The following is a 57671-nucleotide window of genomic DNA, read 5'->3' as shown; positions in this document are numbered from 1 at the left end:
CCCTAGATGGCGACTTAAGTCAATCCTTCTCGGAAAGTGTAGCAGACCGATTCAAAGCATACGGATGGCAAGTCCTGCGTGTGGAAGACGGCAATGATATCGAAGCCATTCAACAAGCGATTCAAGAAGCGAAGGCAGACCTAGAGCACCCTACTTTAATTGAAGTAAAAACTACGATTGGCTTCGGTTCTCCTAATAAATCAGGCTCTTCAGAGATTCACGGTGCGCCTCTTGGAGCGGACGAAGTGAAACTAACAAAAGCTGCCTATGGATGGGAATCGGAAGAACCATTCTTTGTACCAGAAGAAGTAGAAAAGCTTTTTGCTAGTATCGTAGAACAAGGAAAGGCAAAAGAACAAGCTTGGAATGAATTATTTGAAGGATACAAAGCAGCTTATCCTGAGCTTGCTGCACAATTTGAAAATGCTGTAACAGGTGAACTTCCTGATAATTGGCAAGAAGCACTGCCTGTTTTTGAATCAGGTTCAAAAATGGCAACGAGAGCATCTTCAGGCAAAGTATTAAATGCAGCAGCAAATGCCATTCCTCAAATGATCGGTGGTTCTGCGGACCTGGCAGGATCTAACAAAACACTGATTTCATCGGAAAAGAACTTTGCGCTAGATGGTTACGCAGCACGGAATATTTGGTTTGGTGTTCGTGAATTTGCTATGGGTGCCGCATTAAATGGGATGGCACTTCACGGCGGTGTAAAAGTATTTGGAGCAACCTTCTTTGTTTTCTCTGATTACTTACGCCCAGCGATTCGTCTAGCCGCCCTAATGAAATTACCGGTCACTTATGTATTTACACATGACAGTATTGCTGTTGGGGAAGATGGACCAACTCACCAGCCAATCGAGCAATTAGCGGCATTACGTGCAATGCCTGGTGTTTCCGTCATTAGACCAGCCGAAGCGAAGGAAACAGCTGCAGCATGGCGTTTAGCACTTGAAAGTCAAGATCACCCTACTGCTTTAGTATTAACTCGTCAAGATCTTCCAACTCTTAAGGTTGATCAAGAACAAGTGTATGAAGGTGTAAAGAAGGGTGCTTATGTTGTGTCACCAGCCAAAGGAGAAGTAGCGGGTCTTTTACTTGCGACCGGTTCAGAAGTAGCACTTGCTCTTGAAGCACAGCAAGTGCTGGAAAATGAAGGCGTATATGTTTCTGTTGTCAGTATGCCAAGCTGGGACCTTTTCGAACAACAATCAGTAGAATATAAGGAAAGCGTGCTTCCTAAGTCTGTAACAGCACGTGTTGGGATCGAATTAGGCTCTAGATTTGGCTGGAGAGAGTATGTTGGACAAGCTGGAAAAATGATTACCATTGATCGTTATGGTGCATCTGCCCCAGCTAATAAATTACTACAAGAATACGGATTTACAGTAGAAAATGTCGTAAAGACATTTAAACAAATCGTTAAGTAAGCTCTATTTTTTATCGGCATTAAATGAAGAGAATGATTCAATTTCTACATTGATAGAAAAAGAAGAGGACCAAATAAACGTTAGTTATGGAGGATAATATGAAATTTTTTATTGATACTGCGAACCTTGAGGATATTAAAAAAGCATATAAAGTTGGTATTTTAGCTGGTGTTACAACCAATCCTTCTTTAGTAGCTAAAGAAGGTGTGAAATTTGAAGATCGGATTGCAGAAATCTGTCAAGCCGTTCCACGTGTAGAATCTGTATCCGCTGAAGTAACTCCAGATGCACTTACTGCTGAGGATATGATTGCTCAAGCTGAAGAATTAATCAAAATTAATGGCGGAGATGAAAAAGTTACTATTAAACTTCCTATGACATTAGCTGGTTTAGAAGCTTGCCGTTACCTTGCAGATAAAGGTGTTAAAACCAATGTTACACTTATTTTTACCGTAAACCAGGCGCTTTTGGCTGCACGTGCTGGGGCTACATATGTTTCCCCATTTTTAGGACGGTTGGATGATATTTCTGAAGATGGTGTCCAATTAGTAGCTAAGATTGCTGAACTATTCCGTATTCAAAACTTAGACTCACAAATTATTGCGGCTTCTGTTCGACATCCTGATCATGTAACTCGTGTAGCTATGGCTGGGGCTCACATTGCAACGATTCCTTATAGTGTCATTGAGCAGCTCTCTAAGCACCCATTAACCGATCAAGGGATGGAAAAATTCGCAGCAGATTGGGAAAAAGTGAATCATAAATAAGATAGCCATTTGATATGACTGGTATATCTATGCTCATGTGGAAATTACTTCATAAAGAGTAATGGAAAGAGAAAAACCGATCCCCATTCAGGATCGGTTTTTCCGATTTTAGGATACAAACATTGACAGTTTTTTTATAGGTTCGGAGGGCACTATTCAGCAATAGAGCGTGTTTAGCTCATTTTTAATTAAACGTTTGTTTAGTGTGGAAATGTGAGAATTTAATAGAATCGTGTATGTTCGAGAGAAGTCACTCTCACTGGTATTCCGCACTTTTGCAGGTTATCTTTCCCCAAGAAAAAATCTCCTTTTTAAAACTATAAATGGATAAAAGAAGCCAAGGCAAGAAAACTATGGTCCCATCATATGTTTTTTTCAGAAAAGGCATAAGTATAACTATTATTCAGGTATCTGTATTCGGTGTGGAAGGAAGAGCAGAAGAGAATGAAGGGGATTTAATGGATCTCAGAAGTTAAATGGAAGAGTCATTTCCCAGTTCGTATCTTAAGGGAAATGGCTCTTTTCTATTTGATTTTTATTGTTCTTCTAGTTGCCTTTCGGGGAGGCTCACCGGCAAAAGGTGTGGAATTTGTGGGTGAAGAGGAAAGAGCATCTTAGGGAATATAGGTTGAATTATATGAAGCCATTGCAGAAAAACGAATGGTAGAGTCCCTCCGAAGGGATATACTAACTAAGGATCTGCGTGTTAAGATTTTATTAAGAATAAGAGGTTATTATTAAGACAAGCTTTTTCAGACCCCCCTTTATATATAATTACTGTTGCCCTTAAGGTTTGTTTTCGGACAGACTTGAGGGCTATTTTTTTACAATTAAGGGGAGTAGTCAAGTAGTAAGAACTACCGAACTATTAAATAGTAGCTTTTTGTTAGGATTAATTGCGGTGGACCTTATCATAAATAGGGGCAGTTTTTTACATCTGCTCAACTTAAGACAAGGCAGTACCAAAAAGATGAGGTGGTGTCCGAAGTTGGGTGAACATCGGACAAGGCAGTACCAAAGGGATGAGGTGGTGTCCGAAGTTGGGTGAACATCGGACAAGGCAGTACCAAAGGGATGAGGTGGTGTCTGAAGTTGGATCAACATCGGACAAGGGAAGGCCCAAAAGATGAAGCTCAGTCCGAAGCCGAGTGAACATCGGACAAGGGAAGGCCTAAAAGATGAAGCTATGTCCGAAGTCGAGTGAACATCGGACAGGGGAAGGCCTAAAGGATGAAGCTATGTCCGAAGTCGAGTGAACATCGGACAGGGGAAGGCCTAAAAGATGAAGCTCAGTCCGAAGCTGAGTGAACATCGGACAAGGCAGTACCAAAAAGATAAGGTGGAGTCTGAAGTTAGATGAACATCGGACAAGGGAAGGCCCAAAAGATGAAGCTCAGTCCGAAGCTGAGTGAACATCGGACAAGGCAGTACCAAAAAGATAAGGTGGTGTTTGAAGTTGGATGAACATCAGACAAGGGAAGGCCTAAAAGATGAAGTTAAGTCCGAAGCCGAGTGAACATCGGACAAGGCAGTACCAAAAAGATAAGGTGGTGTCTGAAGTTGGATGAACATCGGACAAGGGAAGGCCCATAAGATGAAGCTATGTCCGAAGTTGGGTGAACATCGGACAAGGCAGTACCAAAGGGATGAGGTGGTGTCCGAAGTTGGGTGAACATCGGACAAGGGAAGGCCTAAAAGATGAAGCTATGTCCGAAGTCGAGTGAACATCGGACAAGGCAGTACCAAAGGGATGAGATGGTGTCCGAAGTTGGATGAACATCGGACAAGGCAGTACCAAAGGGATGAGGTGGTGTCCGAAGTTGGGTGAACATCGGACAAGGGAAGGCCTAAAAGATGAAGCTAAGTCCGAAGCCGAGTGAACATCGGACAAGGCAGTACCAAAAAGATAAGGCGGTGTCTGAAGTTGGATGAACATCGGACAAGGGAAGGCCTAAAAGATGAAGCTAAGTCCGAAGCCGAGTGAACATCGGACAAGGGAAGGCCTAAAAGATGAAGTTAAGTCCGAAGCCGAGTGAACATCGGACAAGGCAGTACCAAAAAGATAAGGTGGTGTCTGAAGTTGGATGAACATCGGACAAGGGAAGGCCTAAAAGATGAAGCTAAGTCCGAAGCCGAGTGAACATCGGACAAGGCAGTACCAAAAAGATAAGGTGGTGTCTGAAGTTGGATGAACATCGGACAAGGGAAGGCCCAAAAGATGAAGCTAAGTCCGAAGCCGAGTGAACATCGGACAAAGCAATACCAAAAAGATGAAGCTATGTCCGAAGTCGAGTGAACATCGGACAAAGCAATACCAAAAAGAAGAAGAGATGTCTGAAACCAAGTGAACTTCCGATAAGTGCAATCCCAAAAAGTGTAACTATGTCCGAAGAAAGACCTATCTTCCATCAAAACAAAAATTATTTATAATAGGAATCACTTGTTTTTCCAACTGCGATAAAGTTTTTCTTTAGTACCCTGCAAAATGTCCTTTTGGACAAATCGACGTTACACCATTCATAAATGTTTGTAGTCGTAATCTTTCGCTCAGGGAATAGCAGCTGAAATTCCCTCACATTCCGTAGAATGGCTTCTTCGACCGTTTCATGACCGCCACACTTTCCACAAACAAAGATATGATTTTGTAAAGAAACTAAAAAGGATCTACAAAATTTACAGTACATTTCCCTTTTCATCTGCTCATATTGATAGTTTGGTACCTGCGAGTATGGATTTTTAGTTTGATGTAATGAAATTAATTGTTTGGCCAGTTTTTTATGGCCATCATTCAATTTAGATGATGTACTATTTATACTTTTTAAAAACCGGTTGACCTGATTGGGAAGAATAATAGGGTGGTCTACTTGCGCGTTGTATAAAGTGAATTCTGGGTTAATAAAAATAACGGAAGCTTCCACGAGGTAATGAAGCTTGAGGTCGTGGAGAAGTTGGCGGAATTGGGATGCACATTTACTTAACTGGGTGATGGGATTTTTATATTCACGACCGGTTTTTATAGCGTAAAATCTATCTTTTTCCAGGCAAAAGTCGCCTTCAAAGTTTTTCACATCCAGCAGGCGAATGACTTCTTGTGAAATAAGCGTTGTATCAATTTGAAAATAGGAATTGTTTATTTTAAGCAGCAAGTCATTGATGATGTATCTTTCTTCTCGAAGACTTTCTGCCATTCGGTCAAATTTCACCTCACCCTCATAACCTTTTTCCAGGTTGAAATAATGAAACTTTTCCTCTTGTGTTAACTCCATCCGTGTGTTTAAAGATCGCATTTTCAATAATTCTTCTGATTCTGTTCTGCTTTTAAGTTCCATAGGCCACTTCCTTTCAACATTTCTAAGCCTATTTTATAAAAAGGCCGGACAAATAAGTGTGTATATTCTGTTAAATATTAACTGGTTTTTTAAAAAAACTGCCGCTTAAACAGGTGCGGTGAACCGTACCATAAGTAAATGAGGTTTTTGGCTTGGAAGATTGGAATTGTTTTTACAATAAAGTATGGGAGAAAAAAAGCCATAAAGGACATACCACTAATGGTATATCTTTTATGGCTTACCTATTTTCGTGCATCTTGCTGCCAAATGAAAATACTATACAGCACTTTTCTTATCCAATTGAGATTCCATTTGGTTCTCTTTTTCTCTTAAGTCATCGTTCACTCTCTTTCCTTGTTCCAAAAACTCTGATTTGAATCCGCTCTTTATGGCCCAGCTATAGAAGAAAAGAGACATGCATGTGACTAAGGCCATATCCCAGCCATATGGAATGACATTAAGTCCGCCAAATTTATCACTTCCCAAGAATGAAACAATCATCATACATAATAGATAAGCAACCATCCACAGCCCTGCAAAAAAGTTTTGACGGAATCCCTGCCATTTTTGTTTTGCTTGATAGTAAAAATAAATAGGAAGGCCGATCATAATGATAAATAATACTTGTCCGGTCAACGGCCATTTTGCCCAATACAGAACTAAGGAAGCAATCACGAATCCAATCGGCGAAATGAAACTTAATCCTTTCAAGCGTAAAGGCCTATACAAGTCCGCACCTGTTCGTCTTAATGTCATCACCGTAACTGGACCTGTAATATAAGAGATCAAAGTGGCAACGGAAATAATCTCTGCTAATACGCCCCAGCCTCTAAACAGGAATAGAAATAAGAATGATACACCTAGATTTAAGAACATCGCTTGACGCGGGACACCATACAGGGGATGAAGTTTTCCAAATACACTTGGGAAGTACTTGCTTTGTTCCATTCCATAAATCATCCGTGAAGTAGTTGCCGTATAAGTAATACCTGTCCCGGAAGGAGAAATAAAAGCATCAGAATAAAGAATGATTACTAACCAGTTTATGCCTAATGAAATAGCTAAGTCGGCAAATGGTGAATTGAATGTTAAATGCTGCCATCCGTGTACGATCATAGACGGATCAACGGCCCCAATAAAAGCAATTTGCAATAAAACATAGATAACAGTCGCAATTAAAATGGAACCAATTACAGCAATGGGGATAGAGCGTCCAGGGTTCTTTGCTTCACCAGCCATATTAATTGGACTTTGAAAACCATTGAATGCAAAAATGATACCAGAAGTGGCTACAGCGGTAAGCACACTCGCCCAGCCGTTCGGTGCGATACTTCCTGTAGATGTAAAGTTAGAGGCATGAAAGCCGGCAAATAAAAGTGTCCCAATCGTAAGTCCAGGTATAATGATTTTAAAGACCGTAATAAATGAATTCGCTTTGGAAAACAAACTGACTGTCCAGTAATTAATGAAAAAGTAGATGATTAGTAATCCAGAGGCAATGGCTAAACCTCCTCCGGTAAGACTTCCGTTTACTACTAAACCATGCGTCCAACGCGCCCACTCCCATGGCCAGGAACTCATATATTGGACAGATGCCACGGCCTCAACTGGAATGACTGAAACAATTGCGATCCAGTTTGCCCATGCCGCGAGAAATCCTGCAAACGAGCCATGTGAGTACTGCGTATATTTTACCATTCCGCCTGCTTCAGGAAACATGGAGCCTAATTCACTATAAGAAAGTGCAATAAATGAGATGACTATCATACCAATTATCCAGGAGACAAAAGCCGCTGGTCCAGCAATTTGTGCCGCTCTCCAAGCTCCAAATAACCAACCGGACCCAATAATTGACCCGAGCCCCACCATAGTCAATGAAAAAGTCCCCATTTTTCGATGCAATTGATTCATTTTTTTTCCCCTCTCATATTTAGAACAAAGATATAAAGCGTTTTCAAAAATTCCAAATATTCTAACTCCGTAATACTACAAACAACTTTTTGTTAAATTAAGAGTTTAATATTCTTCCTAAACATAACCCCTCCATTTCAAAAAGTTATACGCGTTATGCGCACTTTTAGGAAGATTATAAACTGAAAATAGAAAAAAATCAATATTTTGTACTCGAATCGAGAACGTTTTCAATTGATCTTCATCAGTAAATTAAATTCCAAAACGCCTGATCACATTTAAAATGGACCAGGCATTTTAACAAAATGAATCTATTACTCCCGTGCTTCCTTCCGTGCCAATCCTGTCTGCTGTGCTACTTTAACTACGGCTGCACGTAGACTCTCTAAAACCATGTCATTATACACACTTGGAATTATTACCCAAACCAAGAACAGCAGTCACATCGGAGATGACTGCAACTGTTTTCCGCTTAAAGGAATAGGCTCTTTCCGGTTCCTCAGCTATTGCGGTACAAATATTTGCGACACCAGGCGTATAAACCCTTGTCAAATCGTCATGGGGGAATGGGCTAGAATAGAAAAAAAGTGCGCGAAACGAGAACGTTATATTGATTTTTTAAAATTTAGTAATATAATAGCTATTGTAAATACGCGTTTCGCGGAAATTTGATTATCCTGTTATGGAGATGTTGCTGATGAAGAAAATTTTATTGCTTGCTACTGGTGGGACGATTGCTTCCGTGGAAGGAAGTGAAGGGCTTGTTCCAGGATTATCTGTTGAAGAATTGCTGCATTTCTTACCAGAATCATTAGGTAATGTAAAAGTGGAAGGTAAAATCCTTATGAATATAGATAGTACCAATTTGCAGCCTGAGCATTGGGCAATTATCGCTGATGCTGTTTACACACATTATCATGACTACGACGGATTTGTGATTACACATGGAACCGATACCTTAGCGTATACATCTTCCGCTCTTTCTTATATGCTTCAAGGTTTAAATAAACCAGTTGTACTGACTGGATCGCAGATTCCAATCAGCTTTAAAAAAACAGATGCCAAGAAAAATGTACTTGATGCTGTGCGGTTTGCCTGCGAGGATATTGGCGGAGTATTTATTGTTTTTGATGGTCGGGTGATTCTAGGAACAAGAGCGGTTAAAATGCGGACAAAAAGTTATGATGCTTTTGAGAGTATCAACCATCCGTATGTAGCTTATGTAAACAATGGCGAGATACACTACCAATGGAATCCTATGCCTGCTACACAAAAACTTTCTTTAAATACTAATTTGTGTACCGATGTCTTTCTGATGAAATTGTATCCTGGGATGAAGCCCGAGACTTTTGATTGTCTAAAAGATTTATATAAAGGAATTATCATTGAAAGCTTTGGAAACGGCGGTTTGCCTTTTGAAGGAAGGGACTTGCTTTTTAAAATAAAGGAGCTTACCGAAATGGGGATTGCAATCGTTATCACAACGCAATGCCTTGAAGAAGGAGAAGATCTGCTTCTATATGAAGTGGGCCGTAAAGTAGCCCAGCATCAGGTTATTTTGTCCAGGGATATGAACACAGAAGCTCTTGTAGCCAAATTAATGTGGGCACTGGGACAGACTGATTCTCTGGAACGGGTCAAGGCGATGATGGAAACACCACTGGCGGGAGACTTAACAATCAAATCTGATGAAGAGGCTTTTAAATAGGAACACAAGAACTGCCCGAAATATCGGTCCTATTAAAAATTTGCTTTACATAAAGGAGAGCGAAAGATATGTCCATCACAAAGAGTACAATAAGAACAGAAAAAGATTTTTTAGGCTCAAAAGACGTTCCTGCTGAAGCTTATTTTGGGATCCAGACACTCCGTGCGGTTGAAAACTTTCCCATCACCGGGTATCGAATTCATGAAGAATTAATTAAAGCAATGGCTATGGTGAAAAAGGCAGCTGCGATGGCAAATATAGATGTTAAACGGCTTTATTCAGGCATTGGAGAAGCCATCATCAAGGCAGCGGATGAAATGATTGAAGGCAAATGGCACGATCAAATTATCGTCGATCCAATCCAAGGCGGCGCAGGAACCTCGATTAACATGAATGTAAATGAAGTCCTGGCCAACCGTGCAATTGAGTTAATGGGGAAAGAAAAGGGGGACTATTTCCATTGCAGTCCTAATACCCATGTCAATATGTCACAATCAACGAATGATTCATTTCCTACAGCCATTCATATTGCCGTACTAAATTTTTTAGAGAAGCTGTTTGCAACCATGGAAGAAATGCATTCAGTCTTTCAGCAAAAGGCGGAAGAGTTTAATCCTGTCATTAAAATGGGACGCACCCACCTTCAAGATGCGGTGCCGATTCGGCTGGGGCAGGAATTTGAAGCTTACAGCCGTGCAGTCGAACGTGATATCAAGCGGATTAAGCAATCACGTCAGCATTTATATGAATTGAACATGGGGGCAACAGCCGTGGGAACAGGTTTAAATGCGGACCCGCGCTATATAGAGTCGGTGGTAAAACACCTCAAAGACATAAGCGGCCTGCCGCTGGTGGGGGCTGAACATCTTGTGGATGCGACACAAAATACAGATGCGTATACAGAAGTATCAGCGGCATTGAAGGTCTGTATGATTAATATGTCAAAAATCGCCAACGACTTGCGCTTAATGGCTTCAGGACCAAGAGCAGGTTTGGGTGAAATCATGTTACCAGCACGGCAGCCTGGTTCTTCCATCATGCCAGGTAAAGTAAATCCAGTCTTGCCAGAGGTCATTAATCAGGTAGCCTTCCAAGTCATTGGGAATGACCATACAATCTGCCTTGCCTCCGAAGCAGGACAGCTTGAATTGAATGTAATGGAGCCCGTTCTCGTTTTTAATCTGCTGCAGTCGATCAGCATTATGAATAATGCCTTCCGTACTTTTACAGAAAATTGTTTAAAAGGAATAAAAGCAAATGAAGAGAGATTAAAAGACTATGTAGAAAAAAGTGTGGGAGTCATTACCGCCGTTAACCCCCATATCGGGTACGAGGCAGCGGCTAAAATTGCACGGGAGGCAATCTTAAGCGGGGCACCAATCCGGGAACTGTGCTTGAAGTATGATGTGTTGACAGAAGAGGAGCTTAATCTAATCCTCGACCCCTATGAAATGACACATCCCGGAATCGCCGGTGCAGCCCTATTGGAAAGAGACTAATCCTTAAGCGTACTCCTATTCATGCGTTGCGTTGAACCCTAACATATGAAAAAAGTAAAAGCACCTTCCATGTTCATTTGGAGGTGCTGTTTTGTTATTGAAATATCTGTTGAGGATCTTCCATATTTAGGCTTCTTTTTTTATTTCCTTTGCTCTTAACATTCGTTTCACCCTCACAAAAGAGACAAAATCGATTAATTCATCGGTTGACAAAAGTTCCCCATCTATTGAAAGTCTGTGAGAATGGATTTTTCCGAAATTTGTAATCTCAATAAGATCGTCCTTTTCTGCTCCTAATAAATAATCAACCGTTGTATCAAATAAATCCGCAATTTGTAATAAGGAGTGGAGGGAGGGTTCACGGTATCCTGATTCGTAACCGGCATAAGTGCTTTTTGCTATCCCTAGCTTGTCGGCCGTTTCTTGTAGGGACCATTTTCGCTCTTTTCTTAATACAGATAAACGTTCCAGCATGTTCTCAGGCCTCCAGCTTTTTAATATTGGATTTATTATACCATTGGAAATTGACGAATACTAGAAAAAAATACGCGAAACGAGAACAATATATTGATTTTTCATAATTTAGTTATATAATAGCTAATATAAATACGCGTTTCGCGTAAATCTGACCATTCTTTTCAATGGAGATGTTGCTTGTGAAGAAGATTTTATTGCTTGCTACCGGTGGAACTATTGCCTCAGTAGAGAGGAATGAGGGGCTGGTTCCAGAATTATCTGTTGAAGAAATGTTGAACTACTTACCAGAAACATCAAGTGATGTACATGTTGACGGTAGAATCTTAATGAATATTGATAGTACCAATTTGCAGCCAGAGCAATGGATAAAGATCGCTGAGGCCGTCTATACCCATTATCATGATTATGACGGATTTGTCATTACACATGGAACAGATACGTTAGCGTATACATCCTCAGCCCTCTCTTATATGCTGCAGGGGCTGGAAAAACCGGTTGTGCTGACCGGATCGCAGGTCCCGATCAGCTTCAAACAAACGGATGCGAAAAAAAATGTTTCCGATGCTCTACGGTTTGCTTGTGAAGATATTGGCGGAGTATTTGTCCTATTTGATGGCCGGGTCATTCTTGGAACAAGAGCAGTCAAAATGAGAACAAAAAGTTATGATGCATTTGAAAGTATTAACCATCCGTATGTAGCTTACGTAGGTAGAAATGAAATTAACTATAAATGGAAACCTGTTCGTGCCTCAAAAAAGTTTTCTTTTCATGCTAACTTATGTACCGATGTATTTCTGATGAAATTATATCCTGGTATGAAGCCTGAGACTTTTGATTGTCTAAAAGATTTATATAAAGGAATTATCATTGAAAGCTTTGGAAACGGCGGCTTGCCTTTTGAAGGAAGGAACTTACTTTCAAAAATCCAAGAGCTTACGGAAAAGGGGATTGCGGTCGTTATCACAACGCAATGCCTGGAAGAAGGGGAAGACCTGCTTTTATATGAAGTGGGCCGTAAGGTAGCTCAGCATCAAGTTATTTTATCTGGGGATATGAATACAGAAGCCATCGTTCCCAAATTAATGTGGGCATTGGGACAAACTCATTCTCTGGAACAGGTTAAGAAAATCATTGAAACACCAATGGCAGAGGACTTAACCGCCAAATCAGATCAAGAAGACGATATTGAAATAGAACCACTTATTCGTTTGCTTTAATATTCGAGAGCGAAAAAATATTTATTTCTGTCTTTATAAGGACACGAGACAAGATACATCCATACATGGGGTAGGTACGCTAATGAAGGTTTTACAAAAAACACAAACGATCGTTCGTTATCAGAATGATAACGGTAAAGTATGTTACGGAATGGTTGAGGGTAACGAAATTTTACAATTGTCCAGTGAGTTTACTGATATTGTAAATAACGAACTAAAATATGATGGTATAAGACTTAAAATTAGTGATGTCAAAGTGTTAGCGCCTGTGTCACCCTCAAAGGTGATTAATTTTGGCTGGACATATGCTGATCATGCAAGGGAGACCGGGGGAAAAGCTAACCTCAAAGAACCATTTATGTTCTTAAAACCCGCCTCTTCCTTGATTCCAAATGAAGGGGATATCATTCTTCCGTCAAGTGATTTAACCAAGCAGGTAGAAATGGAAGGGGAAGTAGCCCTGGTCATTGGGAAACGTGGTAAAAATATAAAAGAAGAAGAAGCATTGGATTATGTTTTTGGCTGTACGATCTTTAATGATGTAACGGCAAGAGATCTTACAAAAACGGATCCCCAGTTTACACGCGGCAAAGGTTTTGACACGTTTGGACCATTGGGGCCGTGGATTGTGACAGGTCTTGATCCAACTCATTTACGAATCGTTACAACGTTAAACGGAAAAATCGTGCAAGATGGCAATACGAATCAGATGTCACTCTCCATTCCTTTCCTTATCAGCTGGGTTTCACAGATTATGACTCTGGAGCCTGGTGATGTTTTGGCTACTGGTTCACCATCTGGCAGCTGTCCAATGAAAGCGGGCGATGTGGTAACGGTGGAAGTACAGAATATCGGTAAACTATGTAATTATGTATTAACAAAAGAAGAAGGGGCCGAGTTCGGCCGCTAAAAAAGCATGGGAACGCTCCCGTGCTTTTTACTTTTCACTTTTATCCTAGAGTTTACTATGGAATAAAGACAGATTGCTGGATTTAAAGCAGGATTCTATCCTTCATAGAGTGGATGACGGACAGATACTGGGGAAAAAGAGGTGATGAAGAAGAAATTCAACTGAAGGATGATCAAGATATTTTAGACCTATATAAATCTTTATGGCAAAACTACGACGGAACAGAGAGTGGTTTAAAGCAAATCGTTATTTCTGTTCTTGCATATGAAAAGGTTTGGGGTATAAACCTAAATAATGTGCCAATGTTAACAGAGGCTGTGACTAGATACCTCCTTAAAATTGAAAATCTTGGAATGAAAGAAGCTATTAAATAGGTTACTAGAATTAATTCCACAATAGAAGTTCGGTGATCCTGACCAATTATTTACTAGGCAAATGAGTCCATCTGATTAAGGTTCTAATTAGCGTCCTTACGTTTTTTTATCGTAGAAATTCAGAAACTACATGTTAATAACTGAACAAAAACTGCCCTTAAATAAGTACGGTGAACCGTATCATAAGTAGGGGCAATTTTTTACATCTGCTCAACTTTAGACAAGGCAGTACCAAAAAGATGAGGTGGTGTCCGAAGTCGGGTGAACATCGGACAAAGCAGTACCAAAAAGATGTGTGGTGTCCGAAGTCGGGTGAACATCGGACAAAGCAGTACCATTAAGATGAAGTTATGTCCGAAGCCGAGTGAACATCGGACAAGGTAGTACCAAAAAGATGAGGTGGTGTCCGAAGCCGAGTGAACATCGGACAAAGCAGTATCAAGAAGATAAGATGGTGTCCGAAGTTGAGTGAACATCGGCCAAGGGAAGGCCTAAAAGATGAAGCTATGTCCGAAGCCGAGTGAACATCGGTCAAGGGAAGGCCCAAAAGATGAAGCTATGTCCGAAGCCGAGTGACATCGGCCAAGGGAAGGCCTAAAAGATGAAGCTATGTCCGAAGTCGAGTGAACATCGGACAAAGCAGTATCAAAAAGATGAAGCGGTGTCTGAAGTTGGGTGAACATTGGACAAGGCAGTACCAAAAAGATGAGGCGGTGTCCGAAGTCGGGTGAACATCGGACAAAGCAGTACCAAAAAGATGAGGTGGTGTCCGAAGTCGGGTGAACATCGGACAAAGCAGTACCATTAAGATGAAGTTATGTCCGAAGCCGATTGAACATCGGACAAGGTAGTACCAAAAAGATGAGGTGGGTCCGAAGCTGATTGAACATCGGACAAGGGAAGGCCCAAAAGATGAAGCTATGTCCGAAGTCGAGTGAACATCGGACAAAGCAGTATCAAAAAGATGAAGCGGTGTCTGAAGTTGGGTGAACATTGGACAAGGCAGTACCAAAAAGATGAGGCGGTGTCCGAAGTCGGGTGAACATCGGACAAAGCAGTACCAAAAAGATGAGGTGGTGTCCGAAGTCGGGTGAACATCGGACAAAGCAGTACCATTAAGATGAAGTTATGTCCGAAGCCGATTGAACATCGGACAAAGCAGTACCAAAAAGATGAAGTGGTGTCCGAAGTCGGGTGAACATCGGACAAAGCAGTACCAAAAAGATGAGGTGGTGTCCGAAGTCGGGTGAACATCGGACAAAGCAGTACCAAAAAGATGAGGTGGTGTCCGAAGTCGGGTGAACATCGGACAAAGCAGTACCATTAAGATGAAGTTATGTCCGAAGTCGAGTGAACATCGGACAAAGCAAGGCAAAAAGAAGTGATGTCTGAAGCCAAGTAAACTTCCGACAAGTGCAATCCCAAAAAGTGTTACTATGTCCGAAGAAAGACCAATCTTTCATCAAAACAAAAATTATTTATAATAGGAATCACTTGTTTTTCCAACTGCGATAAGACTAGTATTTTTTATAAAAACTGCCGCTTAAACAGGTGCGGTGAACCGTACCATAAGTACATGAGGTTTTTTATGAAATACAGGTACAGCACCATTCCATAACATGTGGAATGTGCTAATTTGCTATATGAACAAAAAGGGTTTGGCCTGCCAAGCCCTTTTTTGTATTCTTTGGTCAAATGAGCACAACTTCATTTATTACTCAAAACAAACATAGATTGTCAACTTAATTTATTATTAGGTTGACAATTAATATAAAATTGAATATTATCATAATGGAATTAATTACATATTTATTTTGAGGAGAATGTAAAAATGAAACTTAAAGAAATGACCTTTGTAGCGGTGTTTGCTGCTGTCATGGGTGCTCTAGGTATCGTTCCGCCTATTACTCTGTCGTTTACACCCGTACCTATTACACTGCAAACACTAGGTGTTCTTCTTGCAGGTGGAGTATTAGGGGCAAGATTAGGAGCCATGAGCCAAACTGTCTTTTTACTGCTAGTTGCTGTTGGAGTACCTCTTTTATCGGGAGGTCGAGGCGGATTAAGTGTATTTGTTGGACCGAGTGTTGGTTATTTAATTTCTTGGCCTATTACAGCATTCGTTATTGGATATCTATTATCACGTATAGAAAATTTAAAACTACAACATGTTTTATCAATTAATCTGACAGTTGGAATCCTGCTTGTCTATTTAATTGGTATCCCTGTTCAAGCATTGATTATGCACATTTCAGTATTAAATGCTGTAAAAGTAAGTTTAATTTACATTCCTGGTGATGTGTTAAAAGCTGTACTAGCTTCGATTTTAGTTTATAGACTAAGAAAGCACCCCGTTTTTTCAAGATCACTAGCTGCGAGCTACTCAAATGTAACGAAGAATATTTAAGTCTAAAGAGACACCTTGATGTGTCTTTTTTTAAAAGATAAGAATGTATAAATTTTAACTTTGAGATTGGTCTAGCTCTAGGCGCCATCGGCTCGAGGTCACAAGCCAATCCGTCCAAAAGGTTAAAAAACAACCTTTCGGCCGGCTCGTCTTGTGCTTGTCGCCGATAAACTAAGCGCCTTGCGCTTTTCTTATAGAGGTGATAATGATGGGCAATATAACGGAATCATATGATACTTCCGCTAAAATTTTCCCCAACAAAATAGCCATCCATACAAATCATCAACAAATCAATTATCAAAAATGGAGTGAATGGGTCAATCAAACGGCAAATTGGCTTTCCTCACTTCATTCAGAAAATAAAACAATCGGAATCCTTCTGCCTAATGGACTTCCTTTCCTGCAACTCTTTGCAGGTGCATCCAAGGCTGGCTGGATTGCAGTTCCCTATGATTTGAAATGGAAAACAACTGAATTAGAACAGAGAATAAAACTTTCCAATCCTTCGATCATTGTCACAACAAGAGAAATGTACAATCAGATGAAAGATAGTATTCTAAATCTAATGAGTTGGGATGACAGTTTACGGGAGATATCCCGGTTTGAAACGAACATCATGAGGTCTACTCAAGAAAATTTGCCTTTTTATATGGGCTTCACTTCTGGCACAACCGGCAATCCAAAAGCGTTTGTTCGTTCCCAGGATTCATGGATAGCGAGCTTTGATTGTAACCGTCTTGATTTTGAAATAAATGAATATGATCATGTTTTAATTCCTGGAGCCTTAATCCATTCTCACTTTCTTTATGGAGCTATTAGCACTTTGTATTTAGGGGGAACCGTGTATCTATTAGACAAATTTTCTCCTATTGAAGGGCATTCATGGATACAATCTTATCCCATTACCACGATGTATGTGGTTCCAGTAATGATAGAAGCATTCCTGAAACAAGGAATTCAAATACATAAGTTTATAAAACTTCTTTCATCGGGTGCGAAGTGGTCTGAAAGATCGAAATTGGAAATCTATAACATTTTTCCAAATATGACTATGTATGAGTTTTATGGAGCCAGTGAATTGAGTTTCGTTACTGTACTTTCTGAACACGATGGGAGGCAAAAGGCAGCAACCGTCGGGAAGCCTTGTTACGGCGTAGAGGTACAAATACGGCAGCAAGATCAGGTTTTAGCAAAGCCCAATAAGGTTGGAAAGATCTATGTAAGAAGTGGACTGATCATAAATGGATACATGGATCACGATGGGGCCGTTCATTCTATTCAGGATGAAGAGGGATGGGCTACGGTCCATGATATGGGCTATTTTGACGAAGATGGCTATCTATACATTACGGGCCGTGAGCAAAATATGATTTTATATGGAGGAATCAATATTTTTCCTGAAGAAATAGAGAAAGTGATTTCCTTGCATCCGGATGTCGAGGAAGTGGCTGTCATTGGTCTGCCAGATTCATATTGGGGTCAGGTTGTGGCTGCGGCAGTGAAGGGAAAGGGCAGTCCATTAGAGTTAAAAAGACTTTGTATGAAGTATTTGGCTTCTTATAAAATTCCTCGCAAATGGTTTTTTCTATCTGATATGCCCTATACCACGAGCGGAAAGATTGCTCGTGCTGAGCTAAAAAAACACATCGAAAGCGAGGTGACCAGTGATTAAAAGAGCCGTCATTGTCCATGCGAAACGTACACCAATTGGAAAAGTGAATGGAATGTTACGGGATATTCAGCCACATGAGCTTGCCGTTCCTCTTCTCCAGCATTTAGCGCATGGATTAGAAGAAAAGATGGATGACATCATTTTGGGGAATGTTGTTGGACCCGGTGGAAACGTAGCCCGGTTGGCTGCATTAGAAGCAGGATTACCTCTCTCTGTAACGGGACTTACCATTGACCGTCAATGCAGTGCAGGGTTAGAAGCGATTCGAATGGCATGTTACTATATCCAAGGTGGAGCTGGCCGCTGTTACATTGCTGGTGGTGTAGAAAGCACGAGCACCTCTCCGTTTCCAGCAAGAGCGAGATTTTCTCCTGAAAAAATGGGTGACCCCGATATGGGCGTTGCCGCAGAATATGTGGCAGAAAAATATGCTATTTCAAAAGAAATGCAAGATGAATATGCACTATTAAGTTACAAGCGTAGCTGGGAGGCGTATGAAAAAGGGTATTTTACTCAGGAGATCATTCCGATTGGGGATTACCATCAGGATGAAGAACTATTGAGGAAAAGAAAGCTGGAATTACTATTAAATAGGGCGAAGCCCATATTTAAAAGGAACGGTACGGTTACAGCAGCGAACAGTTGCGGTATTCATGACGGAGCTTCAGCTGTTCTTGTCATGGAAGAAAGTATGGCTTTAAATAATGGTTTCCGGCCTATCCTGCGATTTTTGGATAGTGAAATCTCAGGTGTCCATCCACATTATCCCGGGGCAGCCCCAATTCCGGCTATTCAAGCCTTATTAAAAAGAAACCGGTTAACTATTGCGGATATTGACTTAATTGAAATAAACGAAGCTTTCTCTTCGAAGATCGTCGCCTGTATGAAAGAACTTTCTATTCCTTGTGACAAAATAAATGTTCGCGGAGGAGCTTTAACGTTAGGACATCCTTATGGAGCTTCGGGAAGTATCTTGATCACGAGGCTGTTCTACGAAGTTCAAAGACGAGAGAATGTTAAATATGTACTAGCGGCAATAGGCAGCGGTGGAGGAATCGGATTAGCAGTCCTATTCGAGGTGGCCATATGACGAAGGAGAAAAAATCACGTTATATAGTGGAACTCGATTGCAGTAATTGTTCATTCGCACATATCCTCAATGGTTCATTTTTCTATTAGTGCCATGGTCATTCAAATTAGAGGAGTCAATCCCTGACATTTTTTTTAGAGGTTCGGAGCGAGCCTTTCAGCAATGGAGCAGGTTGAGCTCATTTTTAATTAAACGTTTGTTTAATGTGGAAAATGTGGGAATTGAATAGAATCTTGTTAGTTCAAGTGAAATCAGTCTAGATTTGTTGAAAGATATGAGAGAAAGCAACATAAAAAAAATACAACCTATTCTCATTTTATTTATGGAACAGGTTGCAAGGGTAATATTTAATATATTTAGACAATTATAAACCATCCTAACTTGATGAGATTGATTGGCTCCTGATATTAAAAATGAATGTACGCTTTCACACGTTCTGATCCGTATTTGTTCATGGAGTCTGCTAAGTCCAATTTTACTGCTGAAATTAATTTAAAGAATTTTTTCATTTTGTTGACCTCCTGTTAATTGATTATGAATTCATGATAATATGTTGGTTAACTTTTGACAAAGTTCAAGAAAACGGAAACAATGACTATGTAAGCGAATGAAATGTAGTATTATCTCCTTATTTCTCTATTTATCTTTGTTTTTCATCGAATTATTCAGAAAGGTAAGGGACTAGACCAATTCGTTATTCAAAAGAATCATGGGGACGGTTCTCGTGATTCCGAATCAGAAGAACCGTCCCCATGAGTCACCCATGATTAAAGGAAAGCTATGTATAATCAGTGGTGTAAGTTTATGCTTTTTATGTAATAATTATTTTGTAGAAATGTAAATTTACAATTCATACATAGTGAAAGTGGTGATTATGGTGGCAACGGGAACACATATAGTAGAAATTCCAGTAGATGTACAAGCAGTTTGGGATTATGTTAGTGATCTTGAAAAATGGGCGACGTCAGTACCAGCCTATAAAGAACATGAAATCATAAATGACAAGCAATCTATTTGGACATTTGAAGGTAGTTTGAAAGGTATTAAAAAAACAATACAAGCGCAGGTAGATATTACTGAATGGAATGAACCTTCAAATGTTAAGTTTGAACTAAAAGGTTTATCAGATAATTTTACCGGAAGCGGTCACTTTACTGCAGAAGATGTAAATGGTAAAACAACCATGACTTGTACGGTGAACGTTCATGCAGGTGGATTATCAGGTGCGGTGTTAACACCCATTATTAAATGGGCTGTTCCAAAGGTAGCATCTCGTTTAACAGAATCTATCGCACGTAAAATTCTGGTATTCTCATAGTTTTCAGTGGTTTTTCGTGGAATATTGTTGCTTGATATCATTTCAACAATAATTGCATGTTAAGATTTTTTTAAGGATAAGAGTTTATTATTAAGACAAGCTTTTTCAGACCCCCTTTTATATAGAATTATTTGGATGCCTTCATTGATTATTTACTAATAATCTTGAGGGCTATTTTTTGTGCTTTTTTGAAGGGCTTTCCTGGAAGGACCATGGTGAGGATTCTGATGGCTTACCGTACTTTTGAGATGGATTCTAATGGTAAATGGGTACTTTTTTTAACCACAACTGGGCATATTGGTAAATATGGATTTGCACTGCATCAAGTACGCGTGAGGGCGAAAATAAGTTTCCTATATCCAAGTGGAAACCGCTTTTGGAGGTTATGGGAATCCAGACAGGGCTAATTAAATACTGATGGATTTTTTGAGATACTTTTAAATATGATGTCTTGCCCTTAATCTAGTAACCTGCAAAAGTAAAATAAGCGGAGATTTTCCGGTTAAATGCAGAATGGAGCTTGTTTCGAGATATATAAGCGGAGTTTTTCCGCTTATGCAAAGCAAAGTCCCCCATTTTCGAATTTTTTGAGTAAATAGGCGGAATTTCTCCGTTTATTTAAGCTTTTATTAATAAGAATTACCAATTAGGCGGAATTTTTCCGTCAATTTTACAGATCGGGTGCTTAACCTGATCCCCCAACCGATAAGTGCGATATATGAACTATTAAAATTCGTTACTTCCAGATATTTGTAATAGGTTCACTAGTTTTAGCCTTGCCTGCATGGGATAGCCCATAAATATCCTCTATTGTTCTTAATAAGTTAAAATGGTTCACATTTTGATTATATTGACCTGTTTTTACCATTGGTCCCACAAAGAAGGTGGGAATGATATTTTTATCTGTTCCTTCATCTTCATCCCATGTAACGATTAAAAGGCTGTTATGTGTTTTTGCCCATTGGACATAGTCATCGATGTGTTCTTTTAACCAATTGTCCGCTTCCTTGACAGTCCCATCATGCATATCTGTATCAACCGTTGGAATCACAAAAGAGACCGTTGGTAATTTTGAGAGATCTTTTGGGAAATTGGTTAACGGTTGATTAGTCTCTTTTGGAATATTCGCAAAGTTTGACCAAGGATTGTGCCTTCGAGCATATCCATTATCCGCATACTCCTTATTATAGCCGACGGAAGGTTGCCCCTCTGAGTATCCCATAAATGAGTAATTCTTTTCGATTAATTCACTGGCCAAATTATCAGTAGAGAATTTGGACTTTGGCTTCTTGTCATCTGTCACTCCTTGATTGGATCCTGAAAACAAATCTAAATAATTTGGCTGGCTCGGATGAGTGATTGCGTGATAATTTGTAAAGTTAGCGCCTTGCTTCATTAATGAATTCATATAGGGGGCGGATGAATCACCAAGAATCTGGTTTTTGGAGTGGTTTTCTTCCACCACAATCAAAATATGGTCAATCTTCGGCAGTGCTGCTGTTTCTGCCTCCTTATGTACAGTGTTGTCTGGTGAGGTCAGGGTCTTCTTTGGTGTAGATTGCGAACAGGCACTTAACGCGATCATCAATCCTACTCCTGCCATTAAGAGCCTCGACTTTTTAACCAATCATTATCCCTCCATTACCAATTTATACTAGAAGGATACCACCAACCATCCCTTAAGGCGAATGGGTAAAGATAAAATTTACATTAAATTAAGAGAAGCATGGGGACGGTTCTAGTGATTCCTTTTTAGTCATTTTTCAAGAAGTATGGGGACGGTTAAATAAACTAGTATAAAAAATTCAAACATATCTTCCTGAAAACGTGCAAAAAGCAGTGTTCCATAGAGAAACACACTGCTTTTATAAATGTTTTTATATGTGCTTTTTGCTATGCGGGTACCTCAAAAGAGAACGGCTTACTAAAATACTAGCCATGTTTAATTCTAGTTAAATGACACAGTTTTTGCTCATTTAAGTGAAACACAAAAATAGAAATTAGATTAAAACCATGTCCTTTTTGATATGAGCCTAATATCCATAAAACAAACTTCCATTTTATTTGCAAAGAACAGTTTGTTTTAGTTTTATTAGCGAATCATGTTAGGAGTTTAACAAGCCGTTACTTGTTCTAAATTCTTTTCCATTACCACTGTTTTAACAGGGTAACCATTAGGATTGGTTACAACTTCTTCTTCAGAAACAATATAACCCATTGCCTCGTATAAACTTATATTTTTAGATAATGAAGCTCGAACTCGACATTCCATTTTCATTTTTCCATTTTCACTAGCATATTTCTCAAGCCACAATAAAATAGCCTTTGCAATCCCCTTTCCTCTTGCGTGTGGTGTTACAGATAATCTTGAAAAATATAACGAATCTCCTTTGATTTTAAATCTTGAAGAACCTAATGGTTCCCCATCTACAAAGCACAATAAGACTTTTTCCGAACCATTTTTAAGTACATTTAGCAAAGTATCTAGTGATTCATTTAATGCACTTGAAGGAACTTCAAGGAATCGATATTCTTCAAACGCCTCTAACATAAGCCTATGAACAATTGGAGTTTCTTTCTCATCTGCTAACCTTATTTCTAAATTCATATTTTCTCCCTCACAATAGATTTCCGAAGCCAACCACACTAACTTAGTTTCTATAGTTAAAAATATCACACAAAAAATTAGATAGATGGTTTATGTAAAAAAATCTACCAAGGTTTTTTGGTCTAAAATTAACTTTTTAATTTATATGGACTCCAGGTAACTTGTCCAGTTGTAATTTATAGCATTCTCAATTTAATGTTTTATAAGATACTAGAAATGGTAGAATACCCAAACAACTTCATACCTCCAATCATATTATATAGCAAGTCCAATATAGAAAGGAGGTCCTTTGTAGTGCAATTAAATTATGAAAGTGCGAAGCATTTAGAAGGTAGGATCATACGCTTCCGACATGAAAATGGTGAATGGGTCGTAGGTAGAGTCGTAAATGTTAAAAAAGATGGTCTGGAAATTGAGGAATTAAATTCTTCCCGCTCAAATAATAGTGATGGATATGCCTTTCCATTCTTTTGTCCATTCTTCTGCCCATTTAGATTTTTCTTTTTTGACCCCTTCTTCTGTTTCTTTTAAATGATAGGAAGGAACTGTAGGGCATTAGACATATTTTGAATAACAAAGGTCATCAGGATGCTTGTTGTACAAGCATTTCATTCTTTTCCTAATATGATATTTTAAAAGGTGGTGATAATTATGTCAGATCGAAATTGGAAGAAATACTCACCAGCATATGGCTATGTGGCACTCACAGGTTCAGATTCAGAGACTATTCCAGTCAATCCAATGGAAAATGTAAGATTTAATCAACATGGGGCTTTGGAAAATATAAAGTTTTCCCCATCCAGCGGTACATTAACTGTTTTAGAATCAGGGGACTATAAGATAGAATATATTTTGCTCATTGGCGGTCCTAAGTCAACATCGGTATATGGTATATTCTTGAATCATATTCCGGTTAGTCTTACTGATTATGGCATCACAAGGCAAGTGGATAATGCTATTCTTATGCTTACTGGACAGGCTATTATCCATATTCCCCGTAACACCAAGATCCATCTTAAAAATATAGGAAGAACTACTGATATCCTATTACCGTTTGTAATAGATGCCGGGAAATCTATTCCAGTTAATGCAGCATCGTTATCGATTGAGAAACTTAATTGATACCATTAAAAACGAGGCTCATTATAAAAGGGGAGTTATATAGGGCCTGTTAACAAACAGTCAGCGTGGAATTATTTGGGGTTATTGACAATTAAATGGGAAATTCAAAAAACCTGTATAGAATTTATTAAATACAGGTTTTTTATATATTCATCCGAGCCAGGGACCATAAATGATAATGAGCCCATCTATTTATACCTCAGTAAAAAATACTGTATTTGGCCATTAAAAAATACTATAAAAGGCATCATTCGAGTTCTTGCAGATTCGCACTTTGCAGTTTGTACGTTTCTAAATCAAAAATTTTCTTCTTAATTTGTTCTAAACATTGCTGGACATTTTGATCTCTATTATATTCGTTAGAATCATTACATATATATGATTCTACCAATACATATCCATTGTGAAGCTGTACTGCTACAATCGTACAATTCCCAAACAGTTCCACAATCTCCATATTCGATTTTTCTAGGACAGACTCAGCTTCCATTCGTGATGGTTGGCTGGTCCATTCTTGTTCCTTCATTTTTTTATAGTCCTCCACTGATAATGACGCAGGTTCAAATGCCATCTGAAATGCCGACTGTGTGATTTCAATTACCTCATTAGTATATAAATCTCGTACCTTTACCTTTCCATTTCCCATCATTTCCAACAATTCTACTTTATTAGATGTACCCTTAACCTGATATACCCTCATTGATGTTTTCCCTCCATAAAAGATTAAACTTATCTGTAACATAGCTTATTCAATCATTCTCAAAGAGGTGAGGCTTACAAGTGTTTCTGAAGGGATTGCCAACTTTGCTGGTTCTTTTGGACTTTCCATTGGATAAAATGGATGTGCTGGGATTTATCTAGCGATGCTGTCGGTAATGGAAGCCCCAACGATCTATTCCACTAACACACCATTTTCCTAAAAAAATTAGTTCGTCATTTTCTTCATTCTAATTCGGTTTAAAATTTGATAATAAATTATTAGGGCAGTTGCTATACTTGCTAAACCACAAATTAAGAACAAAGGGAACATTATACGACCATCGACTGTCTGAGAATTAGAAGTAAAATAACTAAACAAAAATAATCCTCCACCTAAAAAGAACAGGTAATAAGCAAGCCAATTCTTCTCTTTTTTTAAGGTATAGTATCCAATAAGAACTAATAAATATAAACACTCAAACATAATCCCAGTTTAGTTCAATAATTTGTTTAAGTGCATTTCTTCACAATGTAGAAGATAAAGTTCTGTCGTCTTAACCAAAAATATTTCCTTATTTACTATTTTTTAGCTATTTTTAATAGTGAAACTCCTTAAAAAACATTTATAATATATCTAGACACCTAATGTGGACAGATCTCTCAAAAATTTTTGTATTTATAGAGGAGGTAATAAAATGCAAACATCTAAAAAAATTACAGTAGAAACAATAGTTCAAGCACCATTAGAAAAGGTATGGAAGTATTGGACAGAGCCAAATCATATTACAAAATGGAACAATGCTTCAGATGAGTGGTACACACCATTTGCCGAAAATGATCTAAGATCAGGTGGTAAATTTGTTTCAAGAATGGAGGCCAAAGATGGCAGTGCTGGTTTCGATTTTGGTGGAATCTATGATGAAGTAAATTTACATGAGGTTATTGCTTATACCATGGGTGATGGAAGAAAAGTAAAAATCAATTTTAAAGCTCAAGAAAACGAAACCGAAGTAATTGAAACTTTTGATGCTGAAACTACACATCCGATTGAGTTTCAACAACAAGGATGGCAGGCGATTTTAAATAATTTTAAAAAATATGTTGAGCAAACAAACGATTAGAAAAGCTGCTCTAGTTATCATTTTTATAAGTGATTAAAATCAATTAGTGGCGTATCTGGATATAAAATAACTACAGATACTGCCATTTTTTATTTTTTCCTTTATTGTACTAGGCCTGCAACGTTAGTGCAGTAAGCATCGCTTTACAAATATGATTATAATAGGAAGTTTGCATATTGTGAGAGCAAACATCAAAAAGCCCGGTATCTAGGAATAGGAAAACCGGGCTTTTTGCTAGGGTTTACAACTATGTCATCCGTTAGAGATTGGTAGATCTAGGGCCGTAATAAATATAACATTTCTTGTTTACAGTTTAGTTAATGGACAGGGGCAATTTGGTAACATTTCCATTACTTTTGAGGAAACACTCAGCTTATATGTAAAATGTTTATCTAGATTCTTTTGAAATTTCATTTTTGTTAAAATTAATGTTGTTTGTCCAAGACTAATTACAAAAACAAAAAGTACAAAGCCTAATTGAATAAATTTAGTTGTTCTAACGTTACTCTAAATTTTATGTGATTGTACTTGAGAAACAGTAACAGCAGTTATCTTTGAACGAGACTAACTAATACAAAAAGTATATTAGTGTTTATGTCATTCACCCCTACCTTTCAGTCATCTTTTTTCTTAAAAAGTCCTCAAATGTAACTGTTCCCACTTTTTGAATTGGATTAGTGTTTTTACCCTCCAATAAAGTTTTGTAAAGTTTTCCTGGAAAGGGGAAGCTATAAACTCTATTTGGTTGATTATTTATTCCAATTTTCAAATCCGCCATTTCTCTTAGTGTCATTATTTTTGGGCCTGCAAAATCATCAGTTTTTCCTAGAGGGCCTTTATCCGTTAGTTTAATTAAATGATTGGCAAATTCACCTACATCCACAGTTTGAAACTTGATGTTCCCAGGAATAAAATACCCTTTAAAAACAGGCTTTGACAAAAACAAAGAATCAACAAAGCTATGGAACTGAGTTGCACGAACAATTGTATAAGGAATAAAACTTTGTTTTAGCACTTCTTCTGCTTCATATTTATACTTGTAATATTTAAATGGTATATCTTCAATACCGACAATCGATGGATAAATAAAGTGTTTTATGTGTGTGAGCTTACTCAAAAAGTTTGAGAGCCCTAATACTTCAATTTCTTTGGTTTTTTTCATTGGGCTAGTTGCTGCGTGAATAACCACATCTATATCTTTTGCTGCCTCTTCTAATCCTTGACCTGAGAGCATATCACTATAAACCCAGTCAAAGTTTTCTCCACATTTAGGTTTTCGTCTTGAAGTCATTTTGACACTACAATCACTATCTTTAAGTTGATTAAGTACTGCTGAACCTAGTTGCCCTGTTGAGCCCGTTACTAATATCCTCAAAAATATATCCCTCCCTTTTCAATTAATTTTCTTTTATTGTAGTATTCACAAGGTTTAGACTTTATGCAACTAACCTGCCATTTAGCACATTAGAAAACGGGATCGCCACAGCCATCCCATCTTTTACATATGCACCCGTTTGTTTATGTGAAATCCTTCACAAATTATTCCTTTTGGCAATAAAAGTACCTTAATTAGGATGTTACTTTTAACTTTTTAAAGATTTCACCAGCCCATTTATTGATTAAGGTCGAAACGATCTGAACATTCGACAAACATACATATTCGTCATTCATATAATATAACGATTTAATCAGACTTACTAGAAAATGAGAGGAGAGGATTGATCTAATGTTTCCGAAGAATTCCTTTGATTATATTGTAATCGGGGCTGGAACTGCTGGAGGAGTGATTGCAAAAAAATTATCAGATGACAAACCTACATCTGTTATGGTCCTTGAACCAGGAACGAATATGGTTAAAGAACTTAGTAGTCCTTCTGGTGCGGTATCAGGGATTTTGGCTACTGATAATAGGCATTCCTTTAATATGTTTACAAATGCAGAGCCTAGTATTGGGAATCAGCAGCTTAGAATATCGAGCGGCAGAACGATTGGGGGAAGCTCCGAACATAATGCCATGTATGCCGTACGGGGAAGCGGTGAACTTTATGATGAATGGGCACGCTTAGTTGGCTCTCAATGGAGTTATGACAATGTCAGTTCTTTATTTATAAAAAATGAAACATATACAGGAAGGACTCAAGAACCTGAAGAACGCGGAAGAAGCGGACCCATTTTTGTTAGACAGCAAATCATTCCAAACGATGGGATAACTGTTACGTTAGCAAGAGCAGCATCAGATGTATTAAATATTCCTATTGTGGAGGATTACAATACCGGTATCAGGGATTGTACATTTTACAAATCACAATTTTTAAATAAGGAAGTGAATGGACACTTCGTTCGCTCATCTACTGCTACAGGATATTTAAATGGAAAAATTGTCACACAAGGAAATGAGTTTCATCCAGATGAAGTTGGAGTTGGGCGCAGAAATTTAGTTATTTTCTCCAAAACAACAGTGAATAAAATTCTTTTTGAGCAAGATGGAACCATTCAAGTCGCCGTGGGTGTTGAATTTGTCCGAAACGGTAAAACAAATAGAGCATACGCTAAAAAGGGGATTATCGTTTGTGCAGGTAATTTTTCCTCTGTTATTTTACAACGTTCTGGAATTGGGGACCCGGATGACCTAGCTAGAGCGGGTATTGAAACACTTATTAACAGCCCCAATGTAGGGCACAACTTTCAAGCCCATTTTACAATCGGAATGGGTGTAAGAGTTAATACCCAGAGAATTTTAGATCTGATGTCTGCCGATCCAGACAATCCATTTCCACTGGGTGCTTTTAAAGGTGACGGAAGAAGTGGAGGTCGTCGCCTACAAATATATGGATCCCCAACACCAACGTTTCTTCCTACTCAAGATGTACTAGCTAAAAACTGGGCTTTTGATCCTGAAAAGAAAAGCAATATTATGAGCCTTGGACTTTTTGACCTAAACCCAAAAAGCAGGGGGACTATATTAGCTGCACACAGCGATCCTGAAGCTTATCCTTCCATCGACCTTAATCCGCTTGGAGACCCTGATGACCTGGCTTTTATGGTTGATCAGTATATCCAGGCATATCACATTATAAAGAAAGCACGGGAACTTGACCCTGATGGCATTTACAAAGTGGTATACCCATCTGAAAAAATCTTTGAGATGAGTAATAGGGAAGAACAGCGTAAAAAATTAGAAAGTTACGTAAAGGCTTCATATCGCAATATCTTCCACTTTGGAGGTCAATGCAAGATGGGCAGGAGTATTCGTGACGGCGTTGTAGATGGATATCTAAATGTCTTTGGCACTATGAACCTGAAAGTCGCCGATCTTTCTATCTCCCCCATTTTACCTGATGGCAACACTACCATACCGGCACAAATGATTGGTTTAAATGCTGTTAAATTTATTCAGGACGAAAAATAAGTAATGGTTACAGTGAACTGGAAGAAGCATGGGGACGGTTCTCGTGATTCCATACAAGGCATAATGGTCATGATGTAGTTGCTTATGGATTGCAGAGATATCCTTATCTCAAACATCGCTTAGTGATAAATTTGCATTTAAGTGGGGCTACGAAACAATAGGAAATGTAGAAGATAAAGAGAATCAAAAGGATAGAAGTAACTTGTTTTACCTAATATCATGTTTAATTAAACGTTTAATTGGTGTTGAATAAAGGGAAAATGAGAAGAGGAATGTAGATTAACAGGAATAGTTGTCATTTTCCGGGGAATATTGTTGTTTTATGTATATTTAATTTCGATAAATATTCTTACATGTTAAGGTTTTTTTAAGATTAAGAGGTTATTATGAAGACAAGTTTTTTCTGACCCCCTTTTTATATATAATGACTGGATGCCCTTAAGGATTGTTTTCGAACAGACTTGAGGGCTATTTTTTTTCATTATGGGGAATAGCCAAGTAAGAACTATCGATATAGGCATTTAATAAGAGCTTTTTATTTAGAATTCATTGAGGTGAACCTTATCATAAGTAAATGAGGTTTTTTAAATATGCTGAAAGGCACAATTCTTATGGAATTGAGCCTTTCATACAAGATGGATGCATCTAGTTAAAGTGTTCTAAATAACCGAAAAGGATTAAGAATGGTAGCAAATCCGTAAATCTAGTTTAATGCAAATCCATACTGATCCCAGGCACAATTTTTTCATTTCCACCATTTCTTTTGAATGGCGACTGCAATCTGCATTCTTGCTTCTTCCAATTGATCTGAGTGGTGGGGGACAGACCCCCACTGCTTTACTGCTATTGTTTATGATCGATTTTCGGTTCCGCCGCCAGTGTGTCCTGTTTGTTCGTGTGTTTTTTCATCTACGAGCTGTAACAGCAACGGCACAAGCACATATCACAACCATAGTATCTAAAGAAGATAATAAATTATTTGGCAAAAGCATCTCATTTGATTTTCCTGGATCGAAAAGGGCATTATTTTTGGTCGTTACTGGAGAAGTGACTGCAGGTGTTGACTTGAAGAATTTGACTAAAAAGGACATCACTTTGGATACCAACACGAAGGCGATTCTTATCACTTTACCGCATGCCACCATTGTCCAAGCACCATCTATCTACTTAAAGAACATTTAGACCTTTTCAAGTGAAGGCATGTTTCGTAGTGATGTCAATTGGGATGAAGGGTTCAAACAAGAAGATCTTGCTAAACAAAAAATAAAAAAGGAAGCCACTCAGTCTGGTCTTTTAAAAACTGCTGAAGATAACGCTCGCCTTGCCCTACAAGATTTTTTAAAAAATCAAATTATACTATTACTTTCAAATAATCGGTTGCGGCGGCACCTGTGTTAATAAGTGGTTTATAAGATTCTCCCTCAAACTAATGTAATGGTTTGGGGGATTTGAAACCTCCCTAATTCTCTTTATCTGATAGACGGAAAAATTCCGCTTAATTAGCAATTAGCATTTAAAATAACTTAAATAGACGGAGAGATTCCGCTTATTGACTCGAAAAATGCGAAAATAGGGAATTTTGCTTGGCATAACCGGAAATCCTCCGTTTATTTACCCCGAAATGAGCTCCCACGCTACATTTAAACGGATAATCTCCGCTTATTTTAATTTCGCTGGTTACTTGATTAAGGATAAGAATTCTTATTTTAAAAGGAAGTAAGATGAAAACCATAGATGACGGTTTTTGATAAAAAGGGTGCTTTTTAGCATAAATCCAAGAAAACCTCATTTAGGATTCATTGTAGTGAACGTACCATAAGTAAATGAGGTTTTTCTAAAAAATAGTAGCAGCACCTTTCTCTGGATAGTGGGAGAGGTGCTTTTTTGATATTTGCTCAGTGTGAGTATATAGGAAAAAAGTGGACATTCGTACAAGCGATAGGAAAAAAGCGGAATAAGATAATTTAACGATTAATTGGAAGTGGGGTGCTGACAAATTGAAAAAGGCAATAATTACGGGTATTACCGGTCAAGATGGATCGTATTTAACGGAGTTTCTTCTTAAAAAAGGGTATGAAGTTCATGGCATTATTCGCAGGAGTAGCTCCCTTAACACCGAGAGAATTGATCATTTATTGAAACGCCATGAACAGGATAAGCTGTTTCTCCATTACGGAGATTTAAATGATTCAAATAGTATAAGTAAATTAATTTACGTCATTCAACCTGATGAATTTTATAATTTGGGAGCACAGAGTCATGTACGTGTTTCCTTTGATATTCCCCAATATACCTCTGATGTTAATGCGATGGGTACGTTAAGAATCTTAGAATGCATTAAAGAAGTGAATCCGAAGATTAGATTTTACCAAGCTTCATCCAGTGAACTATATGGCATGGTCAGAGAGATTCCTCAGAATGAAAACACACCCTTTTACCCAAGAAGCCCTTATGCAGTAGCAAAGCTTTATGCGTACTGGATTACAGTGAACTATAGAGAAGCGTATGATCTATTCGCCTGTAACGGGATTCTATTTAATCATGAATCACCTAGAAGAGGTGAAACTTTTGTAACCAGAAAAATAACTACTGGTATTGCAAATATTATCAAAGGTAAACAGGAAAAACTCATTTTAGGAAATTTAAATGCCAAAAGGGACTGGGGTTTTGCGGGAGATTATGTGGAAGCCATGTGGTTAATGCTTCAGCAGGATCAACCGGATGACTATGTGATTGCAACTGGCGAAACCCATACAGTAAGGGAATTTTGTGAACTTGCCTTTAATTATGCGGGGATAAATTTAATTTGGTCAGGTGATGGATTAGATGAGAAAGGGATCGATGCAGATACTGGGAAAGAATTGATTGCGATTAGCAGTGAGTACTTTAGACCAAGCGAAGTCGATTTACTGTTAGGAGATCCTGCGAAGGCAAAAAACAAACTTGGCTGGGTGCAACAAGTTTCTTTTAAACAACTTGTTGAAATGATGGTAAAAAGTGATCTAAATGGTTAACCCATCATGTATAGCAAAGGGGGTTAAAAAAAGTGGAAACGAATAGCCGTATTTATGTGGCAGGGCATACTGGTCTTGTCGGGTCAGCCATTATAAGAATTCTTAACAAGCATGGTTATCATAATATCATTAGTAAAACGCATAAAGAGCTTGATTTAACTAACCAGGAAGCAGTTGAAAGGTTTTTTTCAGAAGAAAATATTGAATATGTTTTTTTGGCAGCCGCCAAAGTGGGCGGCATCGGTGCAAATAATGCTTATCCTGCTGACTTTATTATGGAAAATCTGCTTATCGAATGCAATGTAATCAAGAGCGCCTTTAACCATAACATAAAGAAGCTTTTATTCTTGGGGAGTTCTTGTATTTATCCCAAGCATTGCCCACAGCCAATTAAAGAAGAATATTTATTAACAGGACCGCTGGAGCCAACAAATGAGGCGTACGCACTTGCAAAAATTGCTGGACTAAAAATGTGCCGATACTATAAGGAACAGTATGGATCCAACTTTATTAGCGCAATGCCCACTAATCTTTATGGTCCAAACGATCGATTTGATTCAGATGATTCACATGTCCTTCCAGCCATTATTTCCAAAATGGAGGCTGCCAAAAAATTCAATGATCCTTATGTTGAATTATGGGGAACAGGGAGCCCTCTTCGAGAATTTTTGTATGCAGATGACTTGGCAGAGGCTTGCGTATTCTTAATGAAAAACTATGATGGAGTCGAACACATAAATATTGGAACTGGATTGGATTTAAGTATTCGCAACGTTGCGGAGATGATTAGAAGAATCGTTGATTATAAAGGCAAGATTGTGTTTGATGCAAGCAAACCGGATGGAACACCCAGGAAATTATTAGATGTCACAAAGATAGCAAACATGGGTTGGAAACCGAGGATCAGTTTAGAAGAGGGTCTTAAATTAACCTATGAATCTTACCTTAAGACTAAACAATCTTAAACTTTATAAGTCTATAAAAAGGAGTGTGTTAATTGGAAAAATATGCCGTAATTATGGCGGGGGGTTCGGGGACAAGGCTCTGGCCTCTCTCCAAAGAACATAAACCAAAACAGTTTATAAACCTGGATGGCAAGAAATCCTTCCTTGTCCAAACAATTGAACGAATATGTGAAGTGATTCCATCTGAAAATTGCTTTGTTATTACAAATAAAGATTACTTACAGCTTACTGAGGAAGATGTTAACGGGTTAATTCCCGTATCAAATATCATTATTGAGCCATTAAAAAAAAACACAGCAGCGTGCATTTCCTACGCAAGTCTCTTTTTAGAAAAAAAATTTGGTAAAGGGGTTGTTTGTTTTATTCCTGCGGATAGTTTTGTAAGGAATAAGGCCGCCTATTTAAATGCCATCAATCAGGTCTATCAGGAAGCTGAATGCAGGGGAAAAATGATGATTATTGGGGTAAACCCAACTTATCCTGCCACCGGATTTGGATATATTCAAATAGATTCCGAGGATGAAAAGGGAATTTCAAAGGTTGTTCAATTTAAGGAGAAACCAGATTTAGAAACGGCAAATGATTATATCAAAACAAATCAATATTTATGGAATAGCGGTATCGTGGCCGGACAATTGGAGTCGTTAATAGCGGGAATTAAACATATCATGCCCAAACACTACGAAAGTTTGACTAATGCTCTGACCAGTAATGATCTTTCAACTAATATTGAAGCAGCCTACAGCCAATTAGAGGATATTTCCTTTGATTATGCCTTCCTTGAAAAATTTCAAAACCTTCATGTCGTTAAAGGATATTTTGATTGGTTTGATATCGGAAGCTTAGATGCTATATCCATTCTGGCCGGGACAGATGAACATCATAACTCAGTCATTGGGAACCATCTAGGTATCGATACTGAAAATTCTACTATTTATAGTTTGGATAGCTTCATAACAACGATAGGACTCAAGGATATTATCATTATTGAGACGGAAGGGATTATTTTGGTTTGTAAGAAAGAAAGGGCACAGGAAGTCAAGGATCTTGTCGCGATGCTTAAGAAAAGCGGGTACGAGAAATTTTTATAGGAGGAAAATTACGATGACTTACAAAACAGTGCCGTATTATCATAATCCATCCAAAAAAATCTTGCTTGCTACTTCTATTTCACCTAATAGAATTGATATACAACAGATGGCAATTGCTACATGGCTAAAGCTGGGCTTTTCAGTAGTTTCATTAAATACAAAGGAAGAGGCTGCCATTCTTCAACAACATTTCCCGCATATCCAGTTTCATGTCGTCGAGAGAAGTGCGAAGGAAAGGTATGGAAAACCATATGTGTATATCTATGATTTCATGCGCTACCTGGATCGTACAGACTACAAGATTGTCGGAATCATCAATTCAGACATCCACTTTAAAGGCGTAAAGAATGATTTCATAGATTTTATATACAAAGAAGCACTGGACAGCCTTGTTTACGGTCACAGGCTTGATGTTAACCATCTTGATGACAACGATGGAACCCTAAGCAATGGGGTTGATTATTTCTTTTTTGATAAAAACTTAATTTCCATTTATAAAGACGAAGGACTTTGTATGGGACAACCTGCTTGGGACTGGTGGATGGTCTGTGTGGCAGCTGCCAATAACAAAACGACAAAGCGGATGTTGAGCAAGATTGTATTGCATCAAATTCATCCACAGGAGTGGTATGAATCCCTTAACCAATATTTGATTGAGAGTATTGTGTTTAAAAAATATCTTCAGAAAATGTATCCGAACGCAACTAAAAACGAATTAAACAGTAAAATGTGGAAGATTGTTATTTCCAAAAGGGGAATTGAATATCCTGGCCAGGAAAATCCTTTAAAATCAAAACCTGGCAATTTAAAATCCATCTTAGTTGTTACATCCATAGGGCCTAATCGAATTGAAGTCCAAAGAAACGCCATAAGGACATGGTTAGAAAGCGGTTTTGATGTGGTGTCTGTAAATACAAAAGAGGAAGTAGAAAAACTGAAACCACATTTTCCTGAAATCAAGTTCCATATTGCAGACAGAAGTGCTAAGGGGAACTATGGTAAACCATACATCTATATATATGATTTAATGAAGGTTCTGGAAAGTTCCGATTATACAGTTGTCGGAATTATCAATTCAGATATTCATTTTAAAAATGCAAAGCCAGATTTAGTAAACGTGATTTATGAACAAGCACTGGATAGTCTGGTATATGGTCATCGAATCGATGTCAACCATATTAATGATTCCTATGGAAACATGAGTAATGGGGTTGATTATTTCTTTTTTAATAAAAATTTGATCAAAATATTTGAGGATGATGGGCTCTGCATGGGGCAGCCGGCGTGGGATTGGTGGATGGTTTGCCTTCTAGCCGCCAAACATCAAAAAACAAAACGAATATTAAACCCTATTGGATATCATGTCATTCATCCTCAGCAATGGGATGAAGGTCACAATGAATATCTAATTAATAGCATCGTGATAGAAAAGTATCTTAAAAAATTGTATCCGGGTTTGAGTCACTATGACTTACACAGTAAAATGTGGGACATCGTTATTTCAAAAAGCGGGATTGAAATTTAAATAATTATTATTATCCAATAAACGGAATCTTTCAAGTTAACAACCGATCCACTATATTTTTCTGCAACATTACTATCCTCATAAAAGTCCTGCCTTCTATTCAATTCTATCCTTTTATTAGGGATGTCATCAGCCCTTTAACGCAAAAGGATGACGGTCTTTCTTAATGATTCAAGGAGGAATAGGGGGATTATGTAATTTACACATAATCCCGTATTGTTTTATTGTTATACTATTTTTTCCTCAATCCCCCATAACTTCCGCAGTTCGGTTGGTATAAGAAATGGGGTATATTCATAATCGGTCATGGCAAGTGACTGGCGCTTAATTAACGCTAATCCAAGCCGATTGACCATACTTCCAAAAAAGCCCGTATAATCCGAATCAAGAAAAAAACCCATTAGCTCTTTGTATTTCATAAGGTTTTGCCAATTGGAGTGCGGGACATCCATCCAGTCTGCTATTTCGTCTCCTACGGTTTCCCGAATTAGGGCAGGGATTATGTTGTCAAACATCTGGCCGGGAATGAGGCCTGCATGAAACTCAAGTAGTGCACGGGTCATCTGAATGCCTTCAGGAGAAGGTCCATGATGTCTTTTTTTAATCATTTTTTCCAACTGAATTGCTTCTTCCGTGGTTTCTGGGAGAATATCCTTCCGAACTCCTAGCATGGCTCCAACAACTTTCCAAAAGTACAGGTAATCTTCCGCCTGTTTTTCTGTTACTTTCATACCTAAATGACGAAGTCCATCTATGATAACAATGGAAAAGGTTAATAGGGTACCAAGCAGATCCTCCTGACAGATAGGGATGCCATTCTCTTTCTCATCCCATCTGCCGGTCTTTTGAACCAAATTCCGAATGGCTGAATGCATTAAGCGGACTTTTTGAATGGCTTTGATTCCTTGTCCCCTGGGTTCAAGTCCGCCTGGCGCCATGACATGAAGAACAAATTGCCCAGTTTCTGCTATCCTGCGGTATGCATTTTGACCTAAACGGTAACTGAATGTAAGGACCTTCACACCTTTACGTGCTGCGTAACAATTCACAAGTGAGGATGTTGATAATAAGAAGGTGATGGCAATGCCATGTTCCTGAAATAAATTTGTTGCATTTCTTATTCTTGCCAAGTCCACGTCTTCTGGGCAATAAGCTGTTTCCTTGAGCCAAAATTCTATCGTATCTGGCAGCTCTTCCGGATACTCTTGGTCATTGTACATTAATTGCTTCAACAAACCATTTACGGAGCCAACCTGACAGTTCTTGAACAATTCTTCAATTATTCGGTCTGGTACTGGATCGCCTTCCATCCGTAACTTCTCCAAAAACTCATCTGTATATAACATCTCTTTCCCCCTCTTACGATTCCCTGGTAGATTAAAGACTTGAAACATTATATATATATTTCTACTAATATGAAAACATGTTGGAAGGTAACCAAGTGGTGTAGATCTCTTATATTTTTGGCATTGTAATCAATCATTTGTTCCAATAGGCTTTTGCTTCTTCCTCGAGCCCCCTTAATCTTTTGTAGTAATCAGGAAACTCGTAAAGATGAGATAGTGCAATTTTCCCCGTTATAATAGGAGCATCATACAATTGTTATAACTGTTAATGAAGTAGTTCAAATACGGATTATGATAGTAGGACAAAACACATCACTCTTAAAAAGGTAGTTATCAACACTATACGTTAATAACCTGTTTATGAGCATGTCTTCTAAACTTAAACAAATGGTGAACTCAACAATAGTTGAATAAAAAAGAGGTGACCTTCGTTATTGCTAGTCTAAATACGGTAGCTTAACAATGCCCGTTGCTAAAGTCATGATTTTCCTACGTTTATCTAAATGAAATTAATAATTAATTAATAGTAATTTTAGATAGCCTTAATTTTTGTTGTGGGAATATCTGTTAAGTTTTAATAGTAATAAAATTTGAGAGGAGAAATCTTACTATGAAAAAGAGAATGGGATTTTTATTTACAGTGGTCACTTTAATAGTAATGATGTTAAGTGCATGTGGTAACTCTACAACTACTTCTTCAAATTCAACAACAACACCTAGCAAAAAGTCAGATCATACAGCACAAACATCCAAAACTTCGGCTTCACCAAAAGAAGCTACAAAAAATGCAGCAACAGCAGCAACAGGAAAAGTAGTTGATATTAAGGTAATGGCAAAGGATTTTGAATATGATAAAAAAGAAATCCATGTTAAAAAAGGAGATAAGGTAAGAATTACTCTTCAAAGTGATGATGGTGGGCATGGCTTTGCTCTTCCAGCTTTCAATGTAAACATCCAAGGAAATAAAAGTGCTGAATTTATTGCCAATAAAACAGGTACATTTGAATACCACTGTTCTATAATGTGTGGACCAGGACATTCTAAAATGACAGGAAAATTAATTGTAGAATAGTTTTAGATCAAAAGAGTTTGGAAAAATAATCCTATATTTACCATTTTCGGTAAAAATTAGTCAAAACCAGTCCCTGAAAGGGCTGGTTTTTTATTTCCATGAAAGGCACACGGGGTGACACCATGCACCTTTAACAAACCTGCCACGTTAACCATTCTGAATATAATGGTTGTATCTCCTGAATGCCTCTTCCCATGAAACACCCTTCACCATTTCTGTCCACCAAACTACATAAGAAAGGTGTTTATCTGGATAAGGTTCTATCCAGCTGCTTCTATCTCGTAATGCCTGCATATGCTTTCCTGAATAGGTAAAGCGATATAAGGATTGAAGGCTCAAGAAATTTTAAAAGAAGAAAAAAAGAAAAGGGAATAAATCAAGGGGACGGTTCTAGTGATTCGGAATCACTAGAACCGTCCCCTTGATTTTGCAATCCCCTTCGACTTATGCTATGACTAGACTAGAATTTAAAGGATATAGGTGTGGTATGAATGAAGATAAAAGCGTTGTTTGTGGCTCCGTATGCGGCTATGGAGAATTTAATAGAAGAGTGCCGGGGGGAAGAGAATGAAATAGATCTAGACATTAAGATTGGGAATCTTCAGGAAGGTGTTGTTTTGGCAAAAAAGGCGGAAGCACAAGGATATGACGTCATCATCAGTCGTGGTGGAACTGCCGAGTTGATTGGCGAAGCGGTTGGCATTCCGGTTATCGATGTCCATGTTTCTGGTTACGATATGCTTCGCGTCTTCACTCTAGCAAATGATCTTCCAAGGAAGAAGGCGATCGTTGGATTCCCAACTATTACTCTCGGAGCAAAGGCGATTATCGACCTATTGGATATTCCGATAGATATTTTCACAATTGATGATGAAAGTGAAACAGAGCCATTACTATCAAGGTTAAAACAAGAGGGGTATCAACTCATCATAGGAGATGTCGTAACGTTTGAAACAGCCTCAAGATTGGGGTTGCTAGGAATATTGCTTCAATCGGGAAGGGAAGCCATATTTGATTCATTTAAAGAAGCGAAAATGGTGGCTCGGTGGATGTTGAATAATAAGCTCGAAATCGAGCGATTAAAGGCTGTATTACAGATGACTACAAAAGACTTTATGCTTCTTTCCCCCAATGGTGATATTGTCTATGAACAATGGACTACTTTCCATTCAAGACCTATAAAAGAAATTCCAGTGATATTGGATACAAATCAGGATGATGCTAGTGGAAAGGAAATCTCCTATATAAAAGATAATAATGGCGATACATTAAAACTAATCAAAACGAAAATAACGACAACAGAATCTTACTATCTTTTTTGTCAATTTTCTCACATGCAAATTAATCCTGCATCGGAAGAAAATATGAAGGTCAATGTGCTGGCTCCCCCACTAATTATTCATAAAAGTGAAGCCATGAATTCATGCCTAACCATGATCGATCGCTGCCTTTCTCACACTTGTTTTATCTTAAATGGTAAAAGGGGTACCCAAAAGGAATTGATTGCTCAATACATTCATTACCATAAAACACATGGGAACGGCTTATATGCTTCGATAAATGCACTGGATTTACTAGACATCCGTCTTGAAAAGATAGATAAGGATATCAAAACCATCTATATTCATTCCATTGATCTTTTAGATGATGGATTAAGAGATGCGCTTTGGAGGAAAATTGGGACTATAAAAGGTAGAGAAAGAACCATTATTATGGGCATGATTGAACCACAGCACTCATGGGATGTATATAGTGATGATATCATTCGGATTTATATCCCTTCTTTGGCCGAACGGAAAGAGGATTTAAGGGAACTTGTAACGTCATTTATTCTTCATTTTAACCAAACATTAGGGACATCTGCTATTAAAATCAAAGAAGACGGGTTAGCTTTATTGGCGAAGTATGATTGGCCCGGTAATCTAGGGGAATTAAAAGCATTATTAAAAGATGCGGTCCTCACGGAAAAGGGTTATGTAATTGAAAAAGAATTAATTGAAAGTCTGTTGAATCAGAAAGGATCTATAGATGTAGGAATTTCTTCTGATTTTTTGACGGGGACCTTAGAAGATATTGAGAAGAAAATTATTGAAAAAGTGTTAGAAGAAGAGGAATATAACCAAACCAAAGCAGCAAAACGCTTAAACATTAATCGCTCAACACTTTGGCGTAAGTTAAAAGGATAATTAAATAGGTGTTTAATAATGCAACAATTTTATTTTATCTAATTTTTATTAGAATAAAGTTGTTGCATTTTTTGTCGGATGAAGTTAGAATAAAAATTGTAATCGATTCCAAATTTATAAACTGTTTAAAAATACAACACAAGGGGATGAAATTGATATGAGAATTAAAGCAGCAATTGATAAAGTTCCAGGCGGTATGATGTTAATACCTTTACTTATTGGAGCGTTAATTCGTACATTTTTACCGGGGATCTTTGATTTACCTGAATTTAAAAGTTCTTTTACAGGGGGACTATTAACAGGAACTTCAGCTCTACTAGCGGCATTTTATATTTGTCTAGGTTCAACTATAAGATTCCAAGCAACCGGTTACATCTTGAAAAAAGGTGTAAGCTTATGGGTTGGTAAAATTGGAACAACATTTCTTATCGCTTTACTGATTAAAGCCATTTTTCCAGATCAGAACCACTTATTCTTAGGGTTATCTGCTTTAGCAATCATAGCGGCATTTTCAGATACAAACGGTGGACTTTATATGGCACTTATGGGGCAAATAGGAAAGAAAGCAGAAGATGTTGCTGCTTATTCCATTATGTCTCTTGAATCTGGTCCATTCTTTACGATGTTAATTCTTGGGGTTGCTGGATTAGCAAGTTTCCCACTCTTAGCGTTTGTTTTTGCCATCCTTCCTTTAATCCTTGGAATGATCCTTGGAAACCTTGATGAAAAAATGCGGGAGTTTTTAAGTAAGGGACAAGACGTTATTATTCCATTGTTTTCTTTAGCCATCGGTGCTGGAATTAACTTAACCAATGTCGTCAAAGCCGGATTTTCTGGTGTCATTTTAGGTGTAGCAGTGGTCGTGGTTACTGGAGTAGTCTTATTTATTATTGATCGCATTACAGGAGGAAACGGTGTAGCTGGGATTGCCGCTTCATCAACTGCTGGAAATGCTGCAGCTGTACCTATGGCCGTTGCGGCTGTTTATACTGGCTATAGTGAGATTGCTGCTACAGCAACACTTCAAGTTACTGCAGCTGTTATTGTTACTGCCATTTTCACTCCGCTAATTACAACTTGGTATGCCAAAAGGGTAGAGCAACGAAAAGCAACAGTATAACTTATGTGGAAAGAAAGTAGTATAAAGGAGTCGTAAATTATGCAACGTTTTTACATTATTGCGGATGATCTAACAGGAGCAAATGATGCAGGTGTGCAGTTATCGAAAATTGGGATATCCTCAACCGTGTTCCTGGACTATAAAGACTCCTCTTTACAATCAACAGAGGATGTTGCCATTATTGATACCGATAGTCGTGCGATAAGTGAAGAAGCTGCTTATGAAACGATTCAGAATGCAAGTTCTATTTTTCGGAAACATGGTTATGAACAAGTATATAAAAAAATGGACTCAACATTACGAGGTAATGTAGCCGCTGAATTGGCGGCTCTTGTTTCTGTTTATCAGCCTGAAATGATTGTTCTTGCTCCAGCCTTTCCAAAAATGAATCGTAAAACGATAAATGGATATCAATATGTGAACGGTGAACGTGTCTCGGAAACAGAATTCGGCAGGGATCCGAAAACACCAGTAAAAGATAGCTTTATTCCCAATTTATTAAAAAAATATGTAGACGAACGAATTTGTCTAATCGAGCAAGCTTTATTAAACTCCTCAACCGAGAATTTAATAAATAAAATTGTAGAAAATACAGGGCAGGGCACTACTTGGTTTATTTGTGATGCATCAACAGATGAAGACTTAAAGATGATTGCAGATACATTTGCAAAGGTTAATAAAAAAACAGTTTGGGCTGGTTCAGCAGGATTAATTGAATATTTGCCTAATGCCTTACAACTAAAAAAGGCAGAAATAAATCAGCATGAGGAACTAGGCGTCACCAAAACGTTAACGGTATCAGCAAGTCTATCATTGGTTACAAAACAGCAGCTTGAGATGGTCAAGACGATGGAAGAGACTCATTTTGTAGAACTAGATCCTGTTCAATTAATCAAAAAAACCTATAGAATCGGTGACATTATCGATGAGTTTACGAAAGAATACAACAAGAAGCATTTTGTGCTGTTTGTGGATTCGTCTGATGGAAATAGAGAGGCAACCAAACAGCTTGGAACTGAACTTTCTCTAGGTAATACACAAATTAGTGAGACTATTTCCGTGGAGATTGGTGTTATTGCAAAAGCTATTGTTCAATCAATGCCCGCTATTAATGGATTGATTTTAACCGGCGGGGATACCGCAAAAGCTGTCTGTAACCAATTAGATATGAACCGAATGCAATTATATACAGAAATAGAAGCGGGGCTGCCTTTAGGGAGATTAGGTAATGCAACAAACGCTCAAGGATACTGGACGGTAACAAAGGCCGGCGGTTTTGGAAATGAACATTCATTATTAAATGCTTTGAAATTTATGACAAGAGAGGATGTTTGAAATGGTTGAAATCAAACCAATTATTGGAATTACTATGGGAGACGGGGCAGGTGTAGGCCCTGAAATTATTTTGAAAAGCCTTCAAAATCAAGAAATATATGATATATGTAATCCAATTGTCATTGGTGATACCAAAATTCTGAATCGCGCCAAAGGATTTGTTAATAGTGATTTAACGGTTGAATCGATCACGGATGATCAAATTGATGGTCTTACGTTTAAGCGAGGAATCGTCTATTGTTTAGATCTTAATTTACTTAGTGAAGACTTACCTGTTGGACAAGTGTCCGCTGAAGCAGGACATGCAGCATTTGAATACTTAGCAAAAGCGATTGATTTAGCTAACAAACAGAAAATTGATGCCATTTGTACGGCACCTTTAAACAAAGAGGCTTTGCACAAAGGGGGACATAAATATCCTGGGCACACAGAAATCCTCGCTGATTTAACGAATACAAGTGAGTTTTCAATGATGCTTTCTGCGCCGAACTTAAAGGTTATTCACGTGACAACACACGTTGGTATTATTGATGCTGTTAAAATGATTAACCCAGAACGAGTCTACCGTGTGATCAAGTTAGCTCATGAAACACTTACTAAATCCGGAACTGAAAACCCAAGAATTGCCGTTTGTGGCATCAACCCGCATGCAGGTGAAAATGGCTTATTTGGTTATGGTGAGGAAGAAGAGAAGGTCATTCCTGGTGTTAATAAGGCGAAAGAAGAAGGGATCAACGTTGTTGGCCCTTTACCAGCAGATACATTATTTTTCCGAACCGTTCGCGGCGATTTTGATATTGTTGTCGCTATGTATCATGATCAAGGACACGGTCCAGTTAAGGTATTAGGCTTAGATGCCGGCGTGAACATTACAGTTGGCTTACCGATTATTCGAACAAGTGTTGACCACGGAACGGCGTTTGACATTGCCGGTAAGGGAATTGTCGAAGAAAAGAGCTTAATGGAGGCAATCCGCCAAGGTGTGGAACTTGCTCCGAAAAGAAAATAGAATACTCAAAAGGGATGCTGATTTAATAAATTTGGTTGTTAAATCAGCATCCTTTTTTATCTGGCATCACGGTGCCAACAAAACCTTAACTCAAACTTCGCTTAGTGATGAATTAACATGTAACTAGAGCTTAAGAACAAATAGGAAATGAAGTAGATAAAGAGAATCAAAAGGATAGCAACAACTGTTTTACCGGGAATCAATGGGGAATCACGAGAACCGTCCCCATGCTTATCCACCTGTTGGAAAGGGTGCTGGGCTGCTGTCAGAAAAGAATTCAGTGAACATTGCCGATGGATGATTCGCAGCTTTGGCGTAACCTTAGTGGCAGTCAGTGCCCGCCTAATGGTGCCAGTATTGCTTTTGGTATACTATATTCTAAACGGGTTCTCTCTACCGGCAGGCAGAGAGAAGATGGTCGAAGAAGTGTAAAATGTGAATATCTGGGTAGGATTGATTCTTAATATCGTGATGATTGAGTGGAAGATACTTCACTCTGGAAAATCAATGTAAATGAAAGCGCGAATGGTAAGAAGCAAACTCATTTTCAAAGAGCATTTTTAATCAAACGTTAAATGGTGTTGAATAAAGGGAAATACGGAGAAGAATGTAGATTAACAAGAATAGCTGTCATTTTCCGGGGAATATTGTTGTTTTATGTATATTTAATTTCTATAAGGATTCTAGCATGTTAAGATTTTATTAAGATTAAGAGGTTATTATGAAGACAAGTTTTTTCTGACCCCCTTTAATATATTATTACTGGATGCCCTCAAGGATTGTTTTCAAACAGACTTGAGGGCTATTTTTTTTCATTGTGGGGAATAGCCAATGATAAAGATCTTATTCTCTGAATTTAAGGAAAATGGATTGACAAATTTAAGAATCCTTTTAAACTAAAACTAGCCCTATCCTCAAACTCTACTGAAACCTATTCTACACCCCTTTTCCTACTGCACATTTTACTTATTAGTCGTAATTTACCTTTTACATTCTCCAATTGAAACCACATTTTTTTACTTCACATGAACAACCATTAATTTTAAAAATTGTCCAAAGTTAAATGGAATGAAAAATACCATTGGATACGAGGAGGATTGCTATGGGATTTGAAGAAGAATACCAAGCATTTATAAATGCACACTTGCAGGTACGGACTGGTGAACGGTTGCGACGCTTACAAGGAGGTCACAGCCAGGCTGAAAAGATGTTTTTGAAGCAGTGTGGTGGCCTTTATTTTATCACTTCCGCTACCTTCATCCGGAATATGAAGTCAATGATTTCAAGGATGGCAAAAGGTATTTGGACTTTGCGTATATTCGTCCCGCCATTCGAATTTGCTTTGAGATCGACGGATATGGCCCTCACCTGAAGAACATAAGCAGATGGCAATTCTCTGACAACCTGGAACGTCAAAACCAGTTGGTGATTGACGGATGGACCGTGATCCGTTTTTCTTATGACCAAGTTATGGAGCACCCCCGTCGGTGCCAACAGATTGTCCAGCAAGTGATTGGTCGGTGGGTGGGTGATGGACTGGATCAGATCTCTCTGTCCATTGTCGAGAAGGAAGTGCTTCGGCTAGCGATTCGAAAAGGAGAAGCCATATCCCCTGTAGAAGTCCAGAAGTATCTAAAGTTAAGTGACAAGACGGTATTAAAGGTACTCTCTCAACTAGTCGATAAAAAAATGCTGATTCCCGCATCAGGGACCATAAGGGTCCGCTCTTATCGGTTGGGGAATCAGGTTAAGCATCCGGTTTAATAAATAGACGGAAAAATTCCTCCTAATTAGTAAATTTGAATTGAAAGTAGCTGGAATAGACGGAGAGATTCCGCCTATTGACTTTAAAACTGCGAAAATGGGGGACTTTTCTTTGCATAAGCGGAAAATCTCCGCTTATTAATCTCGAAACAAGCTCTATTCTGCATATAAGCGGAAAATTTCCGCTTATATTTTATTGTATCTTGAGTAAGGAGAAGCCTTCTTATTTAATTAGTTATGGAGCACCCCCGTCGGTGCCAACAGATTGTGCAGCAAGTGATTGGTCGGTGGGTGGGTGATGGACTGGATCAGATCTCTCTGTCCATTGTCGAGAAGGAGGTGCTTCGGCTAGCCATTCGAAAAAGAGAAGCCATATCCCCTGTAGAAGTCCAGAAGTATCTAGAGTTAAGTGACAAGACGGTATTAAAGGTACTCTCTCAACTAGTCGATAAAAAAATGCTGATTCCCGCATCAGGGACCATAAGGGTCCGTTCTTATCAGTTGGGGGATCAGGTTAAGCATCCGGTTTAATAAATAGACGGAAAAATTCCTCTTAATTCGTAAAATTGAATTGAAAGTAGCTGGAATAGACGGAGAGATTCCGCCTATTGACTTTAAAACTGCGAAAATGGGGGACTTTTCTTTGCATAAGCGGAAAATCTCCGCTTATTAATCTCGAAACAAGCTCCATTTCTGCATTTAACCGGAAAATTTCCGCTTATATTTTATTGTTACATAAGGGTCCGTTCTTATCGGTTGGGGAATCAGGTTAAGCATCCGGTCAACTAAATAGACGGAAAAATTCCTCTTAATTAGTAAAATTGAATTGAAAGTAGCTGGAATAGACGGAGAGATTCCGCCTATTGACTTTAAAACTGCGAAAATGGGGGACTTTTCTTTGCATAAGCGGAAAATCTCCGCTTATATCTCTTGAAACAAGCTCCATTCTGCATTTAACCGGAAAATTTCCGCTTATATTTTATTGTTATTCGAGTAAGGAGAAGCCTTCTTATTTAATTAGTTATGGAGCACCCCCGTCGGTGCCAACCTGCATAACGGTAGGTTTTTAAAAAAGTCTTAATAAAGGAAAATCCCCCTTGTGTTCAACACAAGGGGATTTATTTTACCAAAAGGTAAATTAATGGCTTGTATTAAGTTATTTAATAGGTTACTATATTAGTAGTAACCAAATGCAAATAGAAAACTTATCGAGGGGAGGTTAGGTTGCGTGAATTTTAAAGTTTATTTATTAGCTCTTGTTTCGTTTGTAGTAGGTTTGGCGGAATTGATTGTTGGGGGAATCCTGGACATCGTTGCTAATGGCTTGGGCGTGTCAGTTAGTAAAGCTGGCGAATTGATTTCGATTTATTCCTTTGTTTTTGCCATTTTTTCGCCGGTATTGTTAACCGTAACTGCCAAGGTAGAAAGGAAAAAGCTATTTCTCTGGACTTTATTGATCTTTTTTAGCGGAAATATTTTGGCCTTTGTCAGCCCCAATTTCCTGGTCCTTTTTATATCAAGGATCATTTCGGCAGCGACCGGCTCTTTATTAGTTGTTTTGTCCGTCACGCTGGCATCCACTATGGTGAAGGAAGAATTTCGCGCACGAGCTATTGGCGTTATCTTTATGGGGGTTAGCGGGTCATTGGTCATTGGTGTGCCAATTGGACTTGTGATTGGACATATGTTTGGCTGGCGCTCACCTTTCCTTTTTATTGCCATCCTAACCCTGATTTCCATCATGGGGATCATGGTATTTTTGGACAAAATGGAACCAAGGCCCATCATTACGATCAGAAAGCAATTAGAGACGTTAAAGAAACCGAAAATTTTGTTTGCGCAGTTAACATCATTGCTTTTTTTAACAGGACATTTGACTCTGTATGCATATCTCACGCCATTTTTGCAAACATCATTGCATTTAAATTCAACATGGATCAGCGTTTTTTACTTTATATTTGGTGTTTCTGCTGTCTTTGGCGGCGGGCTTGGCGGGTTCATGGCCGACAAGTGGGGTTCCCGGAAGAGCATCCTGACCATTGTGGCCGTTTTTTGCCTTGTTCTCTTTATCCTGCCAAAGGCAACGCTTTCAACTATCCTTTTTGTGGTGGTTATGATGGTTTGGAGCATGTTAAGTTGGGCCATTACACCAGCACAGCAAAATTACTTAATTGAAACAACACCGGAGACTGCTGATATACAGCAAAGTCTGAATAATTCAGCCATGCATTTTGGGATTGCTGCCGGTTCTGTCATTGGCGGTGTGGTCATTAATCAGTATTCTGTTTACTATAATGCAACCATCGGTGGAATTTTTGTTTTTCTTGCGTTGATTTGTGCCATTTTTTCCATTACACGGAATCAAGCTGAAAGTAGAGAGAGTTATGAAACTTTAACCAAGGAGGTGAAGATGACTAATTAAAATGTATTAGTCATCATCAAATGAGTGTTCATATTCAAGCACAACAAGGGGAAATTGCTGAAAATATTTTGCTGCCTGGGGATCCTTTACGGGCAAAGTATATTGCTGAAACATTTTTAGAGGATGCCTCATGTTATAACGAGGTACGCGGTATGCTGGGATATACCGGAACATATAAAGGAAAAAGAGTATCCGTTCAAGGAACAGGTATGGGTATCCCATCCATTTCCATTTATGTGAACGAATTGATTCGTGAGTATGGGGTAAAAAATCTAATTCGGGTCGGTTCCTGTGGGGCCATTCAAAGGGATATGCATGTACGGGATGTGGTCCTTGCGATGACGGCATCGACTGATTCAAATATAAACCGCCTCGCTTTTGCGGGGATTGATTATGCACCATGTGCCAATTTTGATTTGTTAAATAAGGCCTACCAAATAGGGTCTCAACGTGGAATCAACATCAAAGCTGGAAATGTATTGTCGGCGGATGTCTTTTACCGTGACAACATGGACCTGGTAAAAAAGTTAGGTGATTATGGGGTGTTGGCTGTAGAAATGGAAACGACGGCCTTGTATACACTAGCTGCCAAGTACGGCGCACAGGCATTATCCATTCTGACCGTTAGCGATCATATCTTTACTGGTGAGGATACGACGGCAGAGGAACGGCAAACTACCTTCAATGATATGACGGTTATGGCCCTTGAAACGTTGGTAAAATAACAAAAACAGGCAGATTTTCCTCTGCCTGTTTTTTAGTAACGGAGCCGCAGCAAAAGCTGTTTGATTTCTTCGTCGTTCATTAGCTGCTCTTCATATTTCTTGGTGATTTTTGTTAAGGCAACGTCATGATAGAAAAACTCTGTAAAAAATTTAACAAATGGTTTTGATTTTGTGACCATGGCCTGCCATGCCTTTTTTTCTACACCAGCAAATAAGATCGTTTCTTCGTCAATAATGATCAGACGATTTTTCTCCAATGCCTGGTGCTCTTGATTGGGAGATAAGGTATACAAGGCAGTTAACGGGATTGGTTCTTTGACGTCTCCAACCACAAGCGCTTCCACTTTGACACCTGCTTGTTCTTTTTCAAGCAATATCGGCAGATAGTCAGAAAGTTCCTCTTTCCATAGCGAAATATGAATGGTATGCTCAGCTTCTTGGAGAAGTTGTTTACATTGCAGTTGAATCGAGGAGTCCACTTTTAAACTCCATACCCGATCATCCATGATGATTTTTTTGCTGGAATTGTTTTTCAATTGTTCAATAGAGACCTGAAATTCCTTTGTCAGCTTCTCGATGACAAGGTCTAAAGGCAGTGCAGTATATAGCTTTTTCTTTTCGGATACGGAATCTAAGACCAGCCCTTTTTCGATCATTCGGGATATGACTTCGTATACCTTTGCTTTTGGCACCCCGGAATATTTTACGATCAGCGTCGCATCCAGAGGTTCATCGCTTGCACACAGGACCTCGTACACTTTGCTTTCATATTGTGAAAATCCAAATTTTTGCAGCATGATTCCAACCTCTTTTTTTAAAAGTGTTATCAAATTGACAAGATAGAGTAATCATATGGGATGGAAGAAGATTTGTAAAATGATTCTTTCTTAGCACTCATTTTCTTGAAAAATCGTAAAACTAAAACAATTTGGTAACCTATTTACAAAATAGGTTACTACCATTATAGTAATTGTACAGTTGAAAATAAAGTGAAATGAAAGCGCTAGCGTAATTAGGAAGAACAAATTCCTATAAAGGCTGCCACTGATTTTCATTACCATTAATTACAAATAAGAAAAGGTTTACATTTTAAGTAACAAAGGAGTAAAATGATGTTGTTCGTTGTTCATTAGACGTCTGACATCTTACCTTTAATTGGATTCAACAAAATATAAAATTGATTTTTATAAAAAGAGGTGCGCTTCAATGAGAATGGTTGATGTAATTGAGAAAAAGCGTGATGGTTACGAATTAACCAGAGAAGAAATTCAATTCTTGATAAATGGATTTACAAATGGTGATATTCCTGATTACCAAATGTCAGCTTTTTCTATGGCTGTGTTTTTTAAGGGAATGACAAAAGAAGAACGCGTTTACTTAACGGAGGCAATGGTCCAATCCGGTGATCAAATCGACCTCTCAGGAATTGAAGGAATCAAAGTAGATAAGCACAGTACCGGAGGAGTTGGCGATACCACAACCCTTGTGCTGGCACCGCTTGTTGCCTCTGTTGGTGTACCAGTAGCCAAAATGTCAGGAAGAGGCTTAGGCCATACGGGAGGTACCATTGACAAATTGGAATCCATTAAGGGATTTCATGTTGAAATTTCAAACGAAGAATTTACCCAATTAGTGAATCAAAATAAAGTAGCTGTTATTGGTCAGAGCGGTAATTTAACACCTGCGGATAAAAAATTGTATGCACTTAGAGATGTAACCGCAACGGTTGACTCCATTCCGTTGATCGCCAGCTCCATCATGAGCAAGAAAATTGCAGCAGGAGCGGATGCGATTGTTCTCGATGTCAAAACAGGCAGCGGAGCCTTCATGAAAAATCTAGATGATGCGAAAGAATTAGCCCAGACGATGGTGGAGATCGGCAAAGGTGTCGGCCGCAAAACAAAGGCGATCATTTCCGATATGAGCCAGCCGCTCGGATTTGCAGTCGGCAATGCTCTTGAAGTAAAAGAAGCGATTGACACGCTGAAAGGGCAAGGACCTGAAGATTTGCATGAACTCTGTTTGACCCTTGGAGCACATATGGTTGTATTGGCTGAAAAAGCTGCAGATTTCAACCAGGCGCGTGCAATGTTAGAAGAAGCCATTCAGAGCGGCGAGGCATTACAAACCTTTAAAACCTTCCTTGCGGCACAAGGAGGAGATGCATCGGTCATCGACGATCCTGCCAAACTTCCGACAGCTTCTTATATTATTGAAGTTCCGGCAAAAACTTCTGGTTATGTGGCTGAAATTACGGCGGAAACGGTTGGAACTGCGGCCATGATGTTGGGCGCCGGACGAGCTACAAAAGAATCGGTCATCGATTTGGCAGTAGGCGTGGTCCTTCAAAAGAAAGTAGGGGATTACGTCGAGGCTGGAGAATCCCTGGTTACGATTCATAGCAACCAAGAAGACGTTCAGGAAGTCATCGAAAAAATTTACTCGGCTTATCAAGTTACCGATGAAAAAGTAGGCAAACCTATCCTCATCTATACAGACATTCAATAAACGGCAAAGGAAGAGAAAAATGACATTAAATATAGCGCAAATGATTGATCATACCTTATTAAAAGCAGATGCCTCAGAAGCGGAAGTTAGAAAATTGCTTGAAGAAGCAAAACAATTTAAATTTGCCTCCGTTTGTCTTAATCCAACGTGGGTAAAAACAGCAGCGGAATTTCTGAGTGAAACACCGGAAGTGAAGGTCTGCACGGTTATTGGCTTCCCACTCGGAGCAACCACATCAGAAGTAAAAGCCTTTGAAACGAAAAACGCCATTGATAATGGGGCAACCGAAGTAGATATGGTCATCAATATCGGTGCATTAAAGGACGGGCAGTATGATGTAGTTGAAAAAGATATTAAAGCAGTTGTGGAAGCAGCGAAAGGCAAAGCACTGACAAAAGTCATTATTGAAACCTGCCTCTTAACAGAAGAAGAGATTGTAAAAGCTTGTGAGCTGGCTGTTAAAGCTGGAGCTGACTTTGTGAAAACATCCACTGGCTTTTCCACTGGCGGTGCGACGGTCGAAGATGTCGCTTTAATGAGAAAAACAGTCGGTCCGGAGATTGGTGTGAAAGCTTCAGGCGGTGTTAGAAGCTTAGAAGACGCAGAGGCCGTAATGAAGGCTGGCGCCAATCGAATTGGAGCAAGTTCAGGTGTGAAAATTATGAACGGACAAGTCTCCACATCATCTTATTAAGATCATCTTTGGCTGGCCTGCTGGTCAGCCTGCCCTCTATATTTAAAAAAAGTTAGGAAGGAAGTAGAAAGAATGGATATGCAAACTTTAATTGACCAAGCGATCATAGCTCGGAAAAAAGCCTATACTCCCTATTCAAACTTTCAAGTCGGTGCAGCCGTTTTAACAAAAGATAAACAAGTCTTTCTTGGGTGTAATATTGAAAATGCCTCATATGGATTAACCAACTGTGCCGAAAGAACCGCTATTTTTAAAGCCGTTTCGGAAGGGGAAAAAGAAATCGAAGCCATTGTGGTTGTCGGAGATACGAAAGGCCCTATTGCGCCTTGTGGAGCCTGCCGCCAGGTTATGGCTGAGTTTTGTGATGAAAATACCAAAATTATCTTAACTAATTTAAAAGGGGATAGGGTAGAGACAACCATTCATGAATTGCTGCCAGGTTTTTTCTCCTCGAAGGATTTAACTAAGTAATTTTTTATATTTATTGAAAGCGGATACAGGTACAACCTCGAAAATTTGACTCATGCGGAGGAAATATCAATGAAATATATCATTGCGATCATCGGATTACTTGTTGTTTTTGGATTAGGTTACTTAGCAAGTAATAATCGAAAAAATATCAAAGTAAAACCAATTATTCTTATGGTTATTATTCAAATTATTTTATCCTTTTTATTATTAAATACGACACTGGGTCTAGTATTGATCAAAGGCTTTGCCGGTGTTTTCAGTAAATTATTGGAATATGCCGGTGCAGGGGTATCTTTCGTGTTTGGTGGCCTTGCCAATAAAGGAGAAATGCCATTCTTTCTTAATGTCTTACTGCCGATTGTGTTCATATCCGTCTTAATTGGTATATTTCAGTATTTTAAAATTCTACCGTTCATTATGAAAGCCATTGGTTTATTGCTTAGCAAAGTGAATGGTATGGGGAAATTGGAATCGTACAACGCAGTGGCGTCGGCTATGATTGGACAGTCAGAAGTTTTTATTACGGTGAAAAAGCAGCTGGGTCTGCTGCCTGCCCACCGCTTATATACCCTTTGTGCGTCTGCGATGTCAACCGTATCCATGTCGATTGTAGGTGCGTATATGACCATGATTCAACCAAGATATGTGGTTACAGCCCTTGTCCTTAATTTATTTGGCGGATTTATCATCACTTCTATTATTAATCCCTACAAGGTGGATCCAAGTGAGGATATACTAGATATTCATGAAGTAGAAAAACAAAGCTTCTTTGAAATGTTAGGTGAATACATCCTTGATGGTTTTAAAGTAGCCGTGATTGTCGGTGCGATGTTAATTGGTTTTGTTGCCTTAATGGCAGCCATTAACAACGTCTTTGATTTAATTTTCCACATTTCTTTCCAAGAAATTTTAGGTTATATCTTTGCACCTATTGCATTTGTCATGGGCATTCCCTTTTCAGAGGCGGTCCAAGCGGGCGGCATTATGGCTGAAAAGCTTGTAACGAATGAGTTCGTCGCCATGATGGACCTAGCGAAGGTCGGTAAATCATTTAGCCCGCGTACATTAGGCATCATTTCGGTCTTCCTTGTTTCCTTTGCCAACTTTTCCTCCATTGGGATTATTGCCGGTGCGGTAAAAAGTTTACATGAGAAAAAAGGGAACGTTGTTGCCAAGTTTGGCTTAAAACTTTTATATGGAGCCACCTTGGTAAGTGTATTGTCAGCTGTGATTGTGAGTATCGTTTTATAATTTTGTAGAAAAAGCAATTTTTCATCTTTAATAGGATGGAAGACTGCTTTTTCCTTTTTTAAAAGGGGGAAGTTGAGGGAATGAGTTTCGTTGGATTATTTCTTTCGGGTGCCGTTTTATTTCTTAATAGTTTGATGTTAATCGGCAAGGCGGAAGCCAAAAGCGTTGGGGTCTTTAATCTATTTGTAGGAGTCATCCAACTGATTATCCCGTTTTATTTAATCATGGTATCAGGTCAAACTCATTGGGAGTTATATCAGTACGCTGCTATCTTTTTATTTGGTTTAACCTATTTATATGTGGGGGTCACTGCCTTAATGGGTCTTGATGGTAAGGGACTCGGTTGGTTTTGTTTATGGGTGGCGGTCATAGCGGTTGTCTATACGTTGACAGCTGTGATCCATTTCCATGATGCTGTCAGTGCCATCACATGGGGAATGTGGGCTTTTCTGTGGTTTTTATTCTTTTTATCCAATTCACTGCAAATGAAGATTGACCATTATCTTGGGATGGTTGCTTTTATTCAATCCTGGGTAACCTTGACGATCCCGTCATTATTGTACTTTTTAGGTATTTGGAATACGCCTGTTGTCAATCAAATATGGCTTATTGTTTTAATCGTATCCATTGTTTATTTTTGTATAGGCTTATTTAAATTAAGGTTGTTCATCCCGTTTGTTTATACTGAAAAGCAATGAAGTGTGGAGGGGGGCTTGAGAACAATTTTCAACGTTTTAAAGTAAAGGGTAACATATAGCCACTCTCTTCATAAGCACTTTAAAATGTTTATTCAAAAGGTATTAGGTGAATTCGTGATAATATGGTACACTTTGGTTACCATTTGATTTACTTGTTAACATGTGCCCTGCTCATTCATGAGTAGGGCTCCTTGTTTTTTAAAGGGGAAAATAAAAAAACAGACTCTATAAAGAGCCTGCCTTCGATGGTTTAGATTATTAAGCTTTACGAACGTTAGCTGCTTGAGCTCCACGTTGACCTTGCTCAACATCAAAAGTAACGGTTTGACCTTCGTCTAAAGATTTGAAACCTTCGCCTTGGATTGCTGAGAAATGAACGAATACGTCTTCTCCGCCTTCGCGCTCGATAAATCCGAAACCTTTTTCTGCGTTAAACCATTTTACTTTACCTTGTTCCATTTTGTTTCCTCCTGCTGTGTGCTTTGCACACAATGTGTTACTATCCTTGCACTCAGTGATCATCAAGACGAAAAGTTAATCTTATCCTATCCTTTACACCGATCAAAAATAATTCTTCTCAAGTTTAACATTTTTTAAAAGTATTTGCAAGAAGACCCAAATGAACCCATATTTGCCACTCCTGAATTTTGTATCGATTTTTGTGTAGGTATGATAATTCATAGGCGGAGAATTTCCGCTAATGTCCATAGGGGAAGCTTAAAAAGCGGATATAAGCGGAGAATTTCCGCTTAATGGCTCTTAATAGGACAAAATCCAAAGATTTGGATCATATAAACGGAAAAACTTCCCTTATTTATACGGAAATATGGGTATTTCCTAATTTAGGCGGAATTTTTCCGTTTATTTTTCATTTGCAGTGAAACCAACATTCAGCTATAACAGCGCCAAACCTCAAATGGGAAAAATGTCCAAATTACCATACAATTTGAAGGTCATTTTCCATTACATATTTAACGGAACCTGTCCAACTATTTTGAAAAGTTATATACATTTTTCTTATTACTATATTTAACGTTTTGGTCCTTTTTGTTTTTATATTTCTTTTCATAATTAACAAACATGGAGACATTCACTAAAATGCCGACAGCAATGAATAATTGGATAAGAGAAGATCCTCCATAACTAATAAATGGAAGTGGAACACCAGTAAGTGGGATGAGGCCAGAGACACCAGCAAGATTAACGAAAGCTTGGATGCCAATCATGCTTGAAATACCGATTGCTAGTAAACTTCCAAACGGATCTTTGCATTGCAAGGCAATATATATCCCTCTTAACACAATATACGCTAAGGTAATGATAACAAAACCAACACCCCATATGCCTAACTCTTCCGCAATAACAGCTATAATAAAGTCAGTATGTGATTCTGGTAAATAACCAAGCTTTTCAATCCCTTTTCCCAATCCCAAGCCATTGATTCCCCCATTACCCATTGCTATGAATGAATTGACAAGATGGTAGCCCGATGTTTGTTGATATTTAAACGGATCATTTAAGACTTCAAAACGATTCATACGAACAGATGTAAAAATTTTCTTGTAAAATAGAAGAACAAATGGTATTAATACACTAACACCAATGGTTACTAGTCTGATTAAATTCTTAATGCTTGTGCCTGACGAAATGATGATGGCTCCAGAAAATAATAAAATTAATTCCACTGTCCCGAAATCTGGTTGAATGGCGATTAATAAACAAACTATTCCTACATAGATTAATGGAGGGAGAACCCCTTTTTTAAATTCAGTTATATATTCCTGCTTTTTAGCATACATAGCCGATAAATAAACAATCACACAAAGCTTAACAAATTCTGCAGGCTGAATACTAATCGGCCCAAGTTTAAACCAACTTTGTGCATTCCCAGCCACATGACCAAAGACAAAGAGAGCCATTAATACAACAATAGATGAAAGAACCATATACATAAGTATTTTTCGGTTTTTCAGGGCTTTATAAGGGAATAAAGAAGTGATAACAAAGAAAAAAGCACCTAGTATTAGAAATACTTTTTGTTTCTGATAGAAATAATCACTTGCAACACCATACCTTTGTACAGCAGTAGCCATGCTTGCACTATAGACCATGACCAAACTAAAGAGAGATAATAAAGTGATCGCAATAACTAAGGAATAATCATAGGATCTTAGAATTTTCTTAAACATCATTTCCTCCTATCTTTCTAAAACAGATTTCCGAAAATGTTTTGTTGTTATGTATAAAAATAAGACTAAATCTTACAAAGTGTAAGAAAAGGTTAGTTTGACTATAGTCTAGCAAAGAATGATTAGATTTTTATTAAAAATAAACTAAAGTTGGATTATTTTTTAGAAACAAAGGCCACTGCCCTAACTTCAGGTAGACACTGTAAAAAAGTTACTTATATGGCTTGTTAATCGACTGTTTTACCCGTAAAAACGCTTTCGATACTTCGAATAGTATAATACGATCAAATTAAGAGAAATGAAGTTTAAGAGGAGGCTAAGAATGAAAATGGATAAGCAGGAACTTTCCAAAGAGTGGATTGAGTTAGTAAAGGAAGCAATGAAATCTAATACTAGTAAAGAAAAATTCAAGAACTTTTTAAAAGAAGAAAAAAAGAAAAGGGAATACAACAATAAACAGGGAACGTGAAGTAAAAGCTAACAAACTAAGCGTGGTTGTATGGTTAAGATTTAATTAAGCTTAAGAAGCTATTATTAAGACAAGCTTTTTCAGACCCCTTTATATATTATTACTGGATGCCCTCAAGGATTGTTTTCGAACAGCCTTGAGGGCTATTTCTTTAATCATTAAAAGATTGAGCTAACATAAATAAGCATTGAATAAGAGAGTTTTATTTAGAATTAATTGCGGTGAACCGTACCAAAAATAGAGGCAGTTTAAATGTCGGTTCAATTTTGGACAAGGCCAAGTTAAAAAGGTAGTTTGTGTCCGAAGTTGTGTTAACTTCAGACATAGCGAGCTAAACGAGCGAAATCGTGTCTGAAGATGAACCAACTTCAGACAAGGTAAAACCAAAAGAGCGAGGTTGTGTGTGAAGACAAACCAATTTCAGACAAGGTAGGGCCAAAAGAGCGAGGTTGTGTTCGAATACGAACCAACTTAAGACAAGGCAGAGCCAAAAGAGCGAGGTTGTGTCCGAAAACGAGCCAACTTCGGACAAGGCAAAACCAAAAGAGCGAGGTTGTGTCCGAAAACGAACCAACTTCGGACAAGGCAAAACCAAAAGAGCAAGGTCGTGTCCGAAGACGAACCAACTTCGGACAAGGTGAAATCAAAAGAGCAAGGTTGTGTCCGAAAACGAACCAACTTCGGACAAGGCAAAACCAAAAGAGCGAGGTTGTGTCCGAAAACGAGCCAACTTCGGACAAGGCAAAACC

The 57671-nt window shown here is 38.4% G+C and carries 52 protein-coding genes and 3 pseudogenes (1 of these 55 running past the window's edge); 40 read left to right on the top strand and 15 right to left on the bottom strand.

Annotated elements, in window-relative coordinates:
- From tkt to JOC76_RS31025, 3 genes are all read left to right on the top strand, one after another.
- Positions 1-1430, top strand: partial view of a transketolase gene (gene tkt / locus JOC76_RS09300; RefSeq protein ID WP_307784705.1) — the 3' portion only. Its footprint begins 583 nt before the window's first position; the window shows 1430 of its 2013 coding nt (coding positions 584-2013); the start codon falls outside the window, past its left edge; it ends in the stop codon at positions 1428-1430.
- 98 nt (positions 1431-1528) lie between these two features.
- A complete protein-coding gene (gene fsa, locus JOC76_RS09295) occupies positions 1529-2197 on the top strand; it encodes a fructose-6-phosphate aldolase (RefSeq protein ID WP_205177328.1) in 669 nt (222 codons plus the stop codon).
- 992 nt (positions 2198-3189) lie between these two features.
- On the top strand, positions 3190-3327 hold the full coding sequence (locus tag JOC76_RS31025) for a hypothetical protein (RefSeq protein ID WP_443677856.1): 138 nt from the start codon (positions 3190-3192) through the stop codon (positions 3325-3327).
- A gap of 1290 nt (positions 3328-4617) precedes the next feature.
- On the opposite strand, the gene JOC76_RS09290 is transcribed toward JOC76_RS31025, so the two are convergent.
- The 3 genes and pseudogenes from JOC76_RS09290 to JOC76_RS09280 all read right to left on the bottom strand — a co-directional run.
- Entirely contained in the window at positions 4618-5526 is a 909-nt protein-coding gene (locus JOC76_RS09290) for a nuclease-related domain-containing protein (RefSeq protein WP_205177327.1), read from the bottom strand.
- A gap of 276 nt (positions 5527-5802) precedes the next feature.
- Complete coding sequence (aimA, locus tag JOC76_RS09285) at positions 5803-7437, bottom strand: glutamate/serine transporter AimA (RefSeq protein WP_205177326.1); 1635 nt, start codon at positions 7435-7437, stop codon at positions 5803-5805.
- A gap of 417 nt (positions 7438-7854) precedes the next feature.
- Positions 7855-7995 (bottom strand): annotated as a pseudogene (locus JOC76_RS09280) (NAD-dependent malic enzyme); the annotation flags it as partial.
- Positions 7996-8134: 139 nt separating this feature from the next.
- Here JOC76_RS09280 and JOC76_RS09275 point away from each other — a divergent pair.
- On the top strand, positions 8135-9145 hold the full coding sequence (locus tag JOC76_RS09275) for an asparaginase (protein ID WP_205177325.1): 1011 nt from the start codon (positions 8135-8137) through the stop codon (positions 9143-9145).
- A gap of 68 nt (positions 9146-9213) precedes the next feature.
- Positions 9214-10644 (top strand): aspartate ammonia-lyase, encoded by a 1431-nt coding sequence (aspA, locus tag JOC76_RS09270; protein WP_205177324.1) that lies wholly within the window; start codon positions 9214-9216, stop codon positions 10642-10644.
- Positions 10645-10770: 126 nt separating this feature from the next.
- Here aspA and JOC76_RS09265 read toward each other — a convergent pair whose 3' ends face one another.
- A complete protein-coding gene (locus JOC76_RS09265) occupies positions 10771-11118 on the bottom strand; it encodes a helix-turn-helix domain-containing protein (protein WP_205177323.1) in 348 nt (115 codons plus the stop codon).
- 182 nt (positions 11119-11300) lie between these two features.
- Here JOC76_RS09265 and JOC76_RS09260 point away from each other — a divergent pair, with 182 nt between their 5' ends.
- The 3 genes from JOC76_RS09260 to JOC76_RS09250 all read left to right on the top strand — a co-directional run bounded on the left by JOC76_RS09260 (position 11301) and on the right by JOC76_RS09250 (position 13622).
- Positions 11301-12338, top strand: coding sequence for an asparaginase (locus JOC76_RS09260; RefSeq protein WP_205177322.1), 1038 nt, complete (start codon positions 11301-11303; stop codon positions 12336-12338).
- An 82-nt stretch (positions 12339-12420) separates the two neighbouring features.
- The gene (locus JOC76_RS09255; protein WP_205177321.1) at positions 12421-13248 is read left to right on the top strand and encodes a fumarylacetoacetate hydrolase family protein; all 828 of its coding nucleotides are present in this window, start codon (positions 12421-12423) and stop codon (positions 13246-13248) included.
- A gap of 113 nt (positions 13249-13361) precedes the next feature.
- Positions 13362-13622: a hypothetical protein gene (locus JOC76_RS09250; RefSeq protein WP_205177320.1), complete on the top strand. Its 261-nt coding sequence runs from the start codon at positions 13362-13364 to the stop codon at positions 13620-13622.
- 200 nt (positions 13623-13822) lie between these two features.
- Here the strand turns inward: JOC76_RS09250 and JOC76_RS09245 are convergent, their stop codons facing one another.
- Positions 13823-14098, bottom strand: coding sequence for a hypothetical protein (locus tag JOC76_RS09245; protein ID WP_205177319.1), 276 nt, complete (start codon positions 14096-14098; stop codon positions 13823-13825).
- Positions 14099-15453: 1355 nt separating this feature from the next.
- Between JOC76_RS09245 and JOC76_RS09240 the strand changes: the two genes are divergently transcribed.
- From JOC76_RS09240 to JOC76_RS09225, 4 genes are all read left to right on the top strand, one after another.
- On the top strand, positions 15454-16029 hold the full coding sequence (locus tag JOC76_RS09240) for a biotin transporter BioY (protein WP_205177318.1): 576 nt from the start codon (positions 15454-15456) through the stop codon (positions 16027-16029).
- 208 nt (positions 16030-16237) lie between these two features.
- Positions 16238-17701, top strand: coding sequence for an AMP-binding protein (locus tag JOC76_RS09235; RefSeq protein WP_205177317.1), 1464 nt, complete (start codon positions 16238-16240; stop codon positions 17699-17701).
- Complete coding sequence (locus JOC76_RS09230; protein WP_205177524.1) at positions 17697-18791, top strand: acetyl-CoA C-acyltransferase; 1095 nt, start codon at positions 17697-17699, stop codon at positions 18789-18791. Before JOC76_RS09235 ends, JOC76_RS09230 begins: the two co-directional genes overlap by 5 nt.
- 874 nt (positions 18792-19665) lie before the next feature.
- Positions 19666-20109 (top strand): SRPBCC family protein, encoded by a 444-nt coding sequence (locus JOC76_RS09225; RefSeq protein ID WP_239557647.1) that lies wholly within the window; start codon positions 19666-19668, stop codon positions 20107-20109.
- A gap of 736 nt (positions 20110-20845) precedes the next feature.
- Here the strand turns inward: JOC76_RS09225 and JOC76_RS09220 are convergent.
- Positions 20846-21736: an alkaline phosphatase family protein gene (locus JOC76_RS09220; protein ID WP_239557646.1), complete on the bottom strand. Its 891-nt coding sequence runs from the start codon at positions 21734-21736 to the stop codon at positions 20846-20848.
- A 486-nt stretch (positions 21737-22222) separates the two neighbouring features.
- Positions 22223-22717 (bottom strand): GNAT family N-acetyltransferase, encoded by a 495-nt coding sequence (locus JOC76_RS09215; protein WP_205177316.1) that lies wholly within the window; start codon positions 22715-22717, stop codon positions 22223-22225.
- A gap of 294 nt (positions 22718-23011) precedes the next feature.
- On the opposite strand from JOC76_RS09215, the gene JOC76_RS09210 reads away from it, so the two are divergent.
- Entirely contained in the window at positions 23012-23248 is a 237-nt protein-coding gene (locus tag JOC76_RS09210) for a hypothetical protein (protein ID WP_205177315.1), read from the top strand.
- A gap of 120 nt (positions 23249-23368) precedes the next feature.
- A complete protein-coding gene (locus JOC76_RS09205; protein WP_205177314.1) occupies positions 23369-23839 on the top strand; it encodes a hypothetical protein in 471 nt (156 codons plus the stop codon).
- Positions 23840-24086: 247 nt separating this feature from the next.
- On the opposite strand, the gene JOC76_RS09200 is transcribed toward JOC76_RS09205, so the two are convergent.
- The gene (locus JOC76_RS09200; RefSeq protein ID WP_205177313.1) at positions 24087-24539 is read right to left on the bottom strand and encodes a Gp49 family protein; all 453 of its coding nucleotides are present in this window, start codon (positions 24537-24539) and stop codon (positions 24087-24089) included.
- A 79-nt stretch (positions 24540-24618) separates the two neighbouring features.
- On the opposite strand from JOC76_RS09200, the pseudogene JOC76_RS29940 reads away from it, so the two are divergent.
- Both JOC76_RS29940 and JOC76_RS09195 read left to right on the top strand, forming a co-directional pair.
- Positions 24619-24732: pseudogene (locus JOC76_RS29940) on the top strand (hypothetical protein); the annotation flags it as partial.
- A 501-nt stretch (positions 24733-25233) separates the two neighbouring features.
- Positions 25234-25659, top strand: a complete 426-nt coding sequence (locus JOC76_RS09195; RefSeq protein ID WP_205177312.1) for an SRPBCC family protein — start codon at positions 25234-25236, stop codon at positions 25657-25659.
- 607 nt (positions 25660-26266) lie between these two features.
- On the opposite strand, the gene JOC76_RS09190 is transcribed toward JOC76_RS09195, so the two are convergent.
- Entirely contained in the window at positions 26267-27034 is a 768-nt protein-coding gene (locus tag JOC76_RS09190; RefSeq protein WP_205177311.1) for an SDR family oxidoreductase, read from the bottom strand.
- Between the two features lie 351 nt (positions 27035-27385).
- Between JOC76_RS09190 and JOC76_RS09185 the strand changes: the two genes are divergently transcribed.
- From JOC76_RS09185 to JOC76_RS09155, 6 genes and pseudogenes are all read left to right on the top strand, one after another.
- On the top strand, positions 27386-29068 hold the full coding sequence (locus tag JOC76_RS09185) for a GMC family oxidoreductase (protein ID WP_205177310.1): 1683 nt from the start codon (positions 27386-27388) through the stop codon (positions 29066-29068).
- Positions 29069-29779: 711 nt separating this feature from the next.
- Positions 29780-30466: pseudogene (locus JOC76_RS29935) on the top strand (DUF4230 domain-containing protein).
- 599 nt (positions 30467-31065) lie between these two features.
- Entirely contained in the window at positions 31066-32082 is a 1017-nt protein-coding gene (gene gmd, locus JOC76_RS09170) for a GDP-mannose 4,6-dehydratase (RefSeq protein ID WP_205177307.1), read from the top strand.
- A gap of 32 nt (positions 32083-32114) precedes the next feature.
- A complete protein-coding gene (locus JOC76_RS09165) occupies positions 32115-33047 on the top strand; it encodes a GDP-L-fucose synthase family protein (protein WP_205177306.1) in 933 nt (310 codons plus the stop codon).
- A 32-nt stretch (positions 33048-33079) separates the two neighbouring features.
- Positions 33080-34138 carry a mannose-1-phosphate guanylyltransferase gene (locus JOC76_RS09160; RefSeq protein ID WP_205177305.1) on the top strand — a complete coding sequence of 353 codons (1059 nt, stop codon included), beginning with the start codon at positions 33080-33082 and terminating at the stop codon, positions 34136-34138.
- 13 nt (positions 34139-34151) lie between these two features.
- Positions 34152-35663 carry a hypothetical protein gene (locus tag JOC76_RS09155; RefSeq protein ID WP_205177304.1) on the top strand — a complete coding sequence of 504 codons (1512 nt, stop codon included), beginning with the start codon at positions 34152-34154 and terminating at the stop codon, positions 35661-35663.
- A gap of 227 nt (positions 35664-35890) precedes the next feature.
- Here the strand turns inward: JOC76_RS09155 and JOC76_RS09150 are convergent, their stop codons facing one another.
- Positions 35891-37009, bottom strand: coding sequence for an oxygenase MpaB family protein (locus JOC76_RS09150; protein ID WP_205177303.1), 1119 nt, complete (start codon positions 37007-37009; stop codon positions 35891-35893).
- Between the two features lie 133 nt (positions 37010-37142).
- On the bottom strand, positions 37143-37262 hold the full coding sequence (locus tag JOC76_RS29930) for a DUF5661 family protein (protein WP_239557645.1): 120 nt from the start codon (positions 37260-37262) through the stop codon (positions 37143-37145).
- A 357-nt stretch (positions 37263-37619) separates the two neighbouring features.
- Here JOC76_RS29930 and JOC76_RS09145 point away from each other — a divergent pair, with 357 nt between their 5' ends.
- Positions 37620-38081 (top strand): cupredoxin domain-containing protein, encoded by a 462-nt coding sequence (locus JOC76_RS09145; protein ID WP_205177302.1) that lies wholly within the window; start codon positions 37620-37622, stop codon positions 38079-38081.
- Between the two features lie 147 nt (positions 38082-38228).
- Here JOC76_RS09145 and JOC76_RS09140 read toward each other — a convergent pair whose 3' ends face one another.
- Positions 38229-38375: a DUF3291 domain-containing protein gene (locus tag JOC76_RS09140; protein WP_239557644.1), complete on the bottom strand. Its 147-nt coding sequence runs from the start codon at positions 38373-38375 to the stop codon at positions 38229-38231.
- Between the two features lie 197 nt (positions 38376-38572).
- Here JOC76_RS09140 and JOC76_RS09135 point away from each other — a divergent pair, with 197 nt between their 5' ends.
- From JOC76_RS09135 to deoD, 10 genes are all read left to right on the top strand, one after another.
- Positions 38573-40267 (top strand): sigma-54-dependent Fis family transcriptional regulator, encoded by a 1695-nt coding sequence (locus JOC76_RS09135; RefSeq protein ID WP_205177301.1) that lies wholly within the window; start codon positions 38573-38575, stop codon positions 40265-40267.
- Between the two features lie 157 nt (positions 40268-40424).
- Positions 40425-41387, top strand: coding sequence for a 2-keto-3-deoxygluconate permease (locus JOC76_RS09130; RefSeq protein WP_205177300.1), 963 nt, complete (start codon positions 40425-40427; stop codon positions 41385-41387).
- A 39-nt stretch (positions 41388-41426) separates the two neighbouring features.
- Entirely contained in the window at positions 41427-42722 is a 1296-nt protein-coding gene (locus JOC76_RS09125; RefSeq protein WP_239557643.1) for a four-carbon acid sugar kinase family protein, read from the top strand.
- Position 42723: 1 nt separating this feature from the next.
- The gene (gene pdxA / locus JOC76_RS09120) at positions 42724-43731 is read left to right on the top strand and encodes a 4-hydroxythreonine-4-phosphate dehydrogenase PdxA (protein ID WP_205177299.1); all 1008 of its coding nucleotides are present in this window, start codon (positions 42724-42726) and stop codon (positions 43729-43731) included.
- A gap of 297 nt (positions 43732-44028) precedes the next feature.
- A complete protein-coding gene (locus JOC76_RS30440) occupies positions 44029-44163 on the top strand; it encodes a hypothetical protein (RefSeq protein WP_275591343.1) in 135 nt (44 codons plus the stop codon).
- Positions 44164-44833: 670 nt separating this feature from the next.
- Positions 44834-45103 (top strand): hypothetical protein, encoded by a 270-nt coding sequence (locus JOC76_RS30705; protein ID WP_307784704.1) that lies wholly within the window; start codon positions 44834-44836, stop codon positions 45101-45103.
- Positions 45104-45156: 53 nt separating this feature from the next.
- Positions 45157-45495 (top strand): putative endonuclease domain-containing protein, encoded by a 339-nt coding sequence (locus tag JOC76_RS30700; RefSeq protein WP_307784703.1) that lies wholly within the window; start codon positions 45157-45159, stop codon positions 45493-45495.
- A 237-nt stretch (positions 45496-45732) separates the two neighbouring features.
- Positions 45733-46026: a BlaI/MecI/CopY family transcriptional regulator gene (locus JOC76_RS09110; protein WP_239557642.1), complete on the top strand. Its 294-nt coding sequence runs from the start codon at positions 45733-45735 to the stop codon at positions 46024-46026.
- Between the two features lie 697 nt (positions 46027-46723).
- On the top strand, positions 46724-47917 hold the full coding sequence (locus tag JOC76_RS09105) for an MFS transporter (RefSeq protein ID WP_205177298.1): 1194 nt from the start codon (positions 46724-46726) through the stop codon (positions 47915-47917).
- Positions 47918-47937: 20 nt separating this feature from the next.
- On the top strand, positions 47938-48642 hold the full coding sequence (gene deoD / locus JOC76_RS09100) for a purine-nucleoside phosphorylase (protein ID WP_205177297.1): 705 nt from the start codon (positions 47938-47940) through the stop codon (positions 48640-48642).
- A gap of 32 nt (positions 48643-48674) precedes the next feature.
- On the opposite strand, the gene JOC76_RS09095 is transcribed toward deoD, so the two are convergent.
- Entirely contained in the window at positions 48675-49439 is a 765-nt protein-coding gene (locus JOC76_RS09095) for a TrmB family transcriptional regulator (protein WP_205177296.1), read from the bottom strand.
- Between the two features lie 409 nt (positions 49440-49848).
- On the opposite strand from JOC76_RS09095, the gene JOC76_RS09090 reads away from it, so the two are divergent.
- The 5 genes from JOC76_RS09090 to JOC76_RS09070 all read left to right on the top strand — a co-directional run bounded on the left by JOC76_RS09090 (position 49849) and on the right by JOC76_RS09070 (position 54264).
- Positions 49849-51150, top strand: a complete 1302-nt coding sequence (locus JOC76_RS09090; protein ID WP_205177295.1) for a pyrimidine-nucleoside phosphorylase — start codon at positions 49849-49851, stop codon at positions 51148-51150.
- 19 nt (positions 51151-51169) lie between these two features.
- The gene (gene deoC, locus JOC76_RS09085) at positions 51170-51844 is read left to right on the top strand and encodes a deoxyribose-phosphate aldolase (protein ID WP_205177294.1); all 675 of its coding nucleotides are present in this window, start codon (positions 51170-51172) and stop codon (positions 51842-51844) included.
- 12 nt (positions 51845-51856) lie between these two features.
- Complete coding sequence (locus tag JOC76_RS09080; protein WP_275591349.1) at positions 51857-52315, top strand: cytidine deaminase; 459 nt, start codon at positions 51857-51859, stop codon at positions 52313-52315.
- A gap of 69 nt (positions 52316-52384) precedes the next feature.
- Entirely contained in the window at positions 52385-53566 is a 1182-nt protein-coding gene (locus tag JOC76_RS09075; RefSeq protein ID WP_205177292.1) for a NupC/NupG family nucleoside CNT transporter, read from the top strand.
- Positions 53567-53646: 80 nt separating this feature from the next.
- Complete coding sequence (locus JOC76_RS09070) at positions 53647-54264, top strand: AmiS/UreI family transporter (RefSeq protein ID WP_205177291.1); 618 nt, start codon at positions 53647-53649, stop codon at positions 54262-54264.
- A 258-nt stretch (positions 54265-54522) separates the two neighbouring features.
- Here JOC76_RS09070 and JOC76_RS09065 read toward each other — a convergent pair whose 3' ends face one another.
- Positions 54523-54723: a cold-shock protein gene (locus JOC76_RS09065; protein ID WP_042463323.1), complete on the bottom strand. Its 201-nt coding sequence runs from the start codon at positions 54721-54723 to the stop codon at positions 54523-54525.
- Between the two features lie 530 nt (positions 54724-55253).
- Positions 55254-56453 (bottom strand): FtsW/RodA/SpoVE family cell cycle protein, encoded by a 1200-nt coding sequence (locus JOC76_RS09060; RefSeq protein ID WP_205177290.1) that lies wholly within the window; start codon positions 56451-56453, stop codon positions 55254-55256.
- A gap of 322 nt (positions 56454-56775) precedes the next feature.
- On the opposite strand from JOC76_RS09060, the gene JOC76_RS09055 reads away from it, so the two are divergent.
- Together JOC76_RS09055 and JOC76_RS09050 are read left to right on the top strand one after the other, a co-directional pair.
- Positions 56776-56922 carry an anti-repressor SinI family protein gene (locus JOC76_RS09055; protein WP_205177289.1) on the top strand — a complete coding sequence of 49 codons (147 nt, stop codon included), beginning with the start codon at positions 56776-56778 and terminating at the stop codon, positions 56920-56922.
- 399 nt (positions 56923-57321) lie between these two features.
- On the top strand, positions 57322-57671 hold a 350-nt coding region (locus JOC76_RS09050), incomplete at its 3' end, for a hypothetical protein (protein WP_205177288.1).

Source organism: Neobacillus cucumis (assembly GCF_016908975.1).
In the GTDB taxonomy this organism is placed as follows: Bacteria; Bacillota; Bacilli; order Bacillales; family Cytobacillaceae; genus Neobacillus; species Neobacillus cucumis.
Note: the sequence above shows the minus strand (reverse complement) of the source record. Positions and strands in the feature narration are given on the sequence as shown.

Coding starts and splice junctions, on each gene's coding strand:
- JOC76_RS09250 (WP_205177320.1), top strand. CDS start 13,362: ATGACGGACAGATACTGGGGAAAAAGAGGTGATGAAGAAGAAATTCAA.
- JOC76_RS09240 (WP_205177318.1), top strand. CDS start 15,454: ATGAAACTTAAAGAAATGACCTTTGTAGCGGTGTTTGCTGCTGTCATG.
- pdxA (WP_205177299.1), top strand. CDS start 42,724: ATGGTTGAAATCAAACCAATTATTGGAATTACTATGGGAGACGGGGCA.
- JOC76_RS09255 (WP_205177321.1), top strand. CDS start 12,421: ATGAAGGTTTTACAAAAAACACAAACGATCGTTCGTTATCAGAATGAT.
- JOC76_RS09155 (WP_205177304.1), top strand. CDS start 34,152: ATGACTTACAAAACAGTGCCGTATTATCATAATCCATCCAAAAAAATC.
- JOC76_RS09185 (WP_205177310.1), top strand. CDS start 27,386: ATGTTTCCGAAGAATTCCTTTGATTATATTGTAATCGGGGCTGGAACT.
- JOC76_RS09235 (WP_205177317.1), top strand. CDS start 16,238: ATGGGCAATATAACGGAATCATATGATACTTCCGCTAAAATTTTCCCC.
- JOC76_RS09125 (WP_239557643.1), top strand. CDS start 41,427: ATGCAACGTTTTTACATTATTGCGGATGATCTAACAGGAGCAAATGAT.
- aspA (WP_205177324.1), top strand. CDS start 9,214: ATGTCCATCACAAAGAGTACAATAAGAACAGAAAAAGATTTTTTAGGC.
- JOC76_RS09245 (WP_205177319.1), bottom strand. CDS start 14,098: ATGTTCACTCAACTTCGGACACCATCTTATCTTCTTGATACTGCTTTG.
- JOC76_RS09070 (WP_205177291.1), top strand. CDS start 53,647: ATGAGTTTCGTTGGATTATTTCTTTCGGGTGCCGTTTTATTTCTTAAT.
- JOC76_RS09205 (WP_205177314.1), top strand. CDS start 23,369: ATGTCAGATCGAAATTGGAAGAAATACTCACCAGCATATGGCTATGTG.
- JOC76_RS09110 (WP_239557642.1), top strand. CDS start 45,733: ATGGAGCACCCCCGTCGGTGCCAACAGATTGTGCAGCAAGTGATTGGT.
- JOC76_RS09225 (WP_239557647.1), top strand. CDS start 19,666: ATGGTGGCAACGGGAACACATATAGTAGAAATTCCAGTAGATGTACAA.
- JOC76_RS09075 (WP_205177292.1), top strand. CDS start 52,385: ATGAAATATATCATTGCGATCATCGGATTACTTGTTGTTTTTGGATTA.
- JOC76_RS09200 (WP_205177313.1), bottom strand. CDS start 24,539: ATGAGGGTATATCAGGTTAAGGGTACATCTAATAAAGTAGAATTGTTG.
- JOC76_RS09090 (WP_205177295.1), top strand. CDS start 49,849: ATGAGAATGGTTGATGTAATTGAGAAAAAGCGTGATGGTTACGAATTA.
- JOC76_RS09135 (WP_205177301.1), top strand. CDS start 38,573: ATGAAGATAAAAGCGTTGTTTGTGGCTCCGTATGCGGCTATGGAGAAT.
- JOC76_RS09095 (WP_205177296.1), bottom strand. CDS start 49,439: ATGCTGCAAAAATTTGGATTTTCACAATATGAAAGCAAAGTGTACGAG.
- JOC76_RS09130 (WP_205177300.1), top strand. CDS start 40,425: ATGAGAATTAAAGCAGCAATTGATAAAGTTCCAGGCGGTATGATGTTA.
- JOC76_RS09055 (WP_205177289.1), top strand. CDS start 56,776: ATGAAAATGGATAAGCAGGAACTTTCCAAAGAGTGGATTGAGTTAGTA.
- JOC76_RS09265 (WP_205177323.1), bottom strand. CDS start 11,118: ATGCTGGAACGTTTATCTGTATTAAGAAAAGAGCGAAAATGGTCCCTA.
- JOC76_RS09275 (WP_205177325.1), top strand. CDS start 8,135: ATGAAGAAAATTTTATTGCTTGCTACTGGTGGGACGATTGCTTCCGTG.
- JOC76_RS30705 (WP_307784704.1), top strand. CDS start 44,834: ATGGGATTTGAAGAAGAATACCAAGCATTTATAAATGCACACTTGCAG.
- JOC76_RS09290 (WP_205177327.1), bottom strand. CDS start 5,526: ATGGAACTTAAAAGCAGAACAGAATCAGAAGAATTATTGAAAATGCGA.
- deoD (WP_205177297.1), top strand. CDS start 47,938: ATGAGTGTTCATATTCAAGCACAACAAGGGGAAATTGCTGAAAATATT.
- deoC (WP_205177294.1), top strand. CDS start 51,170: ATGACATTAAATATAGCGCAAATGATTGATCATACCTTATTAAAAGCA.
- JOC76_RS09150 (WP_205177303.1), bottom strand. CDS start 37,009: ATGTTATATACAGATGAGTTTTTGGAGAAGTTACGGATGGAAGGCGAT.
- JOC76_RS09065 (WP_042463323.1), bottom strand. CDS start 54,723: ATGGAACAAGGTAAAGTAAAATGGTTTAACGCAGAAAAAGGTTTCGGA.
- JOC76_RS09195 (WP_205177312.1), top strand. CDS start 25,234: ATGCAAACATCTAAAAAAATTACAGTAGAAACAATAGTTCAAGCACCA.
- JOC76_RS09215 (WP_205177316.1), bottom strand. CDS start 22,717: ATGAATTTAGAAATAAGGTTAGCAGATGAGAAAGAAACTCCAATTGTT.
- JOC76_RS09145 (WP_205177302.1), top strand. CDS start 37,620: ATGAAAAAGAGAATGGGATTTTTATTTACAGTGGTCACTTTAATAGTA.
- JOC76_RS09140 (WP_239557644.1), bottom strand. CDS start 38,375: ATGCAGGCATTACGAGATAGAAGCAGCTGGATAGAACCTTATCCAGAT.
- aimA (WP_205177326.1), bottom strand. CDS start 7,437: ATGAATCAATTGCATCGAAAAATGGGGACTTTTTCATTGACTATGGTG.
- JOC76_RS30440 (WP_275591343.1), top strand. CDS start 44,029: ATGATTCGCAGCTTTGGCGTAACCTTAGTGGCAGTCAGTGCCCGCCTA.
- fsa (WP_205177328.1), top strand. CDS start 1,529: ATGAAATTTTTTATTGATACTGCGAACCTTGAGGATATTAAAAAAGCA.
- JOC76_RS09060 (WP_205177290.1), bottom strand. CDS start 56,453: ATGTTTAAGAAAATTCTAAGATCCTATGATTATTCCTTAGTTATTGCG.